This window comes from Pseudomonas sp. ArH3a (assembly GCF_022648765.1).
In the GTDB taxonomy this organism is placed as follows: domain Bacteria; phylum Pseudomonadota; class Gammaproteobacteria; order Pseudomonadales; family Pseudomonadaceae; genus Aquipseudomonas.
Genome location: NZ_CP080330.1, coordinates 6,729,689 through 6,771,551, shown reverse-complemented (window position 1 = coordinate 6,771,551; position 41,863 = coordinate 6,729,689). Strand labels below are relative to the sequence as shown.

Below are 41,863 nucleotides of genomic sequence, written 5' to 3'. Positions count from 1 at the left end.
ACAGAATTTTAGGAGTCGTTGTTCAAAAGGGCGGGCATTTTAACAGGCTCGCAGGATTCTGCTCTCACAGAACGACAGTGTGACGTACCACTCGATCTAAATTTGCCGGTTTTGATACTTTGCCGCAGGATGTAGGGGGCTTTTTGAGGCTAATCCTTACAGCCAGCGTATTTGATAACCCTTATCATTGGTGATTATCAGGCCGCGCGTCATAATGCCGGCCGCCAACGAAATTTTGCAGAGTCTAGGGAGCTAGCTTGTCTACGCCTGTCGAACCCTTGCGTTTGCTGCTACTGGCCGATGAGCCAGCGTGGGCAGCGTTGTTGCGCGAGTGCCTGGTGCCGATGGGCGATGGGGCTGTGCTGATCAGCGCGCCCAACTGGGACTCGGTGAGCCGTCTGTTCGATGACGACCACACTGCTGTGCTACTGACCACGCCCAATCTGCAACCCGGCCCCGGCCGTTGCAACTTGCCGTGTGTGTTGCTGTTGGAACAGGAACCGCTGGTTTCGCCCGTGGGCGTGAGCGATTGGTTGATCCTCAATGCATTGGATGCCGATATATTGCGCCGCTGCCTGCGCCATGTCCGCGAGCGTGGCGTGCTGGAGGCCACCTTGCAGCGCCTGGCCGAACAGGACCCGCTCACCGGTATCGCCAATCGCCAGGGGTTCCAGACCTTGCTGGCGGCGCGGCTGGCTGAAAACGAAGGCCGTGGCCTGGCCCTCGGCCATCTCGACCTCGACAATTTCCGGCATGCCAACGACGCATTAGGCCACCAGGCCGGTGACCGGCTTATCCTGCAAGTGGTCTCGCGCCTCAAGAGCCAGCTCGAAGCTGGCGACCAACTGGCGCGCCTGGGCAGCGACGAATTCGCCCTGCTGATTGATACCCGCCGCGCGCCCCAGCGTGCTGAATGGATGGCTGAACGCATCACCGAAGCCATGGCCGAACCCTATTGGGTCGACGGCGAAAGCCTGCTGATCGGCTGCAGCCTGGGTGTGGCGCATGCCCGCGCGCGCGCCGGCGCCGACCCGTTGATGTGGCACGCGCACATCGCCATGCAGCAAGCCAAAAGCACCCAAGGCTGCACGTTTCATATCTTCAACGAACGCATCAACCGCAACGCGCGCAGCCTGGCCGACCTGGAAAGTGAATTGCGCCGTGCGTTGCGCCGTGACGAGTTGGAACTGCATTACCAACCGCGCCTGGACCTGGACGATGGGCATATCGTCGGCCTGGAAGCCTTGGTGCGCTGGCGCCACGGTGAGCGTGGGTTGTTGCCGCCCAGCGAATTTGTGCCGTTGGCCGAACAGAGTGGCCTGATCGTACCGTTGGGTTACTGGGTAATCTCCCGAGCCCTGCGCGACATGCAAAACCTGCGCGAACGCGGCCTGCCGCCGCTGCACATGGCGGTCAACCTGTCGTTTCGCCAGTTCCAGGACAGCCAATTGCTCTCAACCCTCAGCCGGCTGATTGCCGAGCGCGGTGTGGAGGCGCAGTGGCTGGAGTTTGAACTGACCGAAACCGCCGTGATGCGCCGCAGTGACTTGGTCAAACAGACCATGGACGCCCTCGGCCGCTTGGGTGTGCGGTTTTCCCTGGATGACTTCGGCACCGGGTTTTCGTCGTTTGTGCACCTCAACAGCCTGCCCATTGCCTTGCTGAAGATCGACAAGAGCTTTGTCGGCGGTATGGAAGAGCGCGAAGAAAACCGCAAGCTGGTGCACGCCATGATCAACCTGGCCCACAACCTCAACCTGGAAGTGGTGGCCGAAGGCGTGGAAACCCCTGAGCAGCTGGCGCTGTTGCGGTTGTTCGGCTGCGACCAGGCCCAGGGTTACTTGATCAGCAAGCCGTTGCCGTTGCCGGAGTTGGTGGAATATTTGACGTTCGGCAAGAGCCAGCAGGCGCTGCTGGGTTAGGTTGCGAACCCAATCAACACTGTGGGAGCTGGCTTGCCTGCGATGGCATCACCTGGTTATGCCTGACACACCGAGGTGCCTGCCATCGCAGGCAAGCCAGCTCCCACATTGACCGAGTACATCCTATTAGTCAGGTTGCATGGCTTGGAATACAGGCTGTATTTCCGGCTCCCGGCGAATCATCCGCTTCATCTTCGCCTCAAACGCCCACGTCAGGCTGACTGCCGCACACGCCAGGCCTAGCGCCAAGCCCCACCACACGCCGGTCGGCCCCCAGCCGAGGGTGAACGCCATCAACCACGCGGCCGGCGCGCCGATCAGCCAATAGCAGCCCAAGCCCACCAGAAAGGTGGTCTTGGCATCTTTCAGCCCACGGATGCAGCCCATGGCGATGGTCTGCACACCGTCGAACAACTCAAACCACGCGGCTACGGCCAGCAAGCTGACGGCCAGGACGATAACGTCATGGAACGCCGGGTCGTTATGGTCGAGAAATAACCCGATAAGCGCATCGGAAAACAGCCACAACACTGCCGCAAATCCCAACATCACCACCGCGCCAAAGCCGATACCAACCCGCCCCGCCATGCGCGCCTGCAGCAACTGCCCGGCGCCGTAATGCTGGCCGATGCGCATGGTGATCGCGTACGACATCCCCGCCGGCACCATGAACGCCACCGAAACAATCTGCAGGGCAATCTGATGCGCCGCCAATTGCGTACTGCCCATGGTGCCCATGCACAGCGCGGCGAAGGCAAACAAGCCGACTTCCACCGCGTAGGTGCCGCCAATCGGCAGGCCCAGGCGCCACAGCTCGCGCAGATACTGGGTGTTGAGGCGCAGCAGGCCCGAACTCAGTGGGTAGGCCGCATACGCCCGGTTACTGCGGATGTACCACATCAGCGCCAGGGCCATGCCGTTGGCGACAATGGCCGTGACCAGGCCGATGCCCATCAAACCGAGTTTCGGCAGGCCGAACATGCCCTCGATCAGCGCATGGTTGAGGAAGTAGTTGAGCACCGTGCCGCACAGGCTGATCACCATCACCGGCGTGGCCTTGCCGATGGCACTGGTAAAACCGCGCAACGCCATGAAGCTCAGGTAGCCGGGCAGGGCGAACGGCAGGATGGTCAGGAATTGCCCCGCCGCGTGCACGTTGGTTTCGGTTTGGCCAAACATCAGCAGCACCGGCTTGAGGTTCCACAGCAGCAAGCCGGCCACCAAGGCCATCAGCCAGGCGAGCCAAAGCCCGGCCTGGGTCAGGCGAGTGGCGCCTTCGATGTCGCCCGCGCCGTGGCGGATGGCCACGAGGGTGCCGACGGCGGCAATCACGCCGATGCAGAAAATCGCCACGAACGAATAGCTCGCCGCGCCCAGGCCGCCACCGGCCAAGGCTTCGGGGCTCAGGCGGGCCATCATCAGGGTGTCGGTCAGCACCATCAGCATGTGCGCCAACTGTGAGGCAATCAACGGCCCTGACAGCCGCAGAATGGCCCAGAGTTCAGTACGCACCGGAGGCTGCATGATCATCACGCTCAAAAAGTCGAAGGGTTGGGAAAGGGTTGATTCTCGGCGCTCCTGACGCATTACACAAAAGGATAAAAGCGATCGTTTACATGATTAAAACTCATGGTAGGGTTCGGTATTGCCCTGTCGCAGGTTCATTTATGCCACGTCGTCTCCCCCCGCTTTATGCCCTGCGCGCATTCGAGGCAGCCTCACGGCACAACTCCTTCACCCGGGCGGCGCAGGAACTGTCGATCACGCAAAGTGCCGTCAGCCGGCATATCCGCACGCTCGAAGAGCATTTCGCCTGCCGCCTGTTCCAGCGTAGCGGCCGCAACCTGCAGCTCACCGAAGCGGCGCGCCTGCTGCTGCCCGGCGTGCGTGAGGGCTTCGCCGCCTTGGAGCGGGCCTGTCATACCCTGAATGCCGAAGACGACATCCTGCGCATGAAAGCGCCATCGACCCTGACCATGCGCTGGTTGCTGGCGCGCCTCAGCCGCTTCCGGGCGTTGCAGCCGGGCAATGAGGTGCAACTGACCAGTGCGTGGATGAGCGTGGATGAAGTGGACTTCAACCAGGAGCCGTTCGATTGCGCGGTATTGCTCAGCTACGGGCATTTTCCGGCGGACTGGGAGGCCAGCTACCTGTTCCCCGAGCTGCTGATCCCGGTGGGCGCACCGAACCTGCTGGAAGACGGGCCCTGGGATGTCACACGCCTGGCGTCCGCTGAGCTGCTGCACCCAACGCCCGACCGCCGCGACTGGCGCAATTGGCTCGAGCGCATGGGGCTGTCGTCCCAGGTGTCGCTCAAGGGCGGGCAAGTGTTCGACACCCTCGAATTGGGCATGATCGCTGCCGCGCGCGGGTACGGCGTCTCTATGGGCGACCTGCTGATGGTGGCCGAAGACGTGGCCCAGGGGCGATTGAGCCTGCCGTGGCCGACAGCGGTGGCGAGTGGGGAAAATTACTATTTGGTGTGGCCTAAAACCCGTCCCGGCGGTGAACGCTTACGGCGGTTGGCGGAGTTTCTCCAGGGTGAGGTCAAGGCCATGGAATTGCCCCAGGTCGAGCGCCTCGACTGAGGCGCTACACACCTTTGTGCAATCGTTTGCGCGATACCCCTGTGAATCGCTCAAGTATTGCCCGCGCCCGCCGAAGAAGGTGTGTTGGAACGCACCGTGCCAACGTTTCCCACCCGATAATTTGCCGAGCAGCGCTAAGAGATCAGGATGATCCTGGCCTCGGCCAGGAGCTGTCATGTCTCAACCTCGTGCTCGGATTGCCTCCCAGTTAGGCCTCGCACTCGCCGTGATTCTGGCTGTCGTTATCAGCGGCAGTACGGTTTTCGCCCTGCGTTCCCTCGACTCTGCCAACCTCGACACGCGCGAGGAGCACCTGGCCAGCGAGGCGCGCTTGCTTGCTGACCAACTCAATACCTTCCACAGCACCTTGCGCGAAAGTACCCAGCGTTTGAGCGGGCTGTTTGAAAAGCGCTTCGGCGCCGGTTTGAGTGTGCGTGGGGAGCAGCAGGTCACGGTGGCTGGCGTACAGACACCGAGCCTGTTCTTGGGCCTCGACCTGTTGAACAACAATTTCGATGAGGTCGATGAATTCAAGGACACCTCCGGCGGTGTGGCCACCGTATTCGTGCGCAGCGGCGAAGACTTCATTCGCGTCAGCACATCCCTGACCAAACAAGACGGCAGTCGCGCCATCGGTACGGCCCTGGACCACCAGCATCCGGCTTATCAACGGCTGCTCGCCGGGCAGAGTTATGTCGGCCGTGCTGTGCTGTTCGACCGCTCCTACATGACCCAGTACACCCCTGTGCGCGATGCTGCCGGCAAGGTGATTGCGGTGCTGTTTGTCGGTTTCGACTACACCGACGCGCAGAAGGCCCAGTTCGATAACCTCAAGCGCTTCCGTATCGGCCAGACCGGCTCCCTGGCCTTGTTGGACGAACAGAAACACTGGCTGGTGCCACCGGCCGGCGTGCAGGCGCTGGACCAGGCGATCCCGGTGATGCTCGACCTGGCCAAGAACCCAGGCAAAGGCAGCTTCTGGAGCGACAAGAACGAAGATTTCTACAGTGTCTCGGTACCGTTCGACGGCGGCCCGTGGGCGGTGGTGGCGAGCATGCCGAAGTCCGAAATCCGCGCAGTGACCTGGGCGGTGGGTATTCGCCTGGTGATCGGCAGCGTGCTGGCGATGTTGCTGGCGGTAGGCGCGGCGGTGTGGTTGCTGCGCAGCAAATTGCAGCCGCTGAGTGACTTGGTACGCCAAGCCGAAGCCCTCGGCGCGGGTGATTTGAGCGCGCGTCTCAATGTGTCCAGCCATGATGAAATCGGCCAATTGGCGCGCAGCTTCAACCAGATGGGTGAAGCGCTGTCGACCATGGTCTCGCATATCCGCAAGGCCGCCGAAGAGGTCAACGGCCGTGCCCAGGCGTTGTCCGGTTTGTCGGGTGGCGCCTATGAAGGCATGGAGCAGCAGTCCGGCGAGATCACCAGCATGGCCGGCGCGGTGGAAGAATTTAGCGCCACCTCGCTGAACATCGCCGACAACATGGGCAACACCGAGCGGTTGGCCCAGGAAAACGCGCAGCAAACCCGCATCGGCCGGACCTCGATGCAAGAGGCCTCGTCGTCGCTGGAACATATCGCCACCGCGCTGAACAGCACGGCCACGGTGATCAATACCTTGGGCCAGCGCTCCCAGGAAATCGGCGGGATCGTGGGTGTGATCACCTCGATTGCCGAACAGACCAACCTGTTGGCGCTCAACGCGGCTATCGAAGCCGCCCGCGCCGGTGAACAAGGCCGCGGTTTTGCCGTGGTCGCCGACGAAGTGCGCAACCTGGCCTCGCGCACCCGCCAGGCCACCGATGAAATTTCCGGGATGATCCAAAGCATCCAGCAGGAAACCGGCAACGCCATCAGCACCATGGAACACGGCAACGTGTTGATGCAGGAAGGCCTGTCGCTCAACGCCGACGTGGCTTCGGCCCTGGCGCGGATCGACGAGCAAAGCCGCTCGGCGGGTCAGCAATTTGCGGCGATCACCACCGCTACCCAAGAGCAGAGCAGCACCGCGACCTTGCTGAGCAGCAACTTGCAGAGCATTGCGCTGGCCAACAGCGAGCAGCGTGAAGTGGTGTCGAACCTGGCGATTACCGCTAAGGAGCTGGAGACCTTGGCGGCAGGTTTGCGGCATGAAGTAGACCGGTTTCGCTGAAGGCGACACAAAAGCGCCCGCTACTGAGCAGCCCCTGTGGGCGCTGGGCTAGCGGGTTTTGAGCGCGTTCGCCAGGCGCAGCATGGCGGTTTCGATTTCATGTGCGGTCAAGGACGAGTAGCCCAATAGCCAGCCCTGTTTCTTTTCGTCACCGGCATACAGTCGGCTGAGACCGGGCAGTTGCACGCCTGCGCTGGCGGCCTGGCGGATGGTTGTTTCTTCCGACCAACCTTCATGCAACACGCAGGGGATTTGCAGGCCTCCCTGGGGCCGAGATGCCGTGACGACATCGCCCAGGTGCTTGCCGATGGCGTCGAGCATGATGGCTTGGCGCCCGGCATAGAGTTTGCGCATCGCGCGTACATGGGCGTTGTAGTGACCGTCCTCCATAAAGCGCGCCAGTGTCAGTTGCAGGATTTGCGGCGTGTGGCCGTCCATCATGCTGCGGGCGTAGGTGAAGGCTTTGGTCAGTTCATGGGGCAGCACCATGTAGCCCATGCGCAAGCCGGGGTAGAGGGTCTTGCTGAAGGTGCCGATGTAAAGCGTGCGCTGATACTTGTCCAGGCCCTGCACGCAGGCAGTGGGTTTGCCGTCGTAGTGAAACTCGCTGTCGTAGTCATCCTCGATGATCCATTTGCCTTTTTCCGCGGCCCAGTTGATCAATTCAAAACGTCGCTCCAGCGTTAACGTGGCGCCGGTCGGGTATTGATGAGAGGGCGTGACATACACGCAATTGGCGCCGCTGCGGTCGGCGTGCAGCAGGTCGGTGCGTATGCCCTGACCATCGACATCGATGGGCACTACCTTGGTCTCGGCGGTTTCAAAGGCTTTCCTGGCGCCAAAGTAACCCGGATTCTCCAGCAGGATCGGTTTGCCGACGTCCACTAGCAACTGCGCACACAGAAACAGGGCCTGGCGAGTGCTGCTCAGCACCACCACCTGATTGGGGGAGCACTTGGCCCCACGTTCGAGGTTCAAGTAGGTGGCGATGGCGTTGCGTAACGGCTCGGCCCCTTGCGGGTCACCGTGCAACAGCACGCTACTGCGACAGTCTTTCATCACCTGGCGTTGCAGGCGCTCCCAAACGTCGGTCGGGAAGGAGCGGGTTTCGGGCAGGCCAGTGGCGAATGCTTTGATTACCTGTTGGTCGCACACGCCACCGCTGTCGAGGATCATTCGCCCCCGCTGGCTCAAGCCGGCGCCGCTTATCGCCTGGCTGCTTTTGACTTCCTGCGCCTTGATGCGTCGGCGGGAGGCGCCGCGCAATTGGGCGCCTACGGCCTCGCACACATAACTGCCGGAGCCCTCGCGCCGTACGATGAAACCATCGCGTTGCAACTGCACGTAGGCGTTCTCCACCGTATCGCGGGCAATGCCTAATGACTTGGCCAGTACCCGCGTCGCGGGCAGCTTCAGGCCGGGCGCAAGCGCCCCGTCGAGGATAAGCGCACGCAGTGCGCGCTGAATGCGTTGGTGCAGATCCAGAAGCTGAAACTCTTCCTCGTTGAGCCGCATCTGCAGCGTTTCCAGCTCGAAGGTTTTCGCCATGCGGTCTGCCCCATTTGGATGAATTGGTCTGCAACAGCAGGCCAGTCTAGCCGTAGGCTTGCACCTGTGTCTCAGGCTTTCCCCCGATAACTGACCCATCAGGCGAGGCTCAATCCCTCTTATTGCAAGGAGCAACACACCCATGTCTTCTCTGGTATCGCCGTCGTCGCTACGCCTGCGCGACCTTTTCCCGCCCGTGATTGCGGGGCTGATTTCAGTCATCGTCAATTATGGCGGCACGTTTATTCTGGTGTTTCAGGCTGCCAAGGTGGCCGGGCTCAGTCCCGAACTGACAGCCTCGTGGGTTTGGTCGATTTCAATTGGCGTTGGCGTGACCGGGCTGTTTCTCAGTTGGCTGAGCCGTGAACCGATTATCACCGCGTGGTCGACCCCCGCCGCAGCGTTTCTGGTGGTCGCGCTCTCTACCACGCCCTACGCCGAGGCGGTCGGCGCTTACATGATTTCAGCCGCTGCGTTTGTACTACTGGGGCTGTCCGGCTTCTTTGAAAAAGTCATTCGGCTGGTTCCGCCGGGCATTGCTGCGGCCATGCTGGCGGGCATTCTGCTGCAGTTTGGCATCGGCGCGTTTGGTGGCATGAGCCTGGACCCTGTCTTGGTCGGGTTGTTGATTGCCGCTTATGGGGTACTCAAGCGGTTTACCGCCCGCTACGCCGTCGTTGGCATTTTGGTGCTGGGGTTGGCATTTCTGCTGCTGCAGGGGCGCGTGGATCTGTCGAGCCTGTCCTTGCAGTTGGCCGCGCCGGTATTCACCGCGCCGCAGTTCTCGCTCAATGCGCTGCTCAGTGTGGCGCTCCCGCTGTTTCTGATCACCCTCACGGGCCAGTACATGCCGGGCATGCTGGTATTGCGCAACGATGGTTTCAAGACCAGCGCCAACCCGATCCTGACGGTTACCGGGCTGGGCTCGTTGTTAATGGCACCGTTCGGCTCTCACGCGTTCAACGTCGCAGCGATCACCGCCGCCATTTGCACTGGCAAGGAAGCTTCGCAGGATCCGCACAAGCGTTGGGTCGCGGGGGTTGCCGCAGGTGTGTTCTACATACTCGTCGGGGTTTTCGGGGTGACGCTGGCCGCCGTATTCATGGCGCTCCCGGCGGCGTTCATTACCACACTGGCCGGGTTGGCCCTGCTTGGCACCATCGGCGCCAGCCTGGCCAACGCTATGGCTGACGTCACATCCCGTGAAGCCTCGCTGATCACCTTCCTGGCGTGCGCCGCAAATATCACCCTACTGGGGATCGGTGGAGCGTTTTGGGGATTGCTGATCGGATTGGCCGCGTACGCGCTGCTCAATGGCCGCTTGCCACGTCGCAGCGGGCAGGTTGCGCCGGTTTCCGAGGCGGTGGTGACGGCCAAGGAAGGGGCCTAATGATGGGTGCCCCTCCAGTAGAAATCGCCAAGGCCTGCGAGTGGCCAAGGCGCTGGATAATGGGGCGGTGACCGATACCTAGCGCTCGCCCAGGCCTGGGTCCACGCGCTTGCCGATATCCTTGAGGCGCGCCAGTTGATCGACCATGCCTGGCGCCTCGTCCAGGCTGCTGACGAAGGTCCACAGGTAAGTCATCACGGCGTACACGTGGCCGGCCTTGACTGCCGGCGACAGCGCCAACTGACTGATCGCGACCACAAACAGCAGGGCTGCCAGCGTACCGATAAACAGGAACGCGGCGGCTTCGCGGTCAGACAGCCAGATGCGCAGGCGCGACAGTACTTGATAGTGGCGCTGCAAGGTCTGTGCGCCGACCTTTTCCACCAGGCCGATTTCCTTCTCCAGGCGGTCGTTCAAGCGTTCATGCAGCTCCTGATTGCGCCGTGCAAAGCGTGGCAGCAAGGTGGTGCACAACAGCAACGCGGTCAGGCATGCCAGGCCGATCCACGGTTCGATCACCAACAACATCACCGCCGCGCCGACGATCGACACCAACGCCGTGGCGATGATCGGCACGTGTTTTTCGAAGAAGTCGACAAAGTCCCGTGCCAACACCACCCGCGCCGCAGCCCGTGAGGTGCTGTGGTTTTGCAGGCGCTGATTGAGGATCACCGGCACCGCGAGGTCGGCATAGATCCGCGTGAACGTGCGCGTGTCCAACGCCCGACGCGCCGCCCCGACGACCCAGAACGCCAAGACTACGGCGGCGTAGAACAACGCGCTGCCGGCATCGCCACGGATAATTGAATCCACCGCGAACCCGGCAAACAGCGGGTACGCCAGCAGCAGCGCATTCTCCAGTGCAACCAGCGACAAGGTGCAGAACAGCTTGCCGGGATAAGCCCGAGCGATGGCTTTCAACGTCTGGCTGGCGGACTGTTGGCCGATTTTCTTGCTTTCTTCGATCAGAATTTTCGGGGTGGCGGATGACATGGGGTGCACCAAAGGAGTGATAGACGCTATTATTGAGCGACTGCTCAAGTATCCTTGAGCGATCGCTCAAAAAGCAAGCGCCGTTTATCTACCGGCGCCTGAAGGAATTGCCCATGTCGCGTATCGACCGTAAAGACCAGATCATCGCCGCTGCCCTGGAACTGTTTCGCAGCAAGGGGTTTGCCGATGTGTCCACCCGCGACTTGGCCGAACATGCCGGCCTGTCGCGCAGCCACGTCTACCACTACTTCAGCGACTGGAACGAATTGCGCCGCGAAGCCTTTGTGCGTTTTGCCAATGAGCAACTGGATGAAGTGCGCGCGCCGCTGGTGGGCTTGCCGCCGCTTGAGGCGCTGGTGGGTTTCTTGCGCGACTGCCTGCCGTGTACCGCCGATGCCGGCTGGGCACTGTGGCTGGACGCCTGGGACGAGGCGATGCACGACCCGCAAATGGCCCAGGCGTATTTGGTGATCAACGCCCAATGGCAGGGCATGCTCGCCGAGGTGATCGAACAGGGCGTCGCCGCTGGCGTGTTCCGGTGTGATTCGCCCCAGCGCGCTGCCCGGCAGATCTTCGCGATGGCGATGGGTTATGCCGATGACCTGATGTTGAATCCCTCCACCGAGTCGGCGGAGTCGGTGTTGGATGAGGTGATGGAGGTGGCGAGGCTGTTGCTGGATTTGCGCGCCTAGGCCTCCGCACCACTTTTAGCGGCCACCGCATTCTTCTGTGGCGAGCGGGCTTGTTGTGGCGAGCGGGCTTGCCAAAACAATCCTGCTCGCCACGACAGCCGACGTGCCGCAGATTTTGGATTTTCAAGCTAGCCCACCGCTGCAGGCCGGTACTGCAATGCCTCGGCCAAATGATGCCGAGTGATGTGCTCAACCCGCTCAAGGTCGGCCAGCGTGCGCGCCACCTTGAGCAAACGGTGAGCCGCTCGCAACGACAACGTCAGCCGCTCGCAGGCGCTTTCCAGCCAGCTTTCATCGGCTTTCGCCAGTTGGCAATGTTTGCGTAGCCCGGGCAGATCAAGGAAGGCATTGGCGCAGCCCTGGCGCTTTAGTTGGCGCTCGCGGGCTTCGGCAACCTCAGCCGAGGCCTTCGCCGTGTTATCGCCAGGCTGTTGGGCCGGGTTAAGTGCCGTGGTTTCCCGGGCGACGGTCAGGTGCAAGTCGATCCGGTCCAGCAACGGCCCTGAGAGTTTATTGCGATAGCGCTGGATCTGCTCCGGCGTACACCGACAGCGTCCACTGGGTTCGCCCAAATAGCCGCAAGGGCAGGGGTTCATGGCGGCCACCAGTTGAAAGCGTGCCGGGAAACTCACCCGGTCGCGCGCACGGGAAATCACGATATGCCCCGACTCAAGCGGTTCGCGCAGCACTTCCAGGACCTTGCGATCGAACTCCGGCAACTCATCCAGAAACAACACACCATGATGGGCGAGGGTGATTTCCCCCGGTTGCGGTTTTGACCCGCCGCCCACCAGTGCCGGCCCCGACGCCGAATGGTGCGGCTGGCGAAACGGGCGGTGCGGCCAATGGCTCAGCGGCGCGAGGCTGACCACCGACTGAATCGCCGCCACTTCCAAGGCTTCCTGTTCACTCAACGGCGGCAGCAAACCGGGCAAGCGGCTGGCGAGCAAGGTTTTGCCGGTGCCAGGTGGCCCGCTAAACAGCAGGTTATGCGCGCCTGCTGCCGCAATCAGCAGCGCGCGCTTAGCCGCCAACTGCCCTTGTACTTCGCTAAGGTCTGGATAGGGTTTATTCAAGTACAGCAGGCCATCGGACTTGTAAGGCTCAATCGGCACATGCCCATTCAAGTGCGCCACCACCTGTAGCAAGTGATCCACCGCAATCACCTTTAACCCCGACGCCAAGCACGCCTCCTCGGCATTCGCCCGAGGCACTATCACGGTGCGTCCGGCCTTGCGCGCCGCCAGCGCTGCCGGTAACACCCCTTTCACTGCTCGCACCTCGCCGGACAGTGCCAACTCGCCCAGGCATTCCACGTCATCGAGCATCAATGCCGGCACCTGCACACTGGCTGCCAGAATCCCGAGGGCAATCGCCAAATCAAACCGCCCGCCGTCCTTGGGCAGGTCGGCGGGCGCGAGGTTGAGGGTGATGCGCCGGGCTGGATATTGCAGCGCCGAGTTGAGAATGGCGCTGCGCACGCGGTCTTTGCTTTCCTTGACGGCGGTTTCCGGCAGGCCCACCAATGTCAGGGACGGCAGACCATTGGCCATATGCACTTCGACGGTGACGGCAGGGGCTTCGACGCCAATTTGGGCGCGGCTGTGGACGATGGCGAGGGACATGCTCGTTCCTTGAAAGAGAGGCCGCTTCCTGCGGGTTTTTCAAGGGTAGACGAGGCGGGGAAGAGCGAAGTGGGGGAGGTTTTACAGAACGTATCCGGAGTCGTTCGCAGAGCTTTACGTGGGGGCTGGCTTGCCTGCGATGCAGACGCCTCGGTGTATCAGGCAGACTGAGGCGATACTTTCGCAGGCAAGCCAGCTCCCACACTGACCGCGTTTATTCAGCAGACGGCGGCATCAACTTGGCTTCCAACTCCGCCACTTTAGCCTCCAGGCTCTCCAACCGCGCACGCGTGCGGGCCAGCACCACCATTTGGCTGTCAAACTCTTCCCGGCTTACCAGGTCGAGTTTGCTGAAGCCGCTTTGCAGCAGCGCCTTGAACTGGCTTTCGATTTCGTTGCGGGGCAGCGGGGTGTCGCCGCTGAACAGGCGAGAGGCGTGGCCGCTCAGGGCGTCGAGGAGGTCTTTGGGCGCGAGCATGGGAAATATTCCGGAAAACTGTTGGCGGGCAGTGTATCACGCAGCGTCTATAGTCCTTTCACGGCCGCGGGCGCACGCTTTTCGCGCAGAGGCTCGGGCGGCGATGCACTGTTTTTGTGCGCATTGCAGCCGCCAATACGCCCCGCAGGTGGGCATAAGTGGGCAAAGGACTGATTTCAGTGGTTTTTACGGAGCTGGCAAGGTTTCTGCTTAGACGATCATGACCCATGCACTGATGCAGTCGCTGTGACGAATGCAGTGCGCCGACGGATCAGGGGTACAGGTTTCGTCACCAGTGGTTCGCTGGCGTCGCAATGGCAACTGCCTTGTGACGACGCGTTACAAAGCCAGGCACTGCGCTTAGACTTGAGACGGGTTTGTTTTCCTGGGGCAAGTCCACCAATTCGGGAGAGAGTTTTCATGAAGCTAGTCACTGCCATCATCAAGCCGTTCAAGTTGGACGATGTACGCGAGTCACTGTCCGAGATCGGCGTGCAGGGCATTACCGTTACTGAGGTCAAAGGCTTCGGGCGGCAGAAGGGTCACACCGAGCTGTATCGCGGCGCGGAATACGTGGTCGATTTCCTGCCAAAGGTGAAGATTGATGTCGCCATTGACGACAAGGATCTTGACCGGGTTATCGAGGCGATAACCAAGGCGGCCAACACCGGCAAGATCGGTGACGGCAAGATCTTCGTGGTCAATCTGGAACAGGCTATTCGCATCCGTACCGGCGAAACCGATACCGACGCAATCTAAGCCGCCAAACCCCAACGCCCCAGGAGAAAACAATATGACTCTGCGTAAATTCGCAGGGCTAGGAGCCCTGTTGTCCCTCGTAATGCCGGCCTTGGCATTGGCGGCGGACCCAGCCCCTGCTCCAGTCCTCAATTCCGGCGACACGGCGTGGATGCTCACATCCACCGCGCTGGTGCTGTTCATGACCATTCCGGGCCTGGCGCTGTTCTACGGCGGCATGGTTCGCTCCAAAAACATTCTTTCCGTGATGATGCAGTGCTTCGCCATCACCGGCCTGATCACCATCTTGTGGTTCGTTTACGGCTACAGCATGGCGTTCGACACCACCGGTATGGAAGCAGGCGTCGTCAACCTCAACTCGTTCGTGGGCGGCCTGTCCAAACTGTTCCTGTCGGGTGTGACCCCGGCGAGCATCACCGGCCCTGCGGCGCTGTTCCCTGAGGCGGTGTTCGTCACCTTCCAGATGACGTTCGCCATCATTACTCCTGCGCTGATCGTCGGTGCTTTCGCCGAGCGTATGAAGTTCTCCGCGATGCTGATCTTCATGGGCGTCTGGTTCACCCTGGTCTACGCACCGATTGCCCACATGGTGTGGGGCGGTCCGGGTTCGTTGTTGGGCGACTGGGGCGTGCTGGACTTCGCAGGCGGCACCGTGGTGCACATTAACGCCGGTGTGGCTGGCCTGGTGGCGTGCCTGGTGCTTGGTAAGCGCAAAGGCTTCCCGACCACCCCAATGGCGCCTCACAACCTGGGTTACACCCTGGTGGGTGCGGCCATGCTGTGGGTCGGCTGGTTCGGCTTCAACGCCGGTTCCGCTGCTGCGGCCAACGGCACTGCCGGTATGGCCATGCTGGTCACCCAGATCGCTACCGCTGCTGCGGCGCTGGGTTGGATGTTCGCTGAGTGGGTCACCCACGGTAAGCCAAGCGCACTGGGCATCGCCTCGGGTGTGGTGGCGGGTCTGGTTGCCATCACCCCGGCTGCCGGCACCGTGGGCCCAATGGGCGCCCTGGTGATCGGTTTGGCGGCGGGCGTGGTGTGCTTCTTCTGCGCCACTACCCTGAAACGCAAACTGGGCTACGACGACTCGCTGGACGCCTTCGGCGTGCATGGTATCGGCGGTATCCTCGGCGCGATCCTGACCGGCGTGTTCGCTGCGCCTTCCATGGGCGGCTTCAACGCGGCGACCACTGACATCGCGGCGCAAGTCTGGATCCAGTGCAAAGGCGTGGGCTTCACCGTGATCTACACGGCTATCGTGACCTTCATCATCCTCAAGGTGCTGGATGCGGTCATGGGCCTGCGGGTTACCGAGGAAGAAGAGGCCGTGGGCCTCGACCTGGCGCAACACAACGAGCGCGGTTACAACTTGTAAGTACGCGAAAAAAAGGTGCCCGGCTTGCCGGGCATTTTTTTGCCTGGCGTTTGTCAGTGATAGGAAGCTGTACCGGTTTTTGCTCCGCGTTTGTGATGGGGCGCACACGGTACTTTTCATCGTGCAAAAGTCTTACATGCATGTAGGCGTATTCGGCACTTTGTTTTTTCCCTGAGCGCGCTAGAATGCGCGCCGATGGGCGGAGAACTGTATGTGGCAACAGACCCTGATTACCCTATGGGCCAAGCCCCGGGGCTTTCACTTGGTAACGGATGAGTTGCTCGCCGGCTTGCCTGAATTGAAGGCGTGCCGTGTGGGCCTGTTGCATTTGTGGCTGCAGCACACCTCGGCCTCGTTGACGGTCAACGAGAATGCCGACCCGGCGGTTCGCCGTGACTTCGAGCGTTTTTTCAACTCGCTGGTGCCGCAAGGGCGTGCAGGGTTCGAACACAACGACGAAGGTCCGGATGATCTGCCGGCGCACTTCAAGGCCAGTCTCCTGGGCTGCCAGCTGAGTTTGCCGGTCAAGGCCGGCCGCTTGGCGATAGGGACCTGGCAAGGTGTTTATCTGGGCGAGCACCGTGATCATGGCGGTGCTCGTAAAGTCCTCGCCACCTTGCACGGTGATGGGGCATAAGCCACTGGTTATCCAGTGGATGTGATTTTTTTCCGGCAACCTCGACAGAGGGCGAAGCTGGGCTATAACTAATCTGCTTTTCGCAAGTCATGAGGTAGAACATGAGCGACGATGATCTGGAAAACGACGAACTTGAAGTAGACGACGAGACTGACGATAGTCTTGACGCAGCAGCTGCTGAAGACGGTCCTGACGAAGGCGATGACGGTGGCGATGACGCGCCTGTCAAAGTAGCCAAAGGCAAAGCCAAGGCCGCTGTTTCGGTAGATGAGCTGCCGAGCGTTGAAGCCAAGAACAAAGAGCGCGATGCGCTGGCCCGTGCGATGGAAGAATTCCTCGCTAAAGGCGGCAAAGTGCAGGAAGTCGAGGCCAACGTGGTGGCAGACCCACCGAAGAAGCCGGATAACAAGTACGGCAGCCGACCTATCTGAGGTCAGCTCTTGCTTGTAAGAAAAAGCCCGCCGTCGCTGCGGGCTTTTTCATGGCTGTAACAAACGTGCAAGCCCGCCGCCGTTATATGTGTGAGCAGGCAAGCCAGCGCCCACATTAGGTTTTGCGTTACGTCCAGCTGTTCAGCAGCGCTGGTAACTCCGCCAAGTTACGAATCTGCGCATCCGGGCGCTTATCCGCCTCCCAAGCCTTACCCGTCGGGTTAAACCACACCGCGCGAAGCCCTGCCTGCTGCGCCCCGGCGATGTCATCGCCTGGGTGATCGCCGATATGCACCGCCTGACTGGCGTCCACACCGCCGCGTTGCAGCGCCTCTTGAAACAACCGCGCATCCGGCTTGGCAATGCCGATATCTTCGGCGCGCAGGGCAAAGTGGAAATAGTCCGCCAGGCCCACGCGCTGCACGTCAGCGTTGCCATTGGTGATCACGCCCAGTAGGAAATGCTGGCGCAGCGCCTGCAACATCGGCTCGGCTTCGGGAAATGGCGTGAGTTGGTGTCGGGCATGTATGAACGCTTCGTAGCACACGTCTGCCATTTGCGTGGCCTCAGGCTGTGGATAGCCTGCCTCTTCAAACGCATGCATCAGTACCCGATGGCGCAGGATGCTGATGCGGTGTTTGAGCTCAGGATGGCGCTCCAGTACCTGCTGGCGAAGGCTGGCGAAGTGCTCCAAGGGCAAGTCGCCGACCTTGGTGGCGTGCACCGCCAGCCACTCGCGCATCGACGCTTCGGCGCCGATGATGACCGGTACGTTGTCCCAGAGTGTGTCGTCCAGGTCGAAGGTGATCAGCTTGATACTCATGAGTCGCCGCCCTTGATGCGTTTGGCCCGTGGATGGGCGCTGTCGTACACCGTTGCCAGGTGCTGGAAGTCGAGGTGGGTGTAGATCTGCGTGGTCTTGATGTCGGAGTGGCCGAGCAGTTCTTGCACCGCGCGCAGGTCCTGGGATGATTCGAGCATGTGGCTGGCAAAAGAGTGACGCAGCATGTGTGGGTGCAGGTTCTGCCCCAGCTCACGCTCGCCCGCAGCCTTGACCCGTACTTGAATGGCCCGTGGCCCCAGGCGTCGGCCTTGCTGGCTGATAAATACGGCATCGTCCACCGGGTTGGCCAATGCCCGCAGCGGCAACCATAGTTGCAAGGCTTCCCGAGCCTTGCGGCCGACCGGCAGCACGCGGGTCTTGCTGCCCTTGCCGAGTACCTGCACCAAGCCGTCCGCCAGGTCCAGTTGGTCGAGGTTCAGGCCGGTCAGCTCCGACAGGCGCAGGCCCGAGGAATAGAACAGCTCAAGGATGGCCTGGTCGCGGTGGGCGAGGAAGTCATCCTCGACGGCGCCGTCGAGCAATTGCAGGGCGCGATCGGTGTCCAGGGTCTTGGGCAGGCGCCGTTCGCCCTTGGGCGGGGCCAAGCCGTTGGCCGGGTCGTGGTCGCACAGGCCTTCGCGGTTGAGGTAGTGATACAGGCCGCGCACCGCCGACAGCAGCCGCGACAAGCTGCGCGAGGACTGGCCTTGCTGGTGCAGCCGCGCGACCAGGCTGCGCAGGCTTTGGATATCCAAGGCCTTCCAGCTGGCGATCTGTTGTTTTTCGCAGTACGCCAGGACCTTGTTCAAGTCCCGTCGATAGGCTTCCAGCGTATGGGGCGACACCTGGCGCTCGTTGCGCAGGTGAGCGCAATAAGCGTCCAGTTGCCGTTCCATGGCTAGCGCACCGCGCGCAGGGCAGTGGTGAAGCGCGGCAATACGCGGCCCAGCACTTCGGCGATGTAGGTCAGGAACAGTGTGCCCACTGAGCTTTTGTAGTGCTGCGGGTCACGGCTGGCGATGGCCAATACGCCGTGCAGGCCTTGATGGCTGAGGGCGACCACGGCGGTGGAGCCGATCTGCTTGCGCTGTTCGGCGCCAAATAGGAAGTCCAGCTCATGCTCGCGCAAGGTGCCGCTGATGGTCTTGCCTTCCGAGAGCAGGCCGCCGATGGCGGTTTGTGCTTCGCCGCCGCTGACCCAGCGACCCACCGGCATCGCGTTGTCGCTGAACAGGATCAGGCTCACAAACGGCACCTGGAAGTCCTGGCGCAGACTGTCTTCCACGGCGATCACCGTTTCTTCCAGGCTGGTGGCGTCCATCAAGGTAAGAATCAGGCGACGGGTCTTGTCGAAAAGACGGTCGTTATCGCGGGCCACATCCATAAGGTGCGAGAGCTTGTGGCGCATTTCGATATTGCGCTCACGCAGAATTTTCATCTGCCGCTCCACCAGCGACACGGTATCGCCGCGCTGGTGAGGGATGCGCAGCGCGGGCAACAGTTCTTCGTGCTGGGTGAAGAAGTCCGGGTTAGCCTCAAGGTACGCCGCGACAGCAGCGGCCTCCAGACTTTCGCTCGGGGACGCTTCGGCGGGTACTTGAGGCTTATCGGTCATTAGATTTGCTCACTCATAGACGGACCTGTCCTTCGTATACGCGCGAGGCCGGCCCGGTCATCATCACCGGGTGGCCAGGGCCTGCCCATTCGATGGACAAACGTCCGCCGGGCAGGTCGATCAGCAGCGGCGAATCCATCCACCCCTGGCTGATCGCGGCCACGGCCGCAGCGCAAGCGCCGGTGCCGCAAGCCTGAGTTTCGCCGGCGCCGCGCTCCCACACACGCAATTGCGCGCGGGAACGGTCGATCACCTGCAGGAACCCCACATTCACCCGTGCCGGAAAGCGCGGGTGATGTTCGATTTTCGGCCCAAGCTCATGCACCGGGGCGTTATTGATGTCGTCGACGCGCAGCACGGCGTGGGGGTTGCCCATCGACACGGCGGCGATGTCCACCGTCTTGCCCTCAACGTCCAGCGCGTAGTGGGTGGCCTGCTCGGTGGCCTGGAACGGAATGTCCGCTGGCACCAGGCGTGGCGCGCCCATGTTGACGCTGATCTGGCCGTCGCTGCGAATATCCAGCTCGATGATGCCGCTCTTGGTCTCGACCCGAATCTGGCGCTTGGCGGTCAGGCGCTTGTCCAGCACAAAGCGTGCGAAGCAGCGCGCACCGTTGCCGCACTGTTCCACTTCGGAGCCGTCGGAGTTGAAGATCCGGTAACGGAAATCCACGTCCGGGTTGCTCGGCGCCTCGACGATCAGCAACTGGTCGAAGCCAATGCCGGTGTGACGGTCGCCCCACTGTTTCGCGTGTTTGGGCAGGATGTGCGCGTGTTGGCTGACCAGGTCGAGGACCATGAAGTCGTTGCCCAGCCCGTGCATCTTGGTAAAACGCAGCAGCATGGCTTACTCCGGCAGCAGGCTTTCGCCAGCATACAACTCGGCTACCGTCTCGCGGCGACGCACTTCAAACGCTTGATCACCGTCCACCAGCACCTCGGCGGCACGGCCGCGGGTGTTGTAGTTGGAACTCATGACAAACCCGTAGGCTCCGGCCGAGTGCACGGCCAGCAAGTCACCTTCTTCCAGGGCCAGCTGACGCTCCTTGGCCAGGAAGTCGCCGGTTTCGCAGATAGGGCCGACGATGTCGTAGTTACGGCCTTCGCCAGTACGTGGCTTGACGGCAGTCACATCCATCCAGGCCTGGTACAGCGCCGGGCGGATCAGGTCGTTCATCGCCGCGTCGACGATGGCGAAATCCTTGTACTCGGTGTGCTTAAGGTACTCGACCTGGGTCAGCAGCACGCTCGCGTTGGCGACGATATAACGGCCCGGCTCGAACATCAGGGTCAGGCCGCGGCCTTCGGTGCGCTCGCGCACGGCCTGGATGTAGTCTGCGATCTGCGGTGGTTCTTCATCGCGATAACGCACGCCCACACCACCACCGAGGTCGATGTGTTGCAGGTAGATGCCGCACTCGCCCAGGCGGTCGGTCAGCGCCAGCAGGCGGTCGAGCGCATCCAGGAACGGTGGCAGGGTGGTCAGTTGCGAGCCGATATGGCAGTCGACACCCAGCACTTCAAGGTTCGGCAGTTGGGCGGCGCGGATGTACACATCCTCGGCGTCGGCAATGGCGATGCCGAACTTGTTCTCTTTGAGACCGGTGGAAATGTACGGGTGGGTGCCGGCGTCAACGTCGGGGTTGACGCGCAAGGAGATCGGCGCGCGAACGCCCATTTCGGCAGCGACCACCTGCAGGCGCTCCAACTCGTCGGTGGATTCGACATTGAAGCAGTGCACGCCGACTTCGAGGGCGCGGCGCATGTCTTCGCGGCTCTTGCCGACGCCGGAGAAGACGATCTTGTCAGGCGTGCCACCAGCAGCCAATACACGCTCCAGCTCGCCACGGGAGACGATGTCGAAACCGGCGCCAAGGCGCGCCAGGACATTCAGTACACCCAGGTTGGAGTTGGCCTTGACCGCGTAGCACACCAGGTGTGGAACGCCCTTGAGCGGGTCGGTGAAGGAGCGGTATTGGGCTTCGATGTGCGCACGCGAGTACACATAAGTCGGGGTGCCAAAGCGCTGGGCAACCGCGGACAGCGCCACGCCTTCCGCGAACAGCTCGCCGTCCCGGTAGTTAAAAGCGTCCATGAGTTTCCCTTAATAGGTGTCGTGCTTGTGCGCTTTTGCCGGCTTTTGCGACGATTGCGCCTGTTCATTCGGGTCTTTGCTGTCATCGGGCAGGTACAGCGGGCCTTTTTGACCACAGGCACTAACGAGGCAAGCGACCGCGACGAGCGCAGCAAGGGACGAGATCAGGCGCTTCATGGCGAAATCCTTGAATATGCATTAATTGCGCCCGAGTATACCGACCACCCGCCAGCTTGCCTATGCGCCGCAATACCCGTCCGACGGGGGTTTGCCGAGACGGTCAGGAAGCGTCCTACCCTTGATGGGGATATTTCATTCCGCCATTCGTGATGAAATCGGTATCCTTTGCAATCGGCGGGGCTCGCCCGTATCGTGCGGCGCTTGAGCAAAACCAGACACTTTTGAGGTTGCCACAATGAGTTTGACCGAAGCCCGTTTTCACGACCTGGTGGATGCGACACAACAGGCGCTGGAAGATATTTTCGACGACAGCGGCCTGGACGTGGACCTGGAAAACTCGGCCGGCGTGCTGACCGTCAAGTTTGAAAACGGTACCCAACTGATTTTCAGCCGCCAGGAGCCGCTGCGTCAGCTGTGGTTGGCGGCACGTACCGGTGGTTTTCACTTCGACTATGACGAGGAGGAAAATCGTTGGGCGCACGACACCACCGAGGAGCTGCTGAGCGAAATGCTCGCTCGCCTCACGAAGGAACAGTCCGGCGCTGACCTGGACTTCGACGAGATCTGATCGTGACCCAGCCTGCATCCGTTCGCCCGCCGAAGCCGCTGTTCAGCAATGTCAGCCCGGCGGTGCCGTCACCTTGTATCAGTTTGTGTCGACTGGACGAGCAAAAAGTCTGCCTCGGCTGCTTCCGTCATGTGGAAGACATCCGCGAATGGCGCTCCGCCGACGATGCCCGGCGCCGGGTGATCTGCGCCGAGGCCGAGCAGCGCCGGAGCCACGTCTGAGACCGTCTTGTTTATTTGTGTCGCTGTGGTAGTGTCCGGGTACACCTCAACTCATCGAGGTCCGTGAGAACCCCGCCTTTTTCTGGCGGGGTTTTGCTTTTGTGTGCAGAAAAAAGGAGTCTGCCTGAATCATGACCGCACCTTCCATCATTCTTACCCGTCTTGACGTGCAGCGTCTGGAGCAACTGATCGACCGCGTAGGCGAGGGCTCGCCGGGCGTCGAAGCCCTGCAACGCGAACTCGATCGTGCCGAAGAACTGGTTGGCCACGATGAAGTGCCTGCAAGCGTCGTGACCATGAACTCCAGCGTGCATTGCCGTGAGCAAGGCAGCGGCAAGGACTACCACCTGACCCTGGTTTACCCCAAGGACGCGAATGCCGACGAAGGCAAGATCTCGATCCTGGCCCCAGTGGGCAGTGCGTTGCTCGGCCTGCAAGTAGGCCAGCACATCGATTGGCCGGCGCCGGGTGGCAAGACCCTCAAGCTTGAATTGCTCAGCGTTGAAGGCCAGCCCAAAGACGGCGGCGCATTCTCTCTGTAACTAGAGCCGCTTTAAACTTGTTTCAGTGCTTTGTTGAGTGACAGCTCCAACTCGGCCTTGTAGCGCAGGTACAAGTTGCTCGGGCTTTGCACATCACCGAGTAGTCCGGACAAGTCCAGGTCGGTGATGTAGCAGCGGTAGCGCTCGGGTTCCCGGCGCTGCCCGACGATTTCCTGGGCGACCACTGCAAACAGCTGGTCGCCAAACTCCAGTTCGCAAAATTCCCGCTGATTGCAGTACAGGGTGATGCCTACTTGGCCGGGCGCCGCCTTGCCGATAATTGCCTGCACGTCATAAAACGGCTTATTCGCCGGGTTCTGCGGTGACGGGCGAGGTTCGATGCCGCGTGCGCGATTACTGCCTGATGGCAACAGTTGGTAATACAAGGTTTGCACCTCGGCCAACGGCTGCTGTGTGTCCAGCGGCGAGAGTGCTTCGCGGCGATAGATGATCGACTGCAAGAAGCGCTGCAACGGCGCCAACAGGCTCTGCTCATCATGAAACGGCAAGCGTTGCCGCCAGAGCGCGTTGAATTCATCGAGTACATACAGCTCGGCGAAGCCTTCATTGACCCGGTAGAACACTTGCACGCAATCGGCCAAACCCATCGGTAGCAGCAACGCCAGGTCATGGTCTTCCAAGGCCATGGCGTCCAGGTGCAGCGGGCTGTAGCTGGCCAATTCTTCGCTGAGGTAAGCGATCAGCGCGTCCTGGGTCGGCAGTGACACATGGGTGGCCTGGCCCGGCGTCAGCTCCATCACGTGATAGTGCTGCTGTACCTGCAACAGGTAGCGGTGGTTGGACTGGCCGAGCAGCAGGTTCTGTGCGGTATCGAAGATTTCTTCCACGCGCTGGGCAATGAACTGCGCACGGTTGTGACAGAAACAGCGCACCCGCAGGCGGGGCAAATGGTCCGACGGCAATTGGTTGAGGTAGTCACGCAGGCAGTCGAGCAGCGCGTGAGGGCCGTCGTAGCGGCTCACCATCACCTCGTTCCAACTGTTGCGCGTGACCTGATCCAGGGTCAGCACCAGGTTGTCGCGCACACCGGCATAGCTCAGGGAGTCGGTGCGCTCGGTGGTCATCAGGATATTCAGGTCGCGGTGGTGCTTGAGCGGGTCGATGCCGACGTTGACCAGCAACAGCACTTCTTCCGGCACTGCCGAGCGCAACAGACGCTCCTCATCGACGCTGGTCAAGGGCAGGGCGATGGTCTGTTGCAGGCTGCCCAGCAGGTTGAACAGCTCGAATTCGGTCATGTCGCTGACGCCCGGGTGCAGCGCCAGGCGCGTGCTGCTGTCAATCACGCCATTGCGGTGGCACCAGGTGAGCATTTCCAACAGGTCGCGACTGCGCTTGATCGGCGCGAAGTGCTCCCATTCCAGCGCCGTGAGGTTGCCGTTGTACAGGCCCCAATGGTGCTGGCCCGGCTCCTTGCGATTGGGTGATTGCACCAGCGTGAGGGTGTCTTCGGCCAAATCAGGCGCGATGCCGGGGTTGATGAATTCGACCTTGCCGGCCTTGCGTTCGAACGCCGCGTACAAGCGCCGGCCCAGCACATTGAGGTCGCGCTTGTTGATCAGGCTGACGGTCTGCTCGGTGCGGGCGAACTGGGTGAGAAAGCGATAGCTGTAATTGAGCTCATTGACCAGCGCGCGGCGCTCGGAGGCGACCTGGCGCACTTTCCACTGGCTGCGGCTGTCCAGCAGGGCCAGTTGGCGCTGGTCCCAGCCCCATTCGTGGGCCAGGCGCTCCAGCAACAAGCGTTGCCAGCCGCTGGCGCGTTGGCCGGCGCTGAGCTTGCGGTTGACCTTCAGGTACAGCGCACGCCGTACCAGTTCCAGGCGTTCCGGCTCGTTGCGCGCCTTGAGGTATTCCTCAATGCGGCGGTAAACCACGATGTACGGGTCCAACTCGTCCAGGTCCACCTGGTTGGCGAACACGGCACGTTTAAAGCGCAGGCTCAAACAGTGCACGTTCGGGTGTTCGCTGGCGTAAACCTCAGTCAGCAGCAGCTTGAGCACCGATTTGTAGGGCGACTCGATGCCCTTGAACAGCTGCCATAGCCCGGCACCAATGAACTCGCCCGGTGGGATGTTGGCCAGGTGGCCGAGGTCGAGGGTTTCATCGGCGCGGATAAAACGCTTGGAGATCAGCGTGTGGGTGAACTCGGCGTAACGGGTTTCTTCGTACACCGGCACCAGCCACCAGATCGGCGTGCGCCCAGCCAGCCAGATGGCGGTGCGGTAGAACTCATCCAGCAGCAGGTAATGCTGGGTGGTGCCGCAGTCGTCGGAGCTCAGTTGCGTGTCGCGTTCACCCAGTACAAAACGCGTCGGCTCGATCAGGAAAAAGTGCGCCTCGGCCCCCATGGTCAGTGCCCAGGCTTCGAGCAGCTGGCATTTTTTGCGCAGTTCGGCGAGTTCCGCTTCGCCAAGGTCAGGCGCGTGGCACACCCACACGTCCATATCGCTCTGATCGGCCTGGGCCAGGGTGCCGAGGCTGCCCATTAGGAACAAGCCGTGGATCGGCCGGGGCGGGTTGCCATGGCGTTGCTTGTAGGAAAACGAGCGGGTCAGGCGTTGGGCTTCGGCCAGGGCTTGGGCGTCGGGTTCGAAATTCGACAGCCCAGCCGGCGTGCTGCCTGAGACATACCCCGGCAATAGCGGGTGATTGACGTGGAAAAACAGCGGCAACAGGGTCAGCACGCTTTGCTGGCGCGGCGTCAGGCCCTCGACTGCCCGGGCCATGCGGCCTTCATTGAGGCCCATGAACCGCGCACGCAGCTGGGTCAGCACCTTGCGGTCGATGCCTTCGTCCAGGTCGGGGCGGATTTCATGGGTGCGGGTCATGTCGAACTCGGTGGCTCGCAGGGCCCGACGTGGGCGGCCATGTGGGAGTTTACAGACACAAGCGTAGGAGGTTTAGAGGGAAATGGTTTTCGGCGTCAGAATTTTGTGTCGTCCACAGCAACGCCCTCGGAATCCGCAGAGGGCGGACTCCATGGGCGGTATCAGAGGTCAGGCAGCTTCTTTGGTGTTGGCGGTGGTCAGGATGGTCAACAGGGTTTGTGCCTGCTCTGCAGCGTCCCGGCCAAGGCTGGTCAGGTAGCCCCCGTCTGGCTGGTCGATAAGTCCTTTCGCATGGAGGCGCTTGGCCGCGGCGATGGCAGTGGGAGCGGCGGTCTGGTGGACTTTCAGACCTTCCTTGGTGCTGTCCAAGGGGAAGAGTACAAGGATTTCCAGTTCGGCAACCAATTCAGGGGTATACGACATAAGGACTCCAGACGTTCTAAAATTTATTAGAGGCTAGCAGGGCATAAGGTGAACGCACTTTGCCGGGCTGTCCAGTGAGAAAGTCGTGGGTCTTGATATGGCGCAGGTTTGTGGCGAGGAAGCAGGCGTCCCGGCCACAAAGGTGCTCGATTCAGTCGTTTTCCGGAGGCAATTGCGGCAGCGCCCGCAGCGCGGTTTCGTACCATTCGGTATTGAATGCGCGGTCTTCGTCCAGCATCTTGTCGATTTCCACGGCCAGCACGTGAGCCATGAGATGCAGAATCTCTTCGCGCTCGTAACCCACCAGCGTCAGCTTATTCAAGGTGGCTTTGGCGGCAGGTGGATTGTCGCTTTCGATCTGGTTTTCGATGACCTGGGTCAGCGTACTTTCGGTGAACTCTTCTTCGTCGCTGTCGATATCGGTCGGCTCGCTCATGGCAGGCTCCTCAAGGAAAGGGTGTCAGTTTACCCCCATTCAGGCAGGTGATGCTGCTGGTCAGGTGGGGCTGCACGCACTATAACTTCTGCAGCCAACCCCATACCCGGCCTGGAGGCATCGCAATGCTCAAGCTTTACGGATTTTCGGTCAGCAACTACTACAACATGGTCAAACTGGCACTGCTGGAGAAAGGCCTGCCGTTTGAAGAGGTGCCGTTTTACCCGGGCCAGACGCCAGAAGCCCTGGCCGTCAGCCCGCGCGGCAAAGTGCCGGTGCTGGGCGTCAAGCAGGGGTTTATCAACGAAACCAGCGTGATCCTCGAGTACATCGAACACACCCAGGAAGGCCCGTCGCTGCTGCCGGCCGAGCCTTTTCAGCGGGCTCAGGTGCTGGCACTGTGCCGGGAAATCGAGCTGTACATCGAATTGCCTGCCCGTGCGTGTTTCGCCGAGGCGTTCTTCGGGATGCCGGTGCCGGAGGCGGTCAAGGAAAAATCCAAGGCCGAATTGCTGTTAGGGGTCAGCTCTTTAAGCAGGCACGGCAAGTTTGCGCCGTATGTGGCGGGGGAAAATTTTACGATTGCCGATCTGTACTTTATGTACAGCGTGAACCTCGCCTGTGGTGTGGGCGAGAAGCTGTTTGGCGTGGATTTGCTGGCTGAGTTGCCGAAGGCTAAAGCGTTGCTGGAGCGCTTGCATGGCATGCCCAACGCCCAGAAAGTGGCGGCGGACAGGGAGGCGGCGATGCCGGCGTTTATGGCGATGATTGCTGCCAAGAAGTAAATTCTCGGCGCCTTTCAGGACGCTATCGCGGGTAAGCCCGCTCCCACATTCGACTGCATTCCAAAGGTGGAACTCGGTCAATGTGGGAGCTGGCTTGCCTGCGATGCTTTTAGCTTTTAGCGACTGGCGAGCAGTTCCCGGCCGCGCACGACGGCTGCCTTGACCTGCGCCGGCGCAGTGCCGCCGATGTGATTGCGCGCATTCACCGAACCTTCCAGGGTCAGCACGGCAAACACGTCCTGCTCGATCTGGTCGCTGAACTGGCGCAGTTCTTCCAGGCTCATTTCCGCCAGGTCCTTGCCGGTGTCCACGCCGTATTTCACGGCGTGGCCGACGATTTCGTGGCAGTCACGGAACGGCAGGCCGCAGCGTACAAGGTAGTCCGCCAGGTCGGTCGCGGTAGAGAACCCGCGCAAGGCCGCTTCACGCATGATCGCGTGCTTGGGCTTGATCGCCGGGATCATGTCGGCAAACGCACGCAGCGAATCACGCAGGGTGTCGGCGGCGTCGAACAGCGGCTCTTTGTCTTCCTGGTTGTCCTTGTTGTAGGCCAGCGGTTGGCCTTTCATCAAGGTCAGCAGGCCCATCAGCGCGCCGAATACGCGGCCGCTCTTGCCACGTACCAGTTCGGGCACGTCGGGGTTTTTCTTTTGCGGCATGATCGAGCTACCGGTGCAGAAGCGGTCCGGCAGCTCGATAAACTGGAATTGCGCGCTGGTCCACAGCACCAATTCTTCGGAGAACCGCGACAAGTGCATCATCGCAATGCTGGCGGCGGCGCAGAACTCGATGGCGAAGTCACGGTCGGACACGCCGTCCAGGGAGTTGCCGCCCACAGCGTCAAAACCCAGCAGCTGCGCGGTGTACTCGCGGTCGATCGGGTACGTGGTGCCGGCCAATGCGGCACTGCCCAACGGCATGCGGTTGGCGCGCTTGCGGCAATCCACCAGGCGCTCGTAGTCGCGGCTGAGCATTTCGAACCAGGCCAGCAGGTGATGGCCGAAGGTCACAGGCTGCGCAGTTTGCAGGTGGGTGAAACCGGGCATGATCGTGCCGGATTCACGCTCGGCCTGTTCCAGCAGACCTTGTTGCAGGCGGGTGATTTCGGCCAGGATCAGGTCGATTTCATCGCGCAGCCACAGGCGGATATCGGTCGCTACCTGGTCGTTACGGCTGCGACCGGTGTGCAGTTTCTTGCCGGTAACACCGATGCGATCGGTGAGGCGGGCCTCGATGTTCATGTGCACGTCTTCCAGGTCGACGCGCCAGTCGAACGTGCCGGCCTCGATCTCACCGCGAATGGTGGTCAGGCCATCGATGATGCTGTCGCGCTCGGCGTCGGTCAGCACGCCGACCTTGGCCAGCATCGTGGCGTGGGCGATCGAGCCCATGATGTCGTGGCGGTACAGGCGCTGGTCGAAGGTGACGGAGGCGGTGAAGCGCGCGACGAAGGCGTCGACGGGTTCACTGAAGCGGCCGCCCCAGGACTGGTTGGTCTTGTCGGTGCTCATGGATTCGCTCGTGATCTGCTTAAAAGAGGCGTGGAGGTGTGCCGCCGATAATAACAGGGTTGCCTGCGCAGGCGATGCTGCGGGTGGTCGGCATTTTTATTTGTGCGAAGGATGGCTAAGTGCCTTGCCGCCGAACGCATCCGGGAAGAGACTGGAGGGAGGCGTTAATTGAAACGATATTTGACGATTGAGCAATATCGTCTCAGCGAGCGTCTACAGTTGCACTGATAGAGCGTGAATGCACCAAAGTCGGGTGATGCGGTCATATCCCTGACTAGCCATTTAAAAACGGGGGTATTCGGATTGTGTATCAGCAAACCCTACGACGATGCCCGAAGGCAGCAGGTCTTGGGCGCAATTGAACAGGTCCGGGTAAATATGGGTGCCGCTGCCGGGGCACTTTTTGCCGCTCGCACTAGTCTTAGCGTGGATCGCTGTGACGCAAGTCACCGCACCTGTCTACGCTATCCTTGTGCGAGACTCACGCAGGAATCCAGCGCAATATGAATGTCCTGATCGTTGATGACGAACCCCAAGCCCGCGAGCGACTGAGCCGTCTGGTCAGTGAACTCGAGGGTTATACAGTCCTTGAACCGAGTGCCACCAACGGCGAGGAGGCGTTGACGCTGATCGACAGCCTCAAGCCGGATGTGGTCTTGCTCGATATTCGCCTGCCGGGCCTTGATGGCCTGCAAGTGGCCGCCCGCCTCAGCGAGCGAGAATCGCCGCCTGCCGTGGTGTTGTGTGCAGCTCAAGAAGAGTTTTCTGCACAGACGCTCGAAGACAGTGGTGTCAGCTTTGTCGCCAAGCCGGTGACCGCCGAAGCGCTGCTCAAGGCCCTGAAAAAAGCCGAGCGCCCTAACCGCGTGCAACTCGCCGCGCTGACCCAGCCGGCAGCCCAGAGTGGTAATGGGCCGCGCAGCCATATCAGCGCGCGGACGCGCAAAGGTATCGAGCTGATTCCACTGAACCAGGTGGTTTACTTTATTGCCGACCACAAGTACGTGACCCTGCGTCACGAGGACGGCGAAGTCTTGCTCGATGAGCCGCTCAAAGCCCTTGAGGATGAATTCGGCGACCGCTTTGTGCGCATCCACCGCAACGCGCTGGTGGCCCGCGAGCGAATAGAACGCCTGCAGCGCACGCCTCTTGGGCACTTTCAGTTATTCCTGAAAGGGCTTAACGGCGACGCCTTGATCGTCAGCCGACGCCACGTCGCGGGTGTGCGCAAGATGATGCAGCAGCTTTAGCCCAAGGCCTTTGGCGCGGTCTGCATACTTTATCCCGGTGTGATGCGGCCAGGGAGGCCCCGCACTTGCTGATTCAAATCAAAGCGTATTTGCCTGAGCTGTTATTATCTGCCGTATCTATTCAGTACGGATTGATCCATGTCCTCTCGCGAAATCCGCATCGCCACCCGTAAAAGCGCCTTGGCCTTGTGGCAGGCCGAATACGTCAAAGCCCGTCTTGAGCAGGCCCATCCGGGGCTGAAAGTATCCCTGGTGCCCATGGTCAGTCGCGGCGACAAGCTGCTGGACTCGCCATTGTCGAAGATCGGCGGCAAGGGCTTGTTCGTCAAAGAACTGGAAACCGCGCTGCTGGAAAACGAAGCCGACATCGCCGTGCATTCGATGAAAGACGTGCCGATGGACTTCCCCGAAGGCCTGGGCCTGTATTGCATCTGCGAGCGCGAAGACCCGCGCGACGCCTTTGTTTCCAACACCTACGCATCGCTGGAAGAACTGCCCCTGGGCAGCATCGTCGGCACCTCGAGCCTGCGTCGCCAGGCGCAGTTGCTGACCCGGCGCCCGGACCTGCAAATCCGTTTTCTGCGCGGCAACGTCAACACCCGCCTGGCCAAGCTGGATGCCGGTGAATATGACGCGATTATCCTCGCGGCGGCCGGTTTGATTCGCCTGGGTTTCGAAGACCGTATCACCTCGGCCATCAGCGTCGAAGACAGCTTGCCTGCGGGTGGCCAGGGCGCAGTGGGCATCGAGTGCCGCACTGCCGACAGCGAAATTCACGCCCTGCTCAAACCCCTGGATCATCAAGACACCGAAGTCCGTGTGACGGCCGAGCGCGCCCTGAACAAACACCTCAACGGTGGCTGCCAGGTGCCGATCGCCTGCTACGCCGTGCTCGAAGGCGAAAACCTTTGGTTGCGCGGCTTGGTAGGTGACCCGGCAGGTGGCACGCTGCTCACCGCCGAGGTGCGCGGGCCGCAACGCGATGCCACCGCATTGGGTATCCAGGTGGCAGAAGAGCTGCTGGAGAAGGGCGCTGGCGCCATTCTGCAGAAAGTCTACGGCGAGGCCGGCCCGCAGTGACCGACTGGCGTGTGCTGCTGACGCGGCCTGCCGAGGAGTCGTTGGCCCTGGCCGCGACGCTGTCCGACGCCGGCATTTTCAGCAGCAGCCTGCCATTGCTGGGCATCGAAGCCTTGCCGGTAACGGCTGAGCAGCAGGCGGTTTTTCGTGACCTGGGCCGTTATAACGCGGTCATTGTGGTCAGCAAACCGGCTGCGCGACTGGCCTTGCAACTGTTGGATCAGCCCTGGCCGCAGTTGCCGTGGTTCAGCGTCGGCGCGGCCACCGCGCAGGTACTGGCCAACCACGGCCTGACTGTTCACTACCCGCCAAGCGGCGACGACAGCGAGGCCTTGCTTGCATTGCCGGCCTTGCGCGAGGCTATTGCACAGCCAAATGCCCGAGTGCTGATCTTGCGTGGCGAGGGTGGACGGGGGCTGCTGGCTGAGCGTTTACGCGAGCAAGGTGCTAGTGTCGACTATCTGGAGTTGTATCGTCGTTTCCTTCCGGCTTACGACCCGGGGGCGTTGATGCAACGCATCCAGTTGGAACGCTTGAACGGCGTGGTGGTCAGCAGTGGGCAGGGTTTTTTGCACCTGCAAGCCTTGGCTGGCGAAGATTGGCCTGAGGTAGCGCAGCTGCCGTTGTTCGTGCCCAGCCCGCGGGTCTATGAAATGGCGCGGGCCGCTGGCGCAGAAAAAGTTGTGGATTGTCGCGGCGCGAGTGCCGCGGCTTTGTTAGTGGCGTTGCGCAGCTGTGCCATATAAGGCCGCCGCCCCACTCTCTGATACGCAAAGGACGGATACGTGAGCGAAACAGCCTTGCCTAAAGATGAAGCCCAACCCGCACTTGATGTGCCGGTTGAGTCACCGGTCAGCGCGCCACGCCGTGGCAATGGTCTGGCAATCGTAGCCCTGTTGCTTGGCGCCGCAGGTGTTGCCGCCGGCGGTTGGGGCATCTGGCAGGTCCGCGCCCTGCAAGCCAGCAGCCAGCAACAGCTGGGCCAGGTGCAGACCCTCGATGACCAATCCCAGGCGCTCAAGCAGAGCCAACAACAGCTGGCCGCTCGTTTGGCACAGTTGCCCGCAGCGGATGAGCTGGAGGAGCGTCGCCGTCTGGTCGCCCAGTTGCAGGGTGATCAGCAGCGCTTGAGCCAGCGCTTGGAAACCGTGCTGGGTGCCAGCCGCCAGGACTGGCGGCTGGCCGAGGCCGAGCACCTGATCCGCCTGGCCAGCTTGCGTCTTTCCGCACTTCAAGACATCAACAGTGCTCAGTCGCTAGTCCAGGGCGCCGACGAAATTCTGCGCGAGCAGAGCGACCCAGGTTCCTATGCCGCGCGTGAGCAGTTGGCCAAGAGCCTCGCCGCGCTGCGCAGCACTGAGCAGCCGGACCGCACCGGCCTGTACCTGCAACTGGCGGCACTGCGTGATCAGGTCGTGCAACTGGCGGCCATTGCCCCGCAATACCAGCTCACCGAACCGGCCTCCCAAGGGCGCCCAACCACCGATACGCAAAGCCGCTGGAGTGAATGGTGGGAGCAGATCTCTCGCTACTTCCGCATCGACTTCAACCCTGACGACAACATTCGTCCGTTGCTTGCCGGCCAGGGCCTGAACCAAGTGCGCCTGGCCCTGAGCCTGGCCCTTGAGCAAGCGCAATGGGCCGCGCTCAACGGTGAAACGGCGGTGTACAGCCGCTCCCTGGGTGAGGCGCGCAGCGTGCTGCAAGACAACTTCAACCAGGACAACCCGCAGAGCAAGGCGATGCTGGCGCGGATTACCGAGCTTGAGCCCAAGGCCGTCTCTGTGGTCACGCCGGACCTGGCTGCAAGCCTGGCCGCCGTGCAGGCCTATCTTGAACGCCGTCATCTGTCTGCCGATGAAGCCAAGGCGTCGGCGGGCACGCCGGCGACCAAGGAGTAGAGCCGATGAAGCGCTTCTATGTGATTTTGGTGCTGGCGATTGCAATCGCCCTGGCACTGGCTGTGGGTATTTCGAAACACACCGGTTACGTGCTGATTACCTACCCGCATCTGCTGCATTACGAGTCGAGCCTGTGGGCCACGCTGGTGGCGGTGTTTGCAGTGGTTCTGGTGATCTACTTGATCCGCGTGCTGCTGAGCTTGCTCACCACCTCCGGTGGCGTGGTCAACCCGTGGTCGCGGCGCAACCGGAGCCGTCGGGTACAGATCGCGATTGAACAGGGCCAGATGGACCTCGCCGAAGGCCGCTGGGCCAGCGCCGAACGCCACCTGCACCGTGCCGCCGAAGCCGAGCGTCAACCGTTGCTCTACTACCTTGGCGCAGCGCGTGCGGCCAATGAGCAGGGCCGTTATGAAGAGGCTGACGCTTTGCTGGAGCGCGCCTTGGAGCGTCAGCCCCAGGCGGAGCTGGCGGTCGCCTTGAGTCATGCGCAATTGCAGATGGACCGCGGCGACACTGAAGGTGCGCTGGTCACCCTGCAAGCGATGCACGAGCGTCATCCGCATAACCCGCAGGTGTTGCGTCAGTTGCAGCGCTTGCATCAGCAGCGGGGCGATTGGCCGTCGGTGATCCGTCTGCTGCCGGAGTTGCGCAAGGACAAGGTGCTTCCCGCCAGCGAATTAGCTGAGCTGGAGCGTCGCGCCTGGGGTGAAAACCTTGGCCTGGCGGCCCAGCGTGAAGAGCAGGGCGAGGCCGGTTTACAGTCTTTGGACCGGGCATGGGAGCAACTGACTTCCGCCCAGCGCCAGGAGCCACAACTGGTGCTGGCTTACGCTGAGCAACTGCGTCGATTGGGCGCCGATGCCAAGGCCGAGGAGGTACTGCGCGGCGCGATCAAGCGCGGTTACGACAGCCACCTGATCCGGCTTTACGGTTTGCTGCGTGGCGCAGACCCGGCTCGACAACTGAAATTTGCCGAAGGCTGGCTGAAGGACCATCCGGGTGATGCCAGCCTGCTGCTGACCCTGGGTCGCCTGTGTTTGCAAACCAGTTTGTGGGGCAAGGCCCGGGACTACTTGGAAAACAGCCTGCAGGTGCAGCGCAATCCTGAGGCATGCGCTGAGCTGGCGCGTCTGCTTGCCCAATTAGGTGACACGGAGCGTAGCAACCAATTGTTCCAAGAAGGGCTTGGCCTGTTGGACAGCCGTCTGTTGGCCGCACCATTACCCGTTCCTGCACGGGTTTGAAGTAGGAAAGAGGGTGGAGGTTGGCTCAGAAGCGTCTGAGGGCCAGCCCTCCATCACTGTGCAAATGCTGGGTCTAAAGCCCTGCGTAGTAAATTCCTACTGCTGACGGCTTGAAGTCATCCATGTTCTGGCGGCATATCCCCATGCTCTTGCGGAATTGTCTGCTCTAGCGCGTATTGAAAGGGGTCGGGCCTTTCCTCTACCGTAACGACCTATCTCTTGCGGTACGGATAACAATGTCTTTGGCCCCTTCACGCTCCTTGTTTTTCCTGGCGTTCATGGCTGGTGCGCTGACGTTGGGTGCGTCTTTTTATCTTGAGTATGGCGCGCTGCTCCGTCCGTGTTTCCTGTGCCAGATGCAACGCATCTTTCTGGCAACCTTCACGCTGATCAATTTGATGGCTGCGTTCCATAGCCCACGGCGCTCTGCGGCCTACTTTTATGCGATGGGCAGCATGGTGTGTGCATTGCTCGGCGCCATCACTGCCGTGCGGCAAGTGCTGCTACAAAATGCCGCGCCGGAGCAGGCCACCGATTGCTGGCCGAGCTTGCAGTACATGATCGAAAACCTGTCGTTATGGCAGGCCCTGCAATTGACGGTCAAAGGCACCGTTGATTGCGTGGAGATCAACTGGACACTGTTTGACTTGAGCCTTCCCGAGTGGAGCCTGTTGTTCTTCGTGGCGATGCTGATCCTGGGCATCATGCAGTTTTCACCGCTGTTATTCGGCCGCCGCTTGGGCCTTGCGACGCAGTAAAAGTAAGTCGCAGTGGGTAGGAAGGGATTAAACACTTGTATGAACTTTCTCTCCTGCGTACCTTGAAGCGATAGTCATGCGGGCATAATCTGGCCCGCACGCATTATCGAAACCGTTTGTCAGATGCGGCTTTGTCCGGCTGCCGCTTTATCCTTGAGTTGCGCGGGCACAGAGCGGCAGCGCCCCCTATAGGGAAGAGAGATCATCATGCTGGAAAGTTGTCAGAATGCTCAGGAACGCTGGGGTGGGGTGCACAAGCTGATCGACAGCTGGTTGAAGGCACGTCACGAACTGGTTCGAGCCTTTGATGCTCTCGGCGCCAAGCCCGAGGCACTGGCTGAGAATCGCGAACCGCTGCAAGACTTTTGCGGTGTATTGGTGGACTACGTGTCTGCCGGCCATTTCGGGGTCTACGAGCAACTGACCAAAGAGGCGGAAGCCTTTGATGATCAGCGCGGTCTGGAATTGGCCGAGACCCTTTACCCACGCATTGATGTCATCACGGAAAAGCTGCTGGCGTTCACCGACCTGTGTGATGCCGGCAAATGTGTTGCGGAAAAATTCAAAGAGCTCGGTGGGTTGCTACATGAGCGTTTCGAACTGGAAGACTGCCTGATCGAAGTGCTGCACAACGCCCACAAGGAAGAGGCGGCCACCCAGGCCTGACCCTTCGCGGCGAGAAAAAAAACGGTGCGCACGGCGCACCGTTTTTTATTGGGTCAGTGGCGGGTACCGAGCAATTCGATCTCGAACACCAGCGGCGTATACGCGGGTATCAACTCACCTGCACCGTCGGCGCCATAGGCTTGCGCCGATGGAATCACCAGGCGCCATTTCGCACCTACCGGCATTTGTTGCAGGGCGCTGCTCCAGCCGCTGATCACGCTGTCCAGGCGAAACCACTGCGGCTGCGTGCTCTTATCGAAGACGGTCCCATCGGGTAACCGACCCACGTATTTCACTTGTACCTCATCACTGGCCAACGGTTTGCTGCCGTTGCCGGGTGTGAGTTCCGTAAGCAGGATGCCATCTGCCAATTCGCGTACGCCGCTTGCGGTTTTTTCCTTGGCTAAAAATTGCTGCTCAGCGGCGAGTGCTTTTTCGCTGCTTGGCACCTCGGCGTCGGCTGCGCTTTGTGCTTCGTGCTGGGCCAGGATCTGCTCGATGCGTGCGTTGTCCAGCGCCAGTGGTTTGCCTTGGTAGGCTTGCTTGAGGCCGTCGACGAGGGCCTGGATCTGCAGGTCGGGGACTTCCTGGCGCAAGCGTTCGCCGAGGCTCGCCCCCAGGCTGTAGGCAAGATCGTGTGGGTCTTGGGCAGTGGTTTTGGGCGGCGATTGCTCACCCGCATTGGCTGCAAAAACCGCCAAGCCAAGCACTAAAAAAAGGTAACGCGACATGAGCATTCTCCCGCCGAAAGTGCGACGGATTATGCCAGTGTGAGTGCGCAAAAAGTGCCGTGGATTTTCGTTATATCGATAAGATTTTTCGCACGGTGCAACGCAAGGCAAACGATACTGTCAACATGCCCTAGCGGCGGTAAGAGCAGAGGGCTAGTATGAGCCGCACCCACGTCAGCCAGGAGGTAAACCATGTCGGCCAAACAGAAGCCTGTAAATACCCCGTTGCATTTGCTCCAACAACTTTCGGGCAGCTTGCTCGAACATCTGGAAAGCGCGTGTTCCCAGGCCTTGGCCGATGCAGAAAAACTGCTCGCCAAACTGGAAAAACAACGCGGTAAAGCGCAAGAAAAGCTGCACAAGTCCCGCACCAAACTGCAAGACGCCGCCACTGCCGGCAAGGCCAAGGCTCAAGCCAAAGCCAAAGGCGCGGTCAAAGAACTTGAGGACCTGCTGGACGCTCTCAAGGATCGCCAAGCTGAAACCCGTACCTACATTTCCCAACTCAAACGCGATGCTCAGGAAAGCTTGAAGCTGGCCCAGGGCGTTGGTCGAGTGAAAGAAGCTGTGGCTAAAGTGCTGGGCGCTCGTACTCCGGCAAAAGCTGTTGCGTCGAAGGCTTCGGCTAAGACTGCGGTCAAGCCAGCGGCTAAAAAAACTGCTGCTGCAAAACCAGCCGCTAAGCCAGCTGCCAAAACCGCTGCTGCAAAACCAGCCGCTAAGCCAGCCGCCAAAACTGCTGCTGCGAAACCGGCCGCTAAGCCAGCTGCCAAAACCGCTGCTGCAAAACCAGCCGCTAAGCCAGCCGCCAAAACTGCTGCTGCGAAACCGGCCGCCAAGCCAGCCGCCAAAGCTGCTGCTGCGAAACCGGCCGCCAAGCCAGCCGCCAAAGCTGCTGCTGCGAAACCGGCCGCCAAGCCAGCTGCCAAAGCTGCTGCTGCGAAACCGGCCGCCAAGCCAGCTGCCAAAACTGCTGCTGCGAAACCAGCTGCCAAGCCAGCTGCTAAAACTGCTGCTGCAAAACCGGCCGCCAAGCCAGTTGCCAAAACTGCTGCTGCGAAACCGGCCGCCAAGCCAGTAGCCAAACCTGCTGCTGCGAAACCAGCCGCCAAGCCAGTAGCCAAAACTGCTGCTGCGAAACCAGCCGCCAAGCCAGCCGCCAAGCCAGCTGCTGCGAAGCCAGCCGTTAAGCCGGCTGCCAAACCTGCTGCTGCCAAACCAGCCGCTAAGCCAGCAGTTGCAAAACCAGCTGCAAAGCCAGCAGTTGCAAAAGCAGCCGCAAAACCTGCTGCTGCAAAGCCTGCACCGGCCAAGCCAGCAGCCCCGGCTGCTACCCCGGCTGCGTCCACCGCGCCAACCGCATCGGCCAGCAGCACCCCTGCACCGGTAGCGCCAAGCACCACCCCAACCAGCGCTTCCTAAGTGCCGGTGGCCATGGCGCGCAGCGATTGCAGCGCGTCGTGGTCAAGGTTGGCGGCTTCGGTCGCCAAGCCTTCAAGCCATCCTTGGTGATCCTCGCTTTCTCCGATCGGCCATGCTTGCGTTAGCGTCTCCAGCCGCGTCAGCAACTCCCGTTCCGCCTCCTGCTCCAGGGCTTTGACCCGTTCGCGTAACGCCGCCAATGGCTCATCCTGCTGCGCCATGGTTCGCCACTGCACGCGCACCTGTCGTAACGGTTCGACCACTTCTTTCTGCCACGGCCGCGCAATGTCCTGCAGCGCCTGCATGCGTTCGGGCGTCGACGCCACGCCGCGTTGCTCCAGCCACGCGCCACAGAGCAGCAGGCACACATCCGCGCCTTTGGCCTGTAAACGCAGGCAAGCGGCCTCGACGCCCGGGCGGGCGTAAATCGAGAGGGCAAAGCTCCACAGGTCAGCGCACATATTCACACCCAAGCCAGCGGCCAACGAAGCTGGTAGACTCCGCCGCCATTATGATCCGACTTCAAAGCCTAACATTACAGCGTGGCCCGCAACGTCTTCTTGAAGACGCCGAGCTGACCCTGCACGCCGGTCACAAAGCCGGCCTGATCGGTGCCAACGGCGCCGGCAAATCCACGTTGTTCGCTCTGTTGCTGGGTGAGCTGACCCCGGATTCCGGGGACTGCCTGCTGCCGGCCGACTGGCGCATCGCCCATATGCGCCAGGAGATCGACACCCTGGACCGTATCGCGGTCGACTACGTGCTCGATGGCGACCAGCGCCTGCGTCAGGTGCAACACGACCTGGCCGAGGCCGAGAAAGCCCAGGACGGCGCCGCCCAGGCCCGCCTGCACTCGGAACTCGACAGTGCCGACGGCTACACCGCCGACGCCCGCGCCCGCAAGATGCTTGCTGGCCTTGGTTTTACCAACGAGCAGATGGATCGCCCGGTCGCCGACTTCTCCGGTGGCTGGCGCATGCGCCTGAACCTGGCCCAGGCGCTGATGTGCCCCTCGGACTTGTTGCTGCTCGACGAACCGACCAACCACTTGGACCTTGATGCGATCCTGTGGCTGGAAGATTTCCTCAAGAGCTACCCGGGCACTTTGCTGCTGATTTCCCACGACCGGGATTTCCTCGACGCCGTGGTCGACAACATCGCCCACGTCGAACAGAAGAAAATCACCCTGTACCGTGGCGGCTACACTGCGTTCGAACGTGCGCGCGCCGAGCGCCTGGCCCAGCAGCAACAGGCTTTCGAGAAGCAGCAGGCGCAGCGTGCGCACATGGAAAGCTACATCGCCCGGTTCAAGGCCCAGGCCACCAAGGCCCGTCAGGCCCAGAGCCGGATCAAGGCGTTGGAGCGCATGGAAGAGCTGTCGGCGGCCCACGTCGATTCGCCGTTCGACTTTGTCTTCCGCGAGTCGGTGAAAATCTCCAGTCCGTTGCTGGATCTTTCGGATGCACGCCTGGGTTATGGCGACAAAACCATCCTGGAGAAGGTCAAACTTCAGCTTACGCCGGGCGCGCGCATCGGTTTGCTCGGCCCTAACGGTGCGGGCAAGTCGACGCTGATCAAGAACCTGTCGGGTGAATTGCAGCCCCTGGCTGGCCGCCTGACCCGTGGTGAGAACCTGGTGGTGGGCTACTTTGCCCAGCATCAGCTGGACTCCCTCGATGCCAAGGCCAGCCCGCTGCTGCACCTGCAACGCCTGGCGCCGACCGAGCGCGAGCAAACCCTGCGCGACTTCCTCGGCGGCTTCGACTTCCGTGGCGCGCGCATTGATGAGCCGGTGCTGAATTTCTCCGGTGGCGAAAAGGCCCGACTCGCCCTGGCATTGATCGCCTGGGACCGGCCGAACCTGCTGCTGCTTGACGAACCCACCAACCACTTGGACCTGGAAATGCGCCTGGCGCTGACCATGGCCTTGCAGGAGTTCAGTGGTGCGGTGCTGGTGGTCTCTCACGATCGCCACTTGCTCAAGAGCACCACCGACAACTTCCTGCTGGTGGCTGACGGCAAAGTCGAAGAGTTCGACGGTGACCTGGACGACTACGCACGTTGGCTGACGGAATACCGCCTGCGCAACGCGCCGGCCAGCAATACGCCGGTCAACCCGGACAAGACTGACAAGAAAGCCCAGCGCCAGGCTGCCGCCGCACTGCGCCAGCAGTTGGCACCGCACAAGCGCGAAGCCGACAAGCTGGAAGCCGAACTGGGCAAGGTGCACGAGCGCCTGGCCAAGATCGAAGCCAGCCTGGGTGACAGCGCCGTGTACGAGGCGGCGCGCAAGGACGAACTGCGCGACCTGCTCGCCGAACAGGCCAAGCTCAAGGTGCGTGAAGGTCAGTTGGAGGAAACCTGGATGGAAGCCCTCGAACTGCTCGAAAGCCTGCAAGCGGAGTTGGAGGCGCTGTCCTGATGGAAGCGCTGCAATTGCCGTTGCCGACGCAGTGGGTCGAACCTGCCTGGGTCGGCGTGCAAATCCTGCTGATCCTGCTGGCCGGCTACCTTGCCCAACGCTTCGTCGCCAAAGGCCTCACCCGTCTGGGTGAGCGTTATCCGTTCCCGCCGCAACTGCTGATGCCGCTGCGCGGAGGCTTGCGCTGGCTGATCATGGGCAGCGCGCTGATCTTCGTGCTGGGCCGCCTCGGTGTGTCCGCCACGGTGTTGTGGACGGCGCTGTCGGGGTTTGTCGCGGTGGCTGCCGTGGCGTTCTTCGCCATGTGGTCGGTGCTGTCCAACCTGTTGTGCGCGATCTTGATCTTTACTGTCGGGCCGTTCCGCCTCGGTGACATCGTCGAGCTGGTGGATACCGTCGACAAGCCGGGCGTCAAAGGCCGGGTCGTTGCGATCAATCTGCTCTACACCACGCTGATCGAAGTCGAAGAAGCGGGCACCGACAGCGCAATGGTGCAAGTGCCCAACAGCCTGTTCTTCCAGCGCTCGGTGCGGCGCTGGCCTGGCACTCATGTGTTTCCGGGCGACCGCTAGCAGCCAGCCCGATCAAAAATAGATAGCCAGCCTTTGGTCGGCGGAGTTAGCTTTAGGTACAACCGCTAACTCTCTCCCTGAGGTGTGTAATGGCACTCGACACATGGCTGGCCTTTTTCGTGGCCAGTTGGATCATTTCCCTTTCCCCTGGCGCCGGTGCCATCGCTTCGATGTCCAGCGGCCTGCAATACGGTTTCCTGCGCGGTTACTGGAATGCCATTGGCCTGCAATTGGGCCTGGCGATGCAGATTGCCGTGGTCGCGGGCGGCCTGGGTGCCATTCTGGCGGCGTCTTCCACCGCGTTTTATGCGATCAAATGGTTTGGCGTGGGCTACTTGGTGTACCTGGCGATCAAGCAATGGCGAGCCTTGCCCATGGACATGAGCGAGGACGCGGCGATTCGCCCAATCGGCAAGCCAATGGCGATGATGTTCCGTGGGTTCCTGGTCAACGCCAGCAACCCCAAGGCCCTGGTGTTCATGCTGGCGGTGTTGCCGCAGTTCGTGAACCCGCAGGCGCCGCTGCTGATCCAGTACCTGATCCTGGGCGCGACCATGATCAGCGTCGATATGATCGTGATGGCAGGCTATACGGGGCTGGCGTCGAAGGTCTTGCGCATGTTGCGCACGCCTAAGCAGCAAAAGCGCATGAACCGCACGTTTGCCGGGTTGTTTGTTGGCGCTGCTGGCTTTCTCGCCAGCTTGCATCGCGCAACGGCGTAACTGACGAAACCAGATTAAAAATGTGGGAGCTGGCTTGCTTGCGATAGCAGCACCTTGGTGTAACTGATACACCAAGGTGTCTGCATCGCAGTCAAGCCAGCTCCCACATTTGATTTGTGTTGCTTGTGAAGTCGCGGCTCAGCGCAGAATCTTCGGCGCCTCATCCCTTGGCAGGTTATTGCGCAGCGCAGGCTTGCCCGGGTCTTGATACCCGCCGCCCAATTGCTCCGCCAACTGCCGTGCCACATCCTCACCCAAGGCTTTCGACACTTCCTTCACCACGCGCGGCCGGTTCAAGCTCACGCGAACATCGCGGCTGTTCACCAGCTTCGTGTCCTGGCCTTCACCCATGGCGGTAAACGCCGAGGTGATCTCAAAGGTGCGCGTGTTGATCAGGCTGAAATCCGCCACCAGCGTCAGGCCGAGCACGGCCGAATAGCTATTGGTGTGG

General features: G+C 61.2%; 42 protein-coding genes (1 of these 42 only partly in view). 24 read left to right on the top strand and 18 right to left on the bottom strand.

The features are described from left to right. Nucleotides 1–257: 257 nt before the first annotated feature. Nucleotides 258–1,922: a bifunctional diguanylate cyclase/phosphodiesterase gene (locus K0P33_RS31300; RefSeq protein ID WP_094948724.1), complete on the top strand. Its 1,665-nt coding sequence runs from the start codon at nt 258–260 to the stop codon at nt 1,920–1,922. A 126-nt stretch (nt 1,923–2,048) separates the two neighbouring features. Here K0P33_RS31300 and K0P33_RS31295 read toward each other — a convergent pair whose 3' ends face one another. Then, on the bottom strand, nt 2,049–3,452 hold the full coding sequence (locus K0P33_RS31295) for a NorM family multidrug efflux MATE transporter (RefSeq protein WP_094948725.1): 1,404 nt from the start codon (nt 3,450–3,452) through the stop codon (nt 2,049–2,051). Between the two features lie 137 nt (nt 3,453–3,589). Between K0P33_RS31295 and K0P33_RS31290 the strand changes: the two genes are divergently transcribed. Beyond that, nucleotides 3,590–4,510, top strand: coding sequence for a LysR substrate-binding domain-containing protein (locus tag K0P33_RS31290; protein WP_094948726.1), 921 nt, complete (start codon nt 3,590–3,592; stop codon nt 4,508–4,510). A gap of 175 nt (nt 4,511–4,685) precedes the next feature. Beyond that, the gene (locus tag K0P33_RS31285) at nt 4,686–6,662 is read left to right on the top strand and encodes a methyl-accepting chemotaxis protein (protein WP_094948727.1); all 1,977 of its coding nucleotides are present in this window, start codon (nt 4,686–4,688) and stop codon (nt 6,660–6,662) included. Nucleotides 6,663–6,710: 48 nt separating this feature from the next. Here K0P33_RS31285 and K0P33_RS31280 read toward each other — a convergent pair whose 3' ends face one another. Then, the gene (locus tag K0P33_RS31280; RefSeq protein WP_242153466.1) at nt 6,711–8,210 is read right to left on the bottom strand and encodes a PLP-dependent aminotransferase family protein; all 1,500 of its coding nucleotides are present in this window, start codon (nt 8,208–8,210) and stop codon (nt 6,711–6,713) included. 142 nt (nt 8,211–8,352) lie between these two features. On the opposite strand from K0P33_RS31280, the gene K0P33_RS31275 reads away from it, so the two are divergent. Next, nucleotides 8,353–9,600, top strand: a complete 1,248-nt coding sequence (locus K0P33_RS31275; protein WP_242153464.1) for a benzoate/H(+) symporter BenE family transporter — start codon at nt 8,353–8,355, stop codon at nt 9,598–9,600. A gap of 78 nt (nt 9,601–9,678) precedes the next feature. On the opposite strand, the gene K0P33_RS31270 is transcribed toward K0P33_RS31275, so the two are convergent. Beyond that, complete coding sequence (locus K0P33_RS31270; RefSeq protein WP_094948730.1) at nt 9,679–10,593, bottom strand: ABC transporter six-transmembrane domain-containing protein; 915 nt, start codon at nt 10,591–10,593, stop codon at nt 9,679–9,681. A 113-nt stretch (nt 10,594–10,706) separates the two neighbouring features. On the opposite strand from K0P33_RS31270, the gene K0P33_RS31265 reads away from it, so the two are divergent. Next, nucleotides 10,707–11,285, top strand: a complete 579-nt coding sequence (locus tag K0P33_RS31265) for a TetR family transcriptional regulator C-terminal domain-containing protein (RefSeq protein ID WP_094948731.1) — start codon at nt 10,707–10,709, stop codon at nt 11,283–11,285. 128 nt (nt 11,286–11,413) lie between these two features. Here K0P33_RS31265 and K0P33_RS31260 read toward each other — a convergent pair whose 3' ends face one another. Both K0P33_RS31260 and K0P33_RS31255 read right to left on the bottom strand, forming a co-directional pair. Then, on the bottom strand, nt 11,414–12,910 hold the full coding sequence (locus tag K0P33_RS31260; RefSeq protein ID WP_094948732.1) for a YifB family Mg chelatase-like AAA ATPase: 1,497 nt from the start codon (nt 12,908–12,910) through the stop codon (nt 11,414–11,416). Nucleotides 12,911–13,124: 214 nt separating this feature from the next. After that, nucleotides 13,125–13,388, bottom strand: coding sequence for an accessory factor UbiK family protein (locus tag K0P33_RS31255; RefSeq protein ID WP_242153461.1), 264 nt, complete (start codon nt 13,386–13,388; stop codon nt 13,125–13,127). A 420-nt stretch (nt 13,389–13,808) separates the two neighbouring features. Between K0P33_RS31255 and glnK the strand changes: the two genes are divergently transcribed. The 4 genes from glnK (at nt 13,809) to sutA (ending at nt 16,590) form a co-directional block, all read left to right on the top strand. Continuing rightward, entirely contained in the window at nt 13,809–14,147 is a 339-nt protein-coding gene (gene glnK, locus K0P33_RS31250; protein WP_002555808.1) for a P-II family nitrogen regulator, read from the top strand. A 34-nt stretch (nt 14,148–14,181) separates the two neighbouring features. Further along, nucleotides 14,182–15,522 carry an ammonium transporter gene (locus K0P33_RS31245; protein ID WP_094948734.1) on the top strand — a complete coding sequence of 447 codons (1,341 nt, stop codon included), beginning with the start codon at nt 14,182–14,184 and terminating at the stop codon, nt 15,520–15,522. A 211-nt stretch (nt 15,523–15,733) separates the two neighbouring features. Next, on the top strand, nt 15,734–16,159 hold the full coding sequence (locus tag K0P33_RS31240) for a secondary thiamine-phosphate synthase enzyme YjbQ (protein WP_242153459.1): 426 nt from the start codon (nt 15,734–15,736) through the stop codon (nt 16,157–16,159). A 101-nt stretch (nt 16,160–16,260) separates the two neighbouring features. Further along, on the top strand, nt 16,261–16,590 hold the full coding sequence (sutA, locus tag K0P33_RS31235) for a transcriptional regulator SutA (protein ID WP_094948735.1): 330 nt from the start codon (nt 16,261–16,263) through the stop codon (nt 16,588–16,590). A 127-nt stretch (nt 16,591–16,717) separates the two neighbouring features. Here sutA and K0P33_RS31230 read toward each other — a convergent pair whose 3' ends face one another. The 6 genes from K0P33_RS31230 to K0P33_RS31205 are packed head-to-tail and all read right to left on the bottom strand — an operon-like array spanning nt 16,718 to nt 21,300. Continuing rightward, a complete protein-coding gene (locus tag K0P33_RS31230; protein ID WP_094948742.1) occupies nt 16,718–17,413 on the bottom strand; it encodes an HAD family hydrolase in 696 nt (231 codons plus the stop codon). Further along, nucleotides 17,410–18,309, bottom strand: coding sequence for a tyrosine recombinase XerC (xerC, locus tag K0P33_RS31225; protein ID WP_094948743.1), 900 nt, complete (start codon nt 18,307–18,309; stop codon nt 17,410–17,412). Before xerC ends, K0P33_RS31230 begins: the two co-directional genes overlap by 4 nt. 2 nt (nt 18,310–18,311) lie before the next feature. Then, nucleotides 18,312–19,028, bottom strand: coding sequence for a DUF484 family protein (locus tag K0P33_RS31220; RefSeq protein ID WP_094948744.1), 717 nt, complete (start codon nt 19,026–19,028; stop codon nt 18,312–18,314). Between the two features lie 13 nt (nt 19,029–19,041). Further along, nucleotides 19,042–19,872, bottom strand: a complete 831-nt coding sequence (gene dapF / locus K0P33_RS31215; RefSeq protein WP_094948745.1) for a diaminopimelate epimerase — start codon at nt 19,870–19,872, stop codon at nt 19,042–19,044. A gap of 3 nt (nt 19,873–19,875) precedes the next feature. Beyond that, entirely contained in the window at nt 19,876–21,123 is a 1,248-nt protein-coding gene (gene lysA, locus K0P33_RS31210) for a diaminopimelate decarboxylase (RefSeq protein ID WP_242153456.1), read from the bottom strand. Nucleotides 21,124–21,132: 9 nt separating this feature from the next. Continuing rightward, entirely contained in the window at nt 21,133–21,300 is a 168-nt protein-coding gene (locus K0P33_RS31205) for a lipoprotein (RefSeq protein WP_017845169.1), read from the bottom strand. A gap of 238 nt (nt 21,301–21,538) precedes the next feature. Here K0P33_RS31205 and cyaY point away from each other — a divergent pair, with 238 nt between their 5' ends. From cyaY to rnk, 3 genes are all read left to right on the top strand, one after another. Continuing rightward, nucleotides 21,539–21,871, top strand: coding sequence for an iron donor protein CyaY (cyaY, locus tag K0P33_RS31200; RefSeq protein WP_094948747.1), 333 nt, complete (start codon nt 21,539–21,541; stop codon nt 21,869–21,871). Nucleotides 21,872–21,873: 2 nt separating this feature from the next. Then, a complete protein-coding gene (locus tag K0P33_RS31195; protein WP_094948748.1) occupies nt 21,874–22,092 on the top strand; it encodes a DUF1289 domain-containing protein in 219 nt (72 codons plus the stop codon). Nucleotides 22,093–22,223: 131 nt separating this feature from the next. Beyond that, nucleotides 22,224–22,634 carry a nucleoside diphosphate kinase regulator gene (gene rnk / locus K0P33_RS31190; protein ID WP_094948749.1) on the top strand — a complete coding sequence of 137 codons (411 nt, stop codon included), beginning with the start codon at nt 22,224–22,226 and terminating at the stop codon, nt 22,632–22,634. A gap of 11 nt (nt 22,635–22,645) precedes the next feature. Here the strand turns inward: rnk and K0P33_RS31185 are convergent, their stop codons facing one another. The 3 genes from K0P33_RS31185 to K0P33_RS31175 form a co-directional block, all read right to left on the bottom strand. Then, a complete protein-coding gene (locus K0P33_RS31185) occupies nt 22,646–25,486 on the bottom strand; it encodes a class I adenylate cyclase (RefSeq protein WP_094948750.1) in 2,841 nt (946 codons plus the stop codon). 168 nt (nt 25,487–25,654) lie between these two features. After that, the gene (locus K0P33_RS31180) at nt 25,655–25,909 is read right to left on the bottom strand and encodes a TIGR02647 family protein (RefSeq protein ID WP_014720451.1); all 255 of its coding nucleotides are present in this window, start codon (nt 25,907–25,909) and stop codon (nt 25,655–25,657) included. 151 nt (nt 25,910–26,060) lie between these two features. Beyond that, the gene (locus K0P33_RS31175; protein WP_094948751.1) at nt 26,061–26,345 is read right to left on the bottom strand and encodes a hypothetical protein; all 285 of its coding nucleotides are present in this window, start codon (nt 26,343–26,345) and stop codon (nt 26,061–26,063) included. Nucleotides 26,346–26,470: 125 nt separating this feature from the next. On the opposite strand from K0P33_RS31175, the gene K0P33_RS31170 reads away from it, so the two are divergent. After that, on the top strand, nt 26,471–27,130 hold the full coding sequence (locus tag K0P33_RS31170; RefSeq protein ID WP_242153453.1) for a glutathione S-transferase: 660 nt from the start codon (nt 26,471–26,473) through the stop codon (nt 27,128–27,130). Nucleotides 27,131–27,246: 116 nt separating this feature from the next. On the opposite strand, the gene argH is transcribed toward K0P33_RS31170, so the two are convergent. Next, the gene (gene argH, locus K0P33_RS31165) at nt 27,247–28,641 is read right to left on the bottom strand and encodes an argininosuccinate lyase (RefSeq protein ID WP_242153450.1); all 1,395 of its coding nucleotides are present in this window, start codon (nt 28,639–28,641) and stop codon (nt 27,247–27,249) included. Nucleotides 28,642–29,144: 503 nt separating this feature from the next. Between argH and K0P33_RS31160 the strand changes: the two genes are divergently transcribed. The 7 genes from K0P33_RS31160 to rsd all read left to right on the top strand — a co-directional run bounded on the left by K0P33_RS31160 (nt 29,145) and on the right by rsd (nt 35,543). Beyond that, on the top strand, nt 29,145–29,891 hold the full coding sequence (locus K0P33_RS31160; protein ID WP_094948754.1) for a LytTR family DNA-binding domain-containing protein: 747 nt from the start codon (nt 29,145–29,147) through the stop codon (nt 29,889–29,891). A gap of 138 nt (nt 29,892–30,029) precedes the next feature. Next, nucleotides 30,030–30,971 (top strand): hydroxymethylbilane synthase, encoded by a 942-nt coding sequence (hemC, locus tag K0P33_RS31155; protein ID WP_094948755.1) that lies wholly within the window; start codon nt 30,030–30,032, stop codon nt 30,969–30,971. Next, nucleotides 30,968–31,717 carry a uroporphyrinogen-III synthase gene (locus tag K0P33_RS31150; RefSeq protein ID WP_094948756.1) on the top strand — a complete coding sequence of 250 codons (750 nt, stop codon included), beginning with the start codon at nt 30,968–30,970 and terminating at the stop codon, nt 31,715–31,717. Before hemC ends, K0P33_RS31150 begins: the two co-directional genes overlap by 4 nt. Before the next feature lie 39 nt (nt 31,718–31,756). Further along, the gene (locus K0P33_RS31145; protein WP_242153448.1) at nt 31,757–32,872 is read left to right on the top strand and encodes a uroporphyrinogen-III C-methyltransferase; all 1,116 of its coding nucleotides are present in this window, start codon (nt 31,757–31,759) and stop codon (nt 32,870–32,872) included. Nucleotides 32,873–32,877: 5 nt separating this feature from the next. Further along, complete coding sequence (locus K0P33_RS31140; RefSeq protein WP_094948758.1) at nt 32,878–34,119, top strand: heme biosynthesis protein HemY; 1,242 nt, start codon at nt 32,878–32,880, stop codon at nt 34,117–34,119. Between the two features lie 236 nt (nt 34,120–34,355). Beyond that, a complete protein-coding gene (locus K0P33_RS31135) occupies nt 34,356–34,877 on the top strand; it encodes a disulfide bond formation protein B (RefSeq protein ID WP_242153445.1) in 522 nt (173 codons plus the stop codon). Nucleotides 34,878–35,084: 207 nt separating this feature from the next. Further along, nucleotides 35,085–35,543 (top strand): sigma D regulator, encoded by a 459-nt coding sequence (gene rsd, locus K0P33_RS31130; protein WP_094948760.1) that lies wholly within the window; start codon nt 35,085–35,087, stop codon nt 35,541–35,543. Between the two features lie 53 nt (nt 35,544–35,596). On the opposite strand, the gene K0P33_RS31125 is transcribed toward rsd, so the two are convergent. Continuing rightward, nucleotides 35,597–36,274, bottom strand: coding sequence for an FKBP-type peptidyl-prolyl cis-trans isomerase (locus K0P33_RS31125; RefSeq protein WP_094948761.1), 678 nt, complete (start codon nt 36,272–36,274; stop codon nt 35,597–35,599). 192 nt (nt 36,275–36,466) lie between these two features. On the opposite strand from K0P33_RS31125, the gene K0P33_RS31120 reads away from it, so the two are divergent. Beyond that, complete coding sequence (locus K0P33_RS31120; RefSeq protein WP_242153442.1) at nt 36,467–37,696, top strand: AlgP family protein; 1,230 nt, start codon at nt 36,467–36,469, stop codon at nt 37,694–37,696. Here K0P33_RS31120 and K0P33_RS31115 read toward each other — a convergent pair. Further along, nucleotides 37,693–38,157, bottom strand: a complete 465-nt coding sequence (locus tag K0P33_RS31115) for a TIGR02444 family protein (RefSeq protein WP_242153438.1) — start codon at nt 38,155–38,157, stop codon at nt 37,693–37,695. The genes K0P33_RS31120 and K0P33_RS31115 overlap by 4 nt on opposite strands. Nucleotides 38,158–38,207: 50 nt before the next feature. On the opposite strand from K0P33_RS31115, the gene K0P33_RS31110 reads away from it, so the two are divergent. The 3 genes from K0P33_RS31110 to K0P33_RS31100 all read left to right on the top strand — a co-directional run bounded on the left by K0P33_RS31110 (nt 38,208) and on the right by K0P33_RS31100 (nt 41,412). Further along, the gene (locus K0P33_RS31110; protein ID WP_242153433.1) at nt 38,208–40,118 is read left to right on the top strand and encodes an ATP-binding cassette domain-containing protein; all 1,911 of its coding nucleotides are present in this window, start codon (nt 38,208–38,210) and stop codon (nt 40,116–40,118) included. Beyond that, on the top strand, nt 40,118–40,690 hold the full coding sequence (locus tag K0P33_RS31105; protein ID WP_094948765.1) for a mechanosensitive ion channel family protein: 573 nt from the start codon (nt 40,118–40,120) through the stop codon (nt 40,688–40,690). Before K0P33_RS31110 ends, K0P33_RS31105 begins: the two co-directional genes overlap by 1 nt. Nucleotides 40,691–40,779: 89 nt before the next feature. Then, a complete protein-coding gene (locus tag K0P33_RS31100; RefSeq protein WP_094948766.1) occupies nt 40,780–41,412 on the top strand; it encodes a LysE family transporter in 633 nt (210 codons plus the stop codon). A 138-nt stretch (nt 41,413–41,550) separates the two neighbouring features. Here the strand turns inward: K0P33_RS31100 and K0P33_RS31095 are convergent, their stop codons facing one another. Then, nucleotides 41,551–41,863 carry the final stretch of a penicillin-binding protein activator LpoB gene (locus tag K0P33_RS31095; RefSeq protein WP_094948767.1) on the bottom strand. Its footprint extends 428 nt past the window's final position, so only the last 313 of its 741 coding nucleotides appear in the window; its start codon lies off the right edge, out of view; the stop codon is at nt 41,551–41,553.

What these genes read in the sequence shown, in the direction of transcription:
- K0P33_RS31295 (WP_094948725.1), bottom strand. Translation starts at nt 3,452, where the DNA reads ATGATCATGCAGCCTCCGGTGCGTACTGAACTCTGGGCCATTCTGCGG.
- K0P33_RS31290 (WP_094948726.1), top strand. Translation starts at nt 3,590, where the DNA reads ATGCCACGTCGTCTCCCCCCGCTTTATGCCCTGCGCGCATTCGAGGCA.
- K0P33_RS31285 (WP_094948727.1), top strand. Translation starts at nt 4,686, where the DNA reads ATGTCTCAACCTCGTGCTCGGATTGCCTCCCAGTTAGGCCTCGCACTC.
- K0P33_RS31280 (WP_242153466.1), bottom strand. Translation starts at nt 8,210, where the DNA reads ATGGCGAAAACCTTCGAGCTGGAAACGCTGCAGATGCGGCTCAACGAG.
- K0P33_RS31275 (WP_242153464.1), top strand. Translation starts at nt 8,353, where the DNA reads ATGTCTTCTCTGGTATCGCCGTCGTCGCTACGCCTGCGCGACCTTTTC.
- K0P33_RS31270 (WP_094948730.1), bottom strand. Translation starts at nt 10,593, where the DNA reads ATGTCATCCGCCACCCCGAAAATTCTGATCGAAGAAAGCAAGAAAATC.
- K0P33_RS31265 (WP_094948731.1), top strand. Translation starts at nt 10,707, where the DNA reads ATGTCGCGTATCGACCGTAAAGACCAGATCATCGCCGCTGCCCTGGAA.
- K0P33_RS31260 (WP_094948732.1), bottom strand. Translation starts at nt 12,910, where the DNA reads ATGTCCCTCGCCATCGTCCACAGCCGCGCCCAAATTGGCGTCGAAGCC.
- K0P33_RS31255 (WP_242153461.1), bottom strand. Translation starts at nt 13,388, where the DNA reads ATGCTCGCGCCCAAAGACCTCCTCGACGCCCTGAGCGGCCACGCCTCT.
- glnK (WP_002555808.1), top strand. Translation starts at nt 13,809, where the DNA reads ATGAAGCTAGTCACTGCCATCATCAAGCCGTTCAAGTTGGACGATGTA.
- K0P33_RS31245 (WP_094948734.1), top strand. Translation starts at nt 14,182, where the DNA reads ATGACTCTGCGTAAATTCGCAGGGCTAGGAGCCCTGTTGTCCCTCGTA.
- K0P33_RS31240 (WP_242153459.1), top strand. Translation starts at nt 15,734, where the DNA reads ATGTGGCAACAGACCCTGATTACCCTATGGGCCAAGCCCCGGGGCTTT.
- sutA (WP_094948735.1), top strand. Translation starts at nt 16,261, where the DNA reads ATGAGCGACGATGATCTGGAAAACGACGAACTTGAAGTAGACGACGAG.
- K0P33_RS31230 (WP_094948742.1), bottom strand. Translation starts at nt 17,413, where the DNA reads ATGAGTATCAAGCTGATCACCTTCGACCTGGACGACACACTCTGGGAC.
- xerC (WP_094948743.1), bottom strand. Translation starts at nt 18,309, where the DNA reads ATGGAACGGCAACTGGACGCTTATTGCGCTCACCTGCGCAACGAGCGC.
- K0P33_RS31220 (WP_094948744.1), bottom strand. Translation starts at nt 19,028, where the DNA reads ATGACCGATAAGCCTCAAGTACCCGCCGAAGCGTCCCCGAGCGAAAGT.
- dapF (WP_094948745.1), bottom strand. Translation starts at nt 19,872, where the DNA reads ATGCTGCTGCGTTTTACCAAGATGCACGGGCTGGGCAACGACTTCATG.
- lysA (WP_242153456.1), bottom strand. Translation starts at nt 21,123, where the DNA reads ATGGACGCTTTTAACTACCGGGACGGCGAGCTGTTCGCGGAAGGCGTG.
- K0P33_RS31205 (WP_017845169.1), bottom strand. Translation starts at nt 21,300, where the DNA reads ATGAAGCGCCTGATCTCGTCCCTTGCTGCGCTCGTCGCGGTCGCTTGC.
- cyaY (WP_094948747.1), top strand. Translation starts at nt 21,539, where the DNA reads ATGAGTTTGACCGAAGCCCGTTTTCACGACCTGGTGGATGCGACACAA.
- rnk (WP_094948749.1), top strand. Translation starts at nt 22,224, where the DNA reads ATGACCGCACCTTCCATCATTCTTACCCGTCTTGACGTGCAGCGTCTG.
- K0P33_RS31185 (WP_094948750.1), bottom strand. Translation starts at nt 25,486, where the DNA reads ATGACCCGCACCCATGAAATCCGCCCCGACCTGGACGAAGGCATCGAC.
- K0P33_RS31180 (WP_014720451.1), bottom strand. Translation starts at nt 25,909, where the DNA reads ATGTCGTATACCCCTGAATTGGTTGCCGAACTGGAAATCCTTGTACTC.
- K0P33_RS31175 (WP_094948751.1), bottom strand. Translation starts at nt 26,345, where the DNA reads ATGAGCGAGCCGACCGATATCGACAGCGACGAAGAAGAGTTCACCGAA.
- K0P33_RS31170 (WP_242153453.1), top strand. Translation starts at nt 26,471, where the DNA reads ATGCTCAAGCTTTACGGATTTTCGGTCAGCAACTACTACAACATGGTC.
- argH (WP_242153450.1), bottom strand. Translation starts at nt 28,641, where the DNA reads ATGAGCACCGACAAGACCAACCAGTCCTGGGGCGGCCGCTTCAGTGAA.
- K0P33_RS31160 (WP_094948754.1), top strand. Translation starts at nt 29,145, where the DNA reads ATGAATGTCCTGATCGTTGATGACGAACCCCAAGCCCGCGAGCGACTG.
- hemC (WP_094948755.1), top strand. Translation starts at nt 30,030, where the DNA reads ATGTCCTCTCGCGAAATCCGCATCGCCACCCGTAAAAGCGCCTTGGCC.
- K0P33_RS31140 (WP_094948758.1), top strand. Translation starts at nt 32,878, where the DNA reads ATGAAGCGCTTCTATGTGATTTTGGTGCTGGCGATTGCAATCGCCCTG.
- K0P33_RS31135 (WP_242153445.1), top strand. Translation starts at nt 34,356, where the DNA reads ATGTCTTTGGCCCCTTCACGCTCCTTGTTTTTCCTGGCGTTCATGGCT.
- rsd (WP_094948760.1), top strand. Translation starts at nt 35,085, where the DNA reads ATGCTGGAAAGTTGTCAGAATGCTCAGGAACGCTGGGGTGGGGTGCAC.
- K0P33_RS31125 (WP_094948761.1), bottom strand. Translation starts at nt 36,274, where the DNA reads ATGTCGCGTTACCTTTTTTTAGTGCTTGGCTTGGCGGTTTTTGCAGCC.
- K0P33_RS31120 (WP_242153442.1), top strand. Translation starts at nt 36,467, where the DNA reads ATGTCGGCCAAACAGAAGCCTGTAAATACCCCGTTGCATTTGCTCCAA.
- K0P33_RS31115 (WP_242153438.1), bottom strand. Translation starts at nt 38,157, where the DNA reads ATGTGCGCTGACCTGTGGAGCTTTGCCCTCTCGATTTACGCCCGCCCG.
- K0P33_RS31110 (WP_242153433.1), top strand. Translation starts at nt 38,208, where the DNA reads ATGATCCGACTTCAAAGCCTAACATTACAGCGTGGCCCGCAACGTCTT.
- K0P33_RS31105 (WP_094948765.1), top strand. Translation starts at nt 40,118, where the DNA reads ATGGAAGCGCTGCAATTGCCGTTGCCGACGCAGTGGGTCGAACCTGCC.
- K0P33_RS31100 (WP_094948766.1), top strand. Translation starts at nt 40,780, where the DNA reads ATGGCACTCGACACATGGCTGGCCTTTTTCGTGGCCAGTTGGATCATT.